General features: G+C 67.4%; 45 protein-coding genes and 1 pseudogene (1 of these 46 running past the window's edge). 13 read left to right on the forward strand and 33 right to left on the reverse strand.

Features of this window, described 5'->3' with window-relative positions:
- Positions 1–147: 147 nt before the first annotated feature.
- Positions 148–948, forward strand: coding sequence for a hypothetical protein (locus ACFV2J_RS16950; protein WP_385083469.1), 801 nt, complete (start codon positions 148–150; stop codon positions 946–948).
- Between the two features lie 364 nt (positions 949–1,312).
- Here the strand turns inward: ACFV2J_RS16950 and ACFV2J_RS16955 are convergent, their stop codons facing one another.
- Both ACFV2J_RS16955 and ACFV2J_RS16960 read right to left on the reverse strand, forming a co-directional pair.
- Positions 1,313–1,885, reverse strand: coding sequence for an STAS-like domain-containing protein (locus tag ACFV2J_RS16955; protein WP_385083468.1), 573 nt, complete (start codon positions 1,883–1,885; stop codon positions 1,313–1,315).
- Positions 1,886–2,755, reverse strand: a complete 870-nt coding sequence (locus ACFV2J_RS16960) for a hypothetical protein (protein WP_385083467.1) — start codon at positions 2,753–2,755, stop codon at positions 1,886–1,888.
- 129 nt (positions 2,756–2,884) lie between these two features.
- Here ACFV2J_RS16960 and ACFV2J_RS16965 point away from each other — a divergent pair, with 129 nt between their 5' ends.
- The 3 genes from ACFV2J_RS16965 to ACFV2J_RS16975 are packed head-to-tail and all read left to right on the forward strand — an operon-like array spanning position 2,885 to position 4,726.
- Positions 2,885–3,160: a multiubiquitin domain-containing protein gene (locus tag ACFV2J_RS16965; RefSeq protein ID WP_385083466.1), complete on the forward strand. Its 276-nt coding sequence runs from the start codon at positions 2,885–2,887 to the stop codon at positions 3,158–3,160.
- A 7-nt stretch (positions 3,161–3,167) separates the two neighbouring features.
- Positions 3,168–4,319: a ThiF family adenylyltransferase gene (locus ACFV2J_RS16970; RefSeq protein WP_385083465.1), complete on the forward strand. Its 1,152-nt coding sequence runs from the start codon at positions 3,168–3,170 to the stop codon at positions 4,317–4,319.
- On the forward strand, positions 4,316–4,726 hold the full coding sequence (locus ACFV2J_RS16975) for a DUF6527 family protein (protein WP_385083464.1): 411 nt from the start codon (positions 4,316–4,318) through the stop codon (positions 4,724–4,726). Before ACFV2J_RS16970 ends, ACFV2J_RS16975 begins: the two co-directional genes overlap by 4 nt.
- Positions 4,727–5,173: 447 nt before the next feature.
- Here ACFV2J_RS16975 and ACFV2J_RS16980 read toward each other — a convergent pair whose 3' ends face one another.
- Positions 5,174–6,073 (reverse strand): hypothetical protein, encoded by a 900-nt coding sequence (locus ACFV2J_RS16980; RefSeq protein ID WP_385083463.1) that lies wholly within the window; start codon positions 6,071–6,073, stop codon positions 5,174–5,176.
- Between the two features lie 767 nt (positions 6,074–6,840).
- Between ACFV2J_RS16980 and ACFV2J_RS16985 the strand changes: the two genes are divergently transcribed.
- The gene (locus tag ACFV2J_RS16985; RefSeq protein WP_385439386.1) at positions 6,841–7,200 is read left to right on the forward strand and encodes a replication-relaxation family protein; all 360 of its coding nucleotides are present in this window, start codon (positions 6,841–6,843) and stop codon (positions 7,198–7,200) included.
- Positions 7,197–7,568, forward strand: coding sequence for a hypothetical protein (locus ACFV2J_RS16990; protein ID WP_385083462.1), 372 nt, complete (start codon positions 7,197–7,199; stop codon positions 7,566–7,568). Before ACFV2J_RS16985 ends, ACFV2J_RS16990 begins: the two co-directional genes overlap by 4 nt.
- Positions 7,569–7,786: 218 nt before the next feature.
- On the opposite strand, the gene ACFV2J_RS16995 is transcribed toward ACFV2J_RS16990, so the two are convergent.
- The 7 genes and pseudogenes from ACFV2J_RS16995 to ACFV2J_RS17025 form a co-directional block, all read right to left on the reverse strand.
- Positions 7,787–8,221, reverse strand: coding sequence for a hypothetical protein (locus ACFV2J_RS16995; RefSeq protein ID WP_385083461.1), 435 nt, complete (start codon positions 8,219–8,221; stop codon positions 7,787–7,789).
- A complete protein-coding gene (locus ACFV2J_RS17000) occupies positions 8,200–8,922 on the reverse strand; it encodes a DUF402 domain-containing protein (protein WP_385083460.1) in 723 nt (240 codons plus the stop codon). The genes ACFV2J_RS16995 and ACFV2J_RS17000 overlap by 22 nt, the downstream gene beginning before the upstream one ends.
- A gap of 17 nt (positions 8,923–8,939) precedes the next feature.
- Positions 8,940–9,029 (reverse strand): annotated as a pseudogene (locus ACFV2J_RS17005) (JmjC domain-containing protein); the annotation flags it as partial.
- A gap of 12 nt (positions 9,030–9,041) precedes the next feature.
- The gene (locus tag ACFV2J_RS17010) at positions 9,042–9,320 is read right to left on the reverse strand and encodes a hypothetical protein (protein WP_385083459.1); all 279 of its coding nucleotides are present in this window, start codon (positions 9,318–9,320) and stop codon (positions 9,042–9,044) included.
- A gap of 249 nt (positions 9,321–9,569) precedes the next feature.
- The gene (tpg, locus tag ACFV2J_RS17015; RefSeq protein ID WP_385083458.1) at positions 9,570–10,127 is read right to left on the reverse strand and encodes a telomere-protecting terminal protein Tpg; all 558 of its coding nucleotides are present in this window, start codon (positions 10,125–10,127) and stop codon (positions 9,570–9,572) included.
- A gap of 4 nt (positions 10,128–10,131) precedes the next feature.
- The gene (tap, locus tag ACFV2J_RS17020; protein ID WP_385083457.1) at positions 10,132–12,294 is read right to left on the reverse strand and encodes a telomere-associated protein Tap; all 2,163 of its coding nucleotides are present in this window, start codon (positions 12,292–12,294) and stop codon (positions 10,132–10,134) included.
- Between the two features lie 17 nt (positions 12,295–12,311).
- A complete protein-coding gene (locus ACFV2J_RS17025; RefSeq protein ID WP_385083456.1) occupies positions 12,312–12,695 on the reverse strand; it encodes a hypothetical protein in 384 nt (127 codons plus the stop codon).
- Between the two features lie 445 nt (positions 12,696–13,140).
- Between ACFV2J_RS17025 and ACFV2J_RS17030 the strand changes: the two genes are divergently transcribed.
- A complete protein-coding gene (locus ACFV2J_RS17030; RefSeq protein ID WP_385083455.1) occupies positions 13,141–13,698 on the forward strand; it encodes a hypothetical protein in 558 nt (185 codons plus the stop codon).
- A gap of 312 nt (positions 13,699–14,010) precedes the next feature.
- Here the strand turns inward: ACFV2J_RS17030 and ACFV2J_RS17035 are convergent, their stop codons facing one another.
- The 6 genes from ACFV2J_RS17035 to ACFV2J_RS17060 form a co-directional block, all read right to left on the reverse strand.
- On the reverse strand, positions 14,011–14,913 hold the full coding sequence (locus ACFV2J_RS17035) for an ECF subfamily RNA polymerase sigma factor, BldN family (protein ID WP_385083454.1): 903 nt from the start codon (positions 14,911–14,913) through the stop codon (positions 14,011–14,013).
- Positions 14,910–15,464 (reverse strand): RNA polymerase sigma factor, encoded by a 555-nt coding sequence (locus tag ACFV2J_RS17040; RefSeq protein ID WP_385439331.1) that lies wholly within the window; start codon positions 15,462–15,464, stop codon positions 14,910–14,912. Before ACFV2J_RS17040 ends, ACFV2J_RS17035 begins: the two co-directional genes overlap by 4 nt.
- Before the next feature lie 584 nt (positions 15,465–16,048).
- Entirely contained in the window at positions 16,049–16,300 is a 252-nt protein-coding gene (locus ACFV2J_RS17045; protein ID WP_385439333.1) for a hypothetical protein, read from the reverse strand.
- Positions 16,282–17,655: a DUF4041 domain-containing protein gene (locus ACFV2J_RS17050; RefSeq protein WP_385083453.1), complete on the reverse strand. Its 1,374-nt coding sequence runs from the start codon at positions 17,653–17,655 to the stop codon at positions 16,282–16,284. Before ACFV2J_RS17050 ends, ACFV2J_RS17045 begins: the two co-directional genes overlap by 19 nt.
- 2 nt (positions 17,656–17,657) lie before the next feature.
- The gene (locus ACFV2J_RS17055; protein WP_385083452.1) at positions 17,658–18,938 is read right to left on the reverse strand and encodes a hypothetical protein; all 1,281 of its coding nucleotides are present in this window, start codon (positions 18,936–18,938) and stop codon (positions 17,658–17,660) included.
- A gap of 48 nt (positions 18,939–18,986) precedes the next feature.
- Positions 18,987–19,307 (reverse strand): hypothetical protein, encoded by a 321-nt coding sequence (locus ACFV2J_RS17060; RefSeq protein ID WP_385439337.1) that lies wholly within the window; start codon positions 19,305–19,307, stop codon positions 18,987–18,989.
- A gap of 1,706 nt (positions 19,308–21,013) precedes the next feature.
- Between ACFV2J_RS17060 and ACFV2J_RS17065 the strand changes: the two genes are divergently transcribed.
- Positions 21,014–22,810 carry a helix-turn-helix domain-containing protein gene (locus ACFV2J_RS17065; RefSeq protein ID WP_385081547.1) on the forward strand — a complete coding sequence of 599 codons (1,797 nt, stop codon included), beginning with the start codon at positions 21,014–21,016 and terminating at the stop codon, positions 22,808–22,810.
- Here the strand turns inward: ACFV2J_RS17065 and ACFV2J_RS17070 are convergent.
- Together ACFV2J_RS17070 and ACFV2J_RS17075 are read right to left on the reverse strand one after the other, a co-directional pair.
- Positions 22,777–24,978 carry a tetratricopeptide repeat protein gene (locus ACFV2J_RS17070; RefSeq protein WP_385439339.1) on the reverse strand — a complete coding sequence of 734 codons (2,202 nt, stop codon included), beginning with the start codon at positions 24,976–24,978 and terminating at the stop codon, positions 22,777–22,779. The two genes, ACFV2J_RS17065 and ACFV2J_RS17070, sit on opposite strands and share 34 nt — an antisense overlap.
- Positions 24,979–25,019: 41 nt before the next feature.
- Complete coding sequence (locus ACFV2J_RS17075; RefSeq protein ID WP_385081479.1) at positions 25,020–25,484, reverse strand: hypothetical protein; 465 nt, start codon at positions 25,482–25,484, stop codon at positions 25,020–25,022.
- Positions 25,485–25,782: 298 nt separating this feature from the next.
- Between ACFV2J_RS17075 and ACFV2J_RS17080 the strand changes: the two genes are divergently transcribed.
- Both ACFV2J_RS17080 and ACFV2J_RS17085 read left to right on the forward strand, forming a co-directional pair.
- Positions 25,783–26,334 carry a hypothetical protein gene (locus ACFV2J_RS17080; RefSeq protein ID WP_385081480.1) on the forward strand — a complete coding sequence of 184 codons (552 nt, stop codon included), beginning with the start codon at positions 25,783–25,785 and terminating at the stop codon, positions 26,332–26,334.
- The gene (locus tag ACFV2J_RS17085; RefSeq protein WP_385081482.1) at positions 26,331–26,756 is read left to right on the forward strand and encodes a hypothetical protein; all 426 of its coding nucleotides are present in this window, start codon (positions 26,331–26,333) and stop codon (positions 26,754–26,756) included. Before ACFV2J_RS17080 ends, ACFV2J_RS17085 begins: the two co-directional genes overlap by 4 nt.
- A gap of 354 nt (positions 26,757–27,110) precedes the next feature.
- On the opposite strand, the gene ACFV2J_RS17090 is transcribed toward ACFV2J_RS17085, so the two are convergent.
- Positions 27,111–27,533: a hypothetical protein gene (locus ACFV2J_RS17090; RefSeq protein ID WP_385081484.1), complete on the reverse strand. Its 423-nt coding sequence runs from the start codon at positions 27,531–27,533 to the stop codon at positions 27,111–27,113.
- A 630-nt stretch (positions 27,534–28,163) separates the two neighbouring features.
- Between ACFV2J_RS17090 and ACFV2J_RS17095 the strand changes: the two genes are divergently transcribed.
- Positions 28,164–29,354 (forward strand): IS110 family transposase, encoded by a 1,191-nt coding sequence (locus ACFV2J_RS17095; protein WP_385081485.1) that lies wholly within the window; start codon positions 28,164–28,166, stop codon positions 29,352–29,354.
- A gap of 48 nt (positions 29,355–29,402) precedes the next feature.
- Here ACFV2J_RS17095 and ACFV2J_RS17100 read toward each other — a convergent pair whose 3' ends face one another.
- The 7 genes from ACFV2J_RS17100 to ACFV2J_RS17130 form a co-directional block, all read right to left on the reverse strand.
- On the reverse strand, positions 29,403–29,840 hold the full coding sequence (locus ACFV2J_RS17100; protein ID WP_385081486.1) for a VOC family protein: 438 nt from the start codon (positions 29,838–29,840) through the stop codon (positions 29,403–29,405).
- A gap of 631 nt (positions 29,841–30,471) precedes the next feature.
- The gene (locus ACFV2J_RS17105; RefSeq protein ID WP_385081487.1) at positions 30,472–31,845 is read right to left on the reverse strand and encodes a hypothetical protein; all 1,374 of its coding nucleotides are present in this window, start codon (positions 31,843–31,845) and stop codon (positions 30,472–30,474) included.
- A gap of 658 nt (positions 31,846–32,503) precedes the next feature.
- Positions 32,504–33,106 (reverse strand): hypothetical protein, encoded by a 603-nt coding sequence (locus ACFV2J_RS17110; protein ID WP_385081488.1) that lies wholly within the window; start codon positions 33,104–33,106, stop codon positions 32,504–32,506.
- A 1,034-nt stretch (positions 33,107–34,140) separates the two neighbouring features.
- Positions 34,141–35,934 (reverse strand): DEDDh family exonuclease, encoded by a 1,794-nt coding sequence (locus ACFV2J_RS17115; protein ID WP_385081489.1) that lies wholly within the window; start codon positions 35,932–35,934, stop codon positions 34,141–34,143.
- 233 nt (positions 35,935–36,167) lie between these two features.
- Positions 36,168–36,908, reverse strand: coding sequence for a vWA domain-containing protein (locus ACFV2J_RS17120; protein WP_385081490.1), 741 nt, complete (start codon positions 36,906–36,908; stop codon positions 36,168–36,170).
- A gap of 223 nt (positions 36,909–37,131) precedes the next feature.
- Positions 37,132–40,140, reverse strand: a complete 3,009-nt coding sequence (locus ACFV2J_RS17125; protein ID WP_385081491.1) for an AAA family ATPase — start codon at positions 40,138–40,140, stop codon at positions 37,132–37,134.
- Position 40,141: 1 nt separating this feature from the next.
- Positions 40,142–41,341 carry an exonuclease SbcCD subunit D gene (locus ACFV2J_RS17130; protein ID WP_385081492.1) on the reverse strand — a complete coding sequence of 400 codons (1,200 nt, stop codon included), beginning with the start codon at positions 41,339–41,341 and terminating at the stop codon, positions 40,142–40,144.
- Between the two features lie 427 nt (positions 41,342–41,768).
- Between ACFV2J_RS17130 and ACFV2J_RS17135 the strand changes: the two genes are divergently transcribed.
- Entirely contained in the window at positions 41,769–43,379 is a 1,611-nt protein-coding gene (locus ACFV2J_RS17135; RefSeq protein ID WP_385081493.1) for a serine/threonine protein kinase, read from the forward strand.
- A gap of 139 nt (positions 43,380–43,518) precedes the next feature.
- On the opposite strand, the gene ACFV2J_RS17140 is transcribed toward ACFV2J_RS17135, so the two are convergent.
- The 3 genes from ACFV2J_RS17140 to ACFV2J_RS17150 all read right to left on the reverse strand — a co-directional run bounded on the left by ACFV2J_RS17140 (position 43,519) and on the right by ACFV2J_RS17150 (position 48,032).
- A complete protein-coding gene (locus ACFV2J_RS17140; RefSeq protein ID WP_385081495.1) occupies positions 43,519–44,529 on the reverse strand; it encodes a hypothetical protein in 1,011 nt (336 codons plus the stop codon).
- 1,509 nt (positions 44,530–46,038) lie between these two features.
- Complete coding sequence (locus ACFV2J_RS17145; RefSeq protein ID WP_385081496.1) at positions 46,039–47,070, reverse strand: hypothetical protein; 1,032 nt, start codon at positions 47,068–47,070, stop codon at positions 46,039–46,041.
- 605 nt (positions 47,071–47,675) lie between these two features.
- Positions 47,676–48,032: a nucleotide pyrophosphohydrolase gene (locus tag ACFV2J_RS17150; RefSeq protein WP_385081497.1), complete on the reverse strand. Its 357-nt coding sequence runs from the start codon at positions 48,030–48,032 to the stop codon at positions 47,676–47,678.
- A gap of 97 nt (positions 48,033–48,129) precedes the next feature.
- Here ACFV2J_RS17150 and ACFV2J_RS17155 point away from each other — a divergent pair, with 97 nt between their 5' ends.
- Complete coding sequence (locus ACFV2J_RS17155; RefSeq protein WP_385081499.1) at positions 48,130–50,037, forward strand: DNA/RNA helicase domain-containing protein; 1,908 nt, start codon at positions 48,130–48,132, stop codon at positions 50,035–50,037.
- Between the two features lie 149 nt (positions 50,038–50,186).
- Here the strand turns inward: ACFV2J_RS17155 and ACFV2J_RS17160 are convergent, their stop codons facing one another.
- The 4 genes from ACFV2J_RS17160 to ACFV2J_RS17175 all read right to left on the reverse strand — a co-directional run.
- Positions 50,187–51,200, reverse strand: coding sequence for an HNH endonuclease (locus tag ACFV2J_RS17160; protein ID WP_385081500.1), 1,014 nt, complete (start codon positions 51,198–51,200; stop codon positions 50,187–50,189).
- Entirely contained in the window at positions 51,197–51,844 is a 648-nt protein-coding gene (locus ACFV2J_RS17165) for a class I SAM-dependent methyltransferase (RefSeq protein ID WP_385081501.1), read from the reverse strand. Before ACFV2J_RS17165 ends, ACFV2J_RS17160 begins: the two co-directional genes overlap by 4 nt.
- Before the next feature lie 416 nt (positions 51,845–52,260).
- The gene (locus ACFV2J_RS17170; RefSeq protein ID WP_385439353.1) at positions 52,261–53,610 is read right to left on the reverse strand and encodes a hypothetical protein; all 1,350 of its coding nucleotides are present in this window, start codon (positions 53,608–53,610) and stop codon (positions 52,261–52,263) included.
- An 89-nt stretch (positions 53,611–53,699) separates the two neighbouring features.
- Positions 53,700–57,671, reverse strand: the 3' portion of a protein-coding gene (locus ACFV2J_RS17175; RefSeq protein ID WP_385081504.1) for an AAA family ATPase. 1,995 nt of this gene lie beyond the right edge of the window; only the last 3,972 of its 5,967 coding nucleotides appear in the window; its start codon lies beyond the right edge, outside the window; its stop codon occupies positions 53,700–53,702.

Consider the following 57,671-nt stretch of genomic DNA (forward strand, 5'->3'; position numbering starts at 1 on the left):
CCTACCCCCCCCACCAAACCACCTCGCCGCTCCCCTTCTGTCTCGTTTTTTCTTTTTTTTTTTGGCTCTCGTGGTTGGGCGCGGGGGGGCCCCCCCCGGCCCCACCGCAACACCCCCAGGGAACTCAGGAAGGAGTTGTCACAAATCATGCCTCAGGCGTGGAGCATCGAAGTCGAGTTGGGCGTAAGCGACGTCAGCGACGACACCGTTGAGGAGCTGCACGAGCACTTGGCCGACTGCAGCCCCGCCGTCGGCACCGCCCTCAGCGGAAACCTCTCGGTACGGATCTTCATCGAGGCCGGGACCGCCCGGCAGGCCGTGGACACAGCGCTCAAAGAAATCACCGCTGCGGCCAAGCAGGCCGGGATCAACCACACGGTCGTCAGCATCGAACTGGTCACCGAGGAGGAACTGGACCGCAGGCTCGAGGAACCTTCCGTACCCGAACTCGTCGGGGTCTCCGAGATCGCGGCGATGTTCGGTGTCGGCAGACAGCGCGCTGCGCAGGTAGTGCAGCGTGAGGACTTCCCGCCCGTCGTTGCCCGCCTCAAGGCTGGTCCGGTATTTGTGAAGTGGCAGGTCGAAGCTTTCGGAAAGCGGTGGGACCGCCGCGGTGGAAGGCCTGCCAAGCCGGTCGAACTCACAGAGTTGGACCGTGAAGTCCTGACAGCACTCAACGCCACGCACCGCGAGGTCGAAGACTCACAGTCCACGGCCGGGAATCTCGTGCGGGAACACGAAGCACCTTCGGGCTGGGCCTTCGCTGCACTCAGGCCCGGCCGGCTGTGCGCAGCGTTCCCCGCTGGCGATCGGTCAGCCAGAGCCACGATCACACGGCTGGCCAAGGCGCGGCTGGTGTCAGTAGAGACCGAATCAACTCGCGACAACGAAGTCGTGGTCGAGCTTGAACTGACATCAAAGGGTGAGCGGGTAGCCGCCACCCAGTAGTACCCATCCCTTGTACGTCGTCAGGAAGGCCCCCGCAACGCGGGGGCCTTCTGACGTCGTACCCCAGCACCAGCCAACAACACCAAGCCGGCCGCCAGCGACGCGCACGCCGTCACCCGCAACAGCGCAACCGGCACCGGCACCGGCACCTACAGACGTACCGCTACATCCGCAAGAAACCCAAGATCATTCCCGCAGTGGTATGCCTCTGCAATGCTGCTCAGCTTGCGCCATGGGCATACTCGCGGCTTCGGGCCCCGTGTTCCCACCTGCTCCCGCCGCAGCAAAAGGCTTCGTGGGCAGAGGCTGTTCTGTGGCCAGCCGCCCCCTGTGTGCGGAGCGTCCTAAGCGGATGCTGTGCAGCTCAGTTACCGTTTGCGGTCCCGGCCAGACGGTAGGTGAATTCCTTACCGCCCCGTTCAGGTCCTGCACCGCGCTCGCGATGCAAGGCCCCTGCTTCGACGAGCTTCTTGAGCCGGTTGTTGGCGTTGGGCAGCGAGATAGCGAGTTCATCTGCGAGCTGCGCTGCTCTGAAGTCGCCTAGGCGGCGTGCTGCAGTCCAGGCGCCAGCCAGGATGGCGGCATCACCCAGCAGCTCGTGGGTGTCACCGTCGACGGCAATCTGTTTGCGGCGTTCAAGGCAGACGGTGACCCCTTCACGGGTCTCTTCGTTCAGGCCGGTCAGCCACACGCCGCGGGCAGGTAGATCGCCGGCAGCCAGTGAGACGTAGAGCTTGCCGAGAAATTCGTCGACGAAGCTGTTCGTCATCGCTTCGACGCCACCGAAGTCGATGGTCAGCATGGCAACTGGAGCTGCGTCCGTGACTTGCTCTTCCAGGGACCGGCGAGCATCGGCGCCCACGGCCCTGGTAGCGAGAAACGGGCCGTGCTCTTTGACGGGGTAGGCGAGCAACGTTTCACGTTTCTGCGGTTTCATTTAATTCATTGAAGCACAGGTTGATGAGGTGCGATACGACACTCTCAGCCAAGACCACGTTCCTCGTACAGGGATCTGGGCGGGAACACTGTAGGTGACAGCTGCGCCTTTGAGGCGTCCGGCACGCAGCAGGCCGTTGCCGCTGCGCAGTACCAACCTGGTTGCGGCAGTGTCACTGGTGCCGTTCAACAGGTCGGGGAGGCCATTGCCGCGTCTCTCCTGGGTTCCGCTGACGCCGGGCTGAAGCGCGTGCTCCAGAGCTTGGGCGCTGGTGACAAGGGCGCCGTGTTTGGGGTTTTGGTGGAGATGGTCGAGGACGCCCATGCCGGTGTCGCAGACGGCTATCTCGAGGCGCCGGTAGCCGGTGGTCTTGCCGCTGTAGGCCTGGGCCGCGATGAAAGCGCCGCAGGGGCTGGCGCCATGATCGACGGCGTTGTCGATCAGTTCACCGATGCCTTTGAAGACGCGGCGCCCGTTGCGGGGTCCGAGGTGGTAGATCGCCAGGCGTCCGAGGCGCTCACTGATGGGGCCGACCGTCTCTGGCCCCAGGCGGGCGACCTCTAGCAGGTTCAGGGAGCGGTCACTTCGGGTTTCGTCAGGAAGGTTGCCTTCTACCCGCGTGCCGTCGGGCAGTACGGCGATCAGGTCCATGCGCTGGATATAGGAAGTGACGTCCAGGGAGCGGGGCAGGACCAAGGTGGTGGGGGTGTCGTCGGCTGCATAGGCAGATGCGCTGGCGGCCGCGGCCGCCAGGTCCAGGGGGCTGGCGAACAGCAGGCGGCGGGCATCGAGAACGAGCCGGTTGCGATCGATGCGCGCGGTGGGGTTCGTCCGCAGGAGCGGGTGACGGCCCGCGAGTTCGAGTAGCACGGCTCCCCAGGATGCCAGGGGGATGCGCCGAATGGACGATCACCGATCTGGGCGTGTCGCCGATCCCGGCGGCACCTTGTGCTACGGTTTCACTGTCGTCAATGAAACCGAATGGAAGGAAGTCGGCCCATGAGCCACCCCGAACCCCTGGAAGCATCCGGGCACGGACGCAAGTACAAGATCATCGTCAACGCACAGGAGAAGACGGTGCACACGGGCGCTCTCTCGTTCGAGGAGGTCACCCGTCTCGCCTTCGACCCCGTGCCGACGGGGCCCTACGTGCTCATCACCGTGAGCTTCCGCCATGCCGACCAGAAGCCGGACCAGGGCACGCTCGCCGTCGGCCACAGCGTCGAGATCAAGAACGGAACGGTGTTCAATGTCACTGCAACTGACAAGTCGTAGCCCGGACTTGAAGCGGCTTCAGGACGAGGGGTACCGCATCGAGATCCGTTCCGGGTTGCTGCTGATGCACCATGTGCCGTACGTGGACAACCAGCGCACCGTCCGCTACGGGACTCTGGTCTCTCAGCTGTCCTTGGCCGGAGATGCCACGGTGGTCCCGGAGACCCACGTGGTCATGTTCAGTGGTGCCGAGCCCTGCGACCACGAGGGCCGGCCGCTGGAAGCGCTCATCAACAGGCGCGGTCGGCTGACTCCGGGGGCGGGCGTCGACATCGACTACACCTTCTCTCACAAGCCGGCCGCCGGGTACCCGGACTACTACGAGAAGATGGCGACGTATGCCGCCATCCTGGTATCTCAGGCTCAGCAACTGGACCCCGGGGCCACCGCAACGGCCCTCCCCACCGTCGGCACCGATGAGGCGGGACCGTCCGTCTTCCGCTACGCCGACACGGCTTCCAGTCGGGCTGGCATCGGCGGCATCACCCGCCGCCTCGAGGACCTCCGCATCGCCATCGTGGGCTTGGGGGGAACCGGCAGCTACATCCTGGATCTAGTCGCCAAGAGCCCCGTGCGGGAGATCCACCTCTACGATGGGGACAAGTTCCTGCAGCACAACGCGTTCCGCTCCCCCGGCGCGGCCGCGCGTGAGGACCTCGAACAAGCCCCGCCCAAAACCGAGTACTTCGCTGCCGTCTACGGACAGATGCGTCACGGCGTCGTCGCCCACTCCGTCTACGTGGACGCCACAAACGCCGACGACGTATGCACCGCGGACTTCGTCTTCCTGTCCGTAGACGACAACACCGCCCGCCGACTGATCATCGACAAACTGGAGCACCATCAGGTTCCGTTCATCGATGTCGGCATGGGCGTGTACGAGGCGGACGGGCGTCTGTCCGGGCTACTCCGGGTCACCACCAGCACCCCTGCACGCCGTCGGCATGTGCACGAGCAGCAGCGCATCCCCATGGCTGCCGGGGACGTCCCCAACGACTATGGACGCAACATTCAGATCGCCGAGCTCAATGCGCTCAACGCCTGTCTGGCCGTGATCAAGTGGAAGAAGCTGTACGGCTTCTACCACGATCTGGAGCAGGAGATGCACAGCGTCTACCAGATCGACGGGAACGCACTGACGAGCGAGGACACACCGTGAAACAGGTCCGGCTCGCCCACGAGTTCGTCAACTACATCCCCGAAGAACTCCAATCCGGCGTTCTCTACGTTTCCATGCCGTTCACGACCGTCGTGCACCTGTGCTGCTGCGGATGCGGCAGCAAGATCGTCACCCCGCTCAGCCCGGACGACTGGCGCCTGACCTTCAACGGCGCCACCGTCGGCCTCACCCCGTCCATCGGGAACTGGAGCTACCCCTGCCGCTCCCATTACTGGATCCACGACGGCACCGTCCGCTGGGCCCGCCAATGGACACCCAGCCAGGTCCAGGCCGCACGCGCCCGCGCTGGCCAACCTCCCCAGCCCGTTGCCCGAGAGCGTCGTCAGCACACCGCCACCGGCCTCCTGCGGCGCATCCTGCACCAGCTCCGGACGCCAGGGACCTGAGAGCGCGCACGGGCCGCGCACCGCGGGCACCGGAGCGCACGTGAGGGTGTCTCCAATGATCAGCCAGCCGGAGCAAAAGGTCACACACACGGTCGGGGCGTCCATGCGCGCCAACCAGCACGGCGCGTGCTGCCAGCGAGGAACCATGAGATCCATGGCCGACATTGCCGAAGCAAGACGCCAGGGCACCACGGGGGTGCTCCGCATCGCACCGCTGCCCGGGAGGACCCGATCGGTGCTCGATCTCATGGTGCTCTTTCTTGTCGGCCCCGCGCCGGTCACCGGCGTCCTCCGCGACCAGTCCTCGCACAACACTGAGTGCTGTGACCGTGGCCACAGCACGGGGAGGGATAGCATTGCGCCGGCCGTAAAGATGCACACATCGGGTCCGCCGTCGATGAACGGCTGGACGGGCGGGCCCGGTTGGACCGCACCCACTCATTCGGTTCATCCGTAGGGTTCTTCCACCTCGGTCGACGGGGTCCGCCGCAGCCCCCAAATGCATGCCAACTGAAAGTTGTGCCGGGCGATGGCGGCACGTCCCAGTTCCGCCTCCCAGGTCTCCCAGACCACAACAGACGGCTCGCGCCGGGCCTGTTCCTCCATCACCTGACGCAACCGGCGGAAGGCTTCGTGCAGGCTCTCCGCAGCCTCGTTCACCCCCTGCGGACCAAGCAGCTCACACAGTTCGATGTGCGGCCTCAGCGCGGCCAGCACCTCATCCGCCTTCTGCTCCACCAGGAACCACGGAAGGAATCCCTCACCTATTTCGGCCTGGTGTTCCAGCATTTCCTCCCAGCGGTACTGGAAGGCACGCAGATCTTTCACCGCGGCGTCCCAGGCGGGGAACAGAGCCGTGTACGCCTCCTGACGACGTCCACGCAGCCACTGCCCGTGCTCAATGCTCGCCTGGCCCACAGTCTGGCCCCGGTTCGCCCGGTGCTGGAGAAAGGCCAGGCCGAACGTGCTCGTAAGACCCAGCGCAGCAGTAAGGATGATCGGCCACTGATCACTCATGACCAGCATCATCCCGCAGTCGGACACCACCCATCCGGCCCGGACCATCGCACGCTTGAAGACGTCAGCGGGAAGGCATGCCCACTTCGTCGCGTTCGACAGTCCATGCCGCTCATCCGTGACATCGCCCTGGCCGACTACCCAGTGGTGAAGGAACTGCTGTACTCGAACGATCTGGACGACGACAGGGCCTACTGCCCCGACGGCATGGACGTCGTCGCCGCCGAACTCCACGGAAACATCGTCGGGGTTGCCTAGTTCCAGCTCCACGTCGACTTCGGGCACGACGAAGGCCGGGAGACACATCCCGGCATGCAGACGTTCGTCCACACCATGGCAGTCGCCGACGCTATCGCCGCAGTGGAGTCGGCCGGGCACTTCTCACCGAGATCGCCCGCCGCGCCCAGGAAGCCGGCGACACGTTCCCGGGTCGGGTCCCCCCAGGACGGCGACGATGCAACAGACCGAAATGCCTTCTTCCATGCCTGTGGACTCAAGCACTACGGACCCGACACACCGAGCGCGGCGTGGGGCTGTCCGGTCTCAAGAATCCTCGATACGGACGCAGCCGGTTCCCCGTTCCCTCGCCCGACGTCACCGCCGCACTGATGGCGGCACGAGCGCGGCGGCCCCGTCGATGCGCAACTGGCCGAGTGCGCCCCGATCCCCTCGCCCGCCGTCCGGGATCTGTCCCACCCACCCACTTCTTCCTGCTGTGGGGCGTGGACTCGGGGGCGTAGAGGGGATGTCGGCCTCCCCACCGCAGCCCAACCAGCATGGTGACCTGCGGAGTTACGAGCAGACGCGGCAGAGAGCGCGGGCAGTTGTCAGCCAGGTTGTCGGAGGGGATGTCGGCCTGGTCCACAGCGGTGTTGTCGCTTCGTGACCATGGTCGGGACTTCGTGGTGGCGAGCAGCTCCGTGATGATCGGTGGACGCGGGCGGCAGGGACCGGATGCCGTTGGGCGTGCTGGCGCAGTACAGGATGGCCACAACTGAGCAGATGCACCGGGTGATCGGGCTCGAGGTGCGTATCGAGCAGACGCGGCGGCGGCTGGCCCGGCTGCGCGTGGGGGGGGGCTGGTCGACCGCATCACCCTGGCGCGGGCCGGACGTACCCGGGCGTGGTTTCCCACCGCGTACGGCGTGCAACTCGCTGCCGAGTGGCCCGAGATGCGAGGGCACCGGCCCTCCAGGACCGTGTCTGATCCCATCGCTGTACGACTGAAAGCCGGCCACACGCTGACCGTGACCGAGACCGCGCTCGTCTTCCTCGAGGACGCCCGCCGCCGCGGCGACGTGTGCCGGCCGCTGGGCTGGATTCCCGAGGTCCACCATCCGGCCGGGAGCGGCGAGGCCGTCATCCCCGATGCACTCCTGTACTACCGGCACGGTCCCGCCGACGGTGACAACGGGGCGATGCTGGGGCGTTCGTGGAGGCCGACCGGGCCACCATGAGCCCCGAGCGCCCGGCCGCCAAGCTGACCGCGTACGAGCGCTTGTATCGCTACGTTCCCGTGGCCCCGAGGCGTCGGCCGACTGTTCAGGAACCGACGGTTGAGGAGTGGCGGCGGCGCTACCCGCTCTTCCCCCGCGTCCTGTTCGTCCTGGACGGCACTGGACCCGCCGGTGTGGAGAACAGGATCAGCGCCCTGCACGCCGGGGCCGGGCTGCTGGCGCCGTCCCGTTTCCTATACGACGTCCCCGTCCTCGCGGTGCCGCTGGCCGACCTGCTCCAGCGCGGCCCCTCCGCACCCGTGTGGCGCCCCGTCCACGACCCCGGCTGGCGAGTCCGCTGGACGGAGACCGGGCATCGGCAGACCTGATGTACGGCCGCCGCTGACGCGGCACCGGTCTGTACTGCGCTCCGTTGGCAGACGCGCCGTAGTGAAGTAGTCGGCCATCAGGCCGGCGTGTATCCGCCCCTTGTCACCCTGGTCAGCCACGCATCCGAACGCCAGCGGCCGACCCGAAGCAAACGGATGATCCTGGCCGGTGAGGGTGTCCGTAGCGTGACGTAGAGCTGGGCTACGCACGGGTCTGCCTAGGCGGCCCGGGGGTAGCGATCTCCGTGGTGGCCGTCGAAAACCCAGTGGTGTGCTTCGGGGCGTTCGTCGCAGACATCGCAGATGCCGGGGTACAGGACCGCCTCGAAGTAGTTGTGAGCGAAGCCGCCGGGGCCGTCGTAGTCGCGTTGAGCGGCGCTCTGGCACTCCCGGCCGGGCCGGCAGCGGCCGCAGCAGTCGTGACCGAAGATGGTCGGATCTACCTTCTTCGAACACCCCATGTGACTGCACTCGAAGTAGCCGCCTGCGTGGTTGGTCCACCAGCGGGAGACGGGCAGGTCGGAGTCCTCCTCCGCTTCCTCTTCCTCCTCCGGCGCGGAGGACGCAGTGCCGCGGGGGTTGGAGAGGGCGATGAGGATCACTCCGGCCACGGCAACGGCCACGCCGCCGATCACCACACCCGCTTGGCGCACGTGCCCGAGGCTGTTCCATCTGCCCGCGATGCGCTGGCGCAGGGGCCGTTGGCCGTCGCTGCCGTCTGGTTGCGGGTCGGAGGGGCGAGGATCACCACTCTGGGATGCCCGATCGTCCTGCGCAGCCATCTGACGCGCCGTCCTCTCTGCTCTGGGAATCGGAAGTCTAGAGGTGTGCCAGGGACTGCGTCGCACCGCTCCTCCTCCTTCATGCGAGTCCGGTGTGAGCTGGCTACGGCAGGCGCGGCGCGGGCCCAGTCACATCCCATCGCCAGGACGTCCACCCCGTCTGCGAACGGACCGGAGTGTTCCTCAATCATCGTGAGAACCTGGGCGCGGGCATCGTCGACGGCTTGGTGCTCGGTGTCGGTGATGATGCCGAGCCGTCGCACGTGGGCGTACTCGTCTTCGTCCTTCCACGTGAGGCGGCTGAGGTCGGGGGCGACGACCAGGTCCACGGTGAGGTCGAGGGTGTCGAACCCGTCCGGCGTGCGGCGGGCAGGGTGTTCGAAGTTGACGTACCAGTTGCGCATCCCGGCACTCGTGTAGAAGGCGTTGATGCTGAACCACACGGTCGGCGGCTTCCACAGCAGCAGCTCGGTCTCCTGCCACATCCCGGGCGCCAGCTCCCATTCTCCCGTCGCCATCGCGTCGAACGCCTCCGTGCGCACCGACCGGTCGCCGTCGGCGCTGGCACCCACGACAGAAGGTCGGTCGCGGTGTGGGTCTGCAGGCCGCAGGTGACGTGCAGGGAGCGAGTGCCCTGGTCGGCACAGACCGCGTGCCACACCCCGCGCGGCACGTACAGGACGTCGCCGGGCTACCACCACCTGGTCGCCGTCCAGCTGCTGTCGGCCGTGGCTTCGAGGTAGAGGGGGCACGCGGCGCGGGGGCCAGGCTTGTTCAGTTCCCGCCAGGTCTCTTCCAGGAAGCGGCGCAGCTCTGCGGGTTCCTGTGGGTAGCCGTCGGTGTCGAGCAGGTTCTGGGCGCGTAGGAGCGGCCGGTGTTCGTGCGCGGCGAGTGCCTTGGTGACCATGCATTCCTTGCTCCCGAAGTAGTACAGGAGCATGCGGTCACTGGTCCCCAGCGCTCGGGCCAAGGGCGCAGAGACAGGTCCTTCACGCCGTTATCGCGCACGGCCCGGGTGCGGGAGGATGAGATCCATCCCTGTCATCACTACGCCGCCTGCTTCGCCGGCGCCCGCACCAAGTGGCGGCAGAGGCGGAACCAAGGGAAACGATTGAATCACTCCGCCACGGAGCAGACGAACTCCACTGACAGCTGAACCGATCTCCTCGAAGGCGGTAGCGCTGGTGCCCATCGGCGACGCGCGGCACCGTAATACCTTTCAGTAGTCCAGATCCAGGTAGTCAATGTCGTTGATTTCGACATCCGAGAGTCCCAGAGCGCGGGCTCCACCATCCTGGAAATACACTTCCCTGAATCCTTCGGCGATGATTCCGCGCATCTCTTGGTCGCTGGCCCCCTCGTTGCGGGCGTCGAACAGGCGCTGTGCGTACTCCGGCGGGAGATGCACGGTGAGTCGTCGGAAGCGGCCGTCGTCGGTGCTGCCGACCGCGGCGGTGTAGCCGAACCGGGCGCGGGTCTCGACCGTGATGCCGCCGGTGGCGGCGGCCTGGCGGTGCCGGCGCCTGCGCACCAGGGGCTGCCACCGGGCCCGCACCGCGTCATCGATCTTCGCGGCGACATCGGGACGGGCGTGTTTGCGGGCGCCGCGGCGGTAGCGGTTGACGGAGTCGGCGGTCACGCCAATCTCCTGCGCCACGGCTTTCGCGCTGCCGAACTGCTTGATCAGGTAGCCGATCCGGCCCTTGAGGGTCTTCGGGGGTTCCTTGGTGAAGGCTTCCCGGTCGGCCCGCTCGATCGCGTCCTCGATCTCCCCCACCGCGCTACTCCCCTTCGTCCAGGACAGCGTCGCCGCCCTTGATGTGACGGGCCGGGTTGAAGCCCTGCTCCATCAAATCGACCGCCCACAGCATCGACTGCACCCCCTCCAGCTTCGCCAGCCCCGGCGTCGGCCCGAGACGGAACCCGCCCAGCTGCGGCTTCCCAGACGCGTCGTAGTGCAGGAAGTCCAGCGGGCTCTCCCCGGGGCTGGGGTAGACGACACAGTCCGAGAGCACGGCGAGGGGGAACAGGCCCGTCATCCTCGCCATGTTGTTCAGCTTGCGGTGCATGTTCACCCGCGCCTTGGAGATGACCGCGGCGCGGATGTCCGGGCGCCAGGTCGGGCGCTGCATGGCCGGCCACGCCTCGCCCTGTTTGTATGCCTTGCCCTGGGGGCGCTCGCGGAGCTTGCCGACGCCGCCCTTCACCGTGGCCTTGATGGCGGCCAGGACGGCCGCGAGGGCGGGGTCGGTCTGCTTATGCTGCTCCATCGCGGCGAGGAACTGCTCGTCGGTGAGGTCTTTGGTGACGCCGAGGTCGGCGAGGGTATCGACGTAGGCGGTCTTGAGGCGGTCGTGCCACGGGTCCAGATACGCGCCCGTCTCCCGACGCAGGTACGCCTCCAACGGAGCCACGTTGAAGCCGAGTTCCTGGGCGTAGGCCACCGTGTGCGTCTGATACCAAGCCGGGCCGCTCGGGCGGACGCCGGTCGGCGTGAACGGCGAGGGCAGGCGCGGGTCCAGCTCGATGTGGGAGAGGTCCACCAGCCACGAGCCGGGAATCTTCGGGTTGAACTGCGGGGCGTGGAAGTGGTCCGGGGCGGACAGGCCGACCGTGAGCCTGGCGGCGGCCGCGAGGAAGGCGGTGTTGAGGTCCAGACCGACCGCGAACGGCAGCAGGCACTCCTCATCCGAGAGCAGGTCCACCGGCCGCACCCACTGATAGGCCTCCTCGTCGAGGAAACCGCCCGTCCAGCCCGAGTTCACCACCACGGGATGCTCCGCGGTGGCCTCCGGCGGCGCCGGATCCACCGGCTCCGTCCCCAGCGAGCCCGCGTTGTGGCCCGGGATCCAGTTCCCGCTCTCAGCATCCTGCACCGCCTTCGTCGGCGGGCGCAGCGCGGTCATCAGTTCCAGGCCGGAGACGGCCGTGGATCCACGCGGGGTGATGACCCGCGTCGCATACGTGCCCAGGACGCGGGCGATGTCGGCCGGCTCCATCTCCGCAACGCCAGGCCAGGACCGCTCATCGAGGGCGTCCCAGGACAGGACCGCCAGCTGCACACACTGCCGTTCACGGCCCTGTGCTTTGCGGTAGACCCTGGCCCACGGGCCGAAACCCCGCTGTGTGAGCTGCCACTTCGCCTTGAGCACCTGCTTGACGACCGGGTGGTCCTCCGGCAGGCGCAGGGAGCGGCGCTGCTCGTGGCCCTCCAGACGCTCCGGCAGCCCGAGCCTCACCGCGGCCGCGGCAGTGAGGACGATCAGCGGGTCGGAGTCCTTGCCGTACCGGCTCAACTTCGCCGCGCCCAGGCCGGACTCACGCAGCGTCCACTCCACCAACTCCGGCACCGTCGTCGCCGGGCAGTCCAACACGATCTCGTCGACCCCGTACGCGGAGCCGTCCCCGTCCAGGACGGCGAGCGGACCGTGCGGGAACCGCGGATCAGCCGGAGACGCTGCCGCCTTCCGCGCGACCGGGCGCCGCGACGTCACCGAACGGGCAGGACGCGTCGACGTGACCGGCATGGCGGGCGCCTCTACCGGGACCACGGGATCCGCGTCGGGCGCACACGAGTGGTCGGGTGCCTTCGCTGCTTCCGGCTGCGGCACCGCGGTCGGCACCGGGGCCGGGCTGGCGTCTTCGCGGCTCGAGGTCGGTGTGGGTGCGGAGGGCGTTGCGGGTGCGGGATAGCGGTGGGCAAGGCCCTCGAGGAGACGGCGGTAAGCCTCCAGGCGCTCGCCCCTGGGTTCAGCGCGCCCGGCCTCCCACGCGGTAATGCTCGGCACCCGTACACCCAACGCCTGGGCGACAGCAGCCTGCGTCAGGCCCGCTGCCTCCCTCAGCCGGACCCGCTCTGCGGGCACGGGGAGCACGGTGCCCTCGTCGACGGCGGCAAGCAGGGAATCGATCGCGCTGAACAACTGCGGTGGCTCGTCCGTCATCCGTGGTTCGTTCCCGCTCACCGGACACCCTGACGGATCTCTTCGAGCCGCGTCATCAGCCGCTGATAGCGCTGCGAAGCCGCCTGCGAGGAGTTCAGGCCCTGATGCGCGGCAATCTGCCGCCAATCCATACCGCAGCGCCGCGCCTCCATGACCACCTGCGTCTCCAGCCGGTCCAACTCCTCACGCAGGTCCTCGAACAAGCCCAGAGCCGCGCCCACATCGTCCGGCCCCACGCCCGGATCCCGCCCCGAATCGTTCTGCTCACCAGCGGCCGCCAACAGCCGCCCCACCAGCGACGCATCCTGCTCGACACAACGCGCGGCCGTGGTGTCGTCACCAGGGGCGGGAGCCAGCACGGACAGACGGTCACGGGCCTGCTGACGGAGATCACGTGGCATACCGCCACCCTACCGCTCGGCGACAATGAAACAACAATTCATTGTCTGATTGCTCCGAGACCATCCCCGCACGTGCGGGGAGCAGGACCCGTTCGTCACCGTCGGCACCCCCGGTACGGGACCATCCCAGCGCGTGCGGGGAGCAGGCATCCGGCGCCGTCACCGTCACCGCAAGCCCGGGACCATCCCCGCGTGTGCGGAGATGGTCGCTCGCGGCTGTCCCGGTCGATCGAAGGCATGGTCTGCCCCCCGCGCCTGCGGGGATGGTCCCGACGCCAGTCGGGGACGTGCGACGTGCTGGTGCACAGGCCGGAGTCGACGAGGTTGCGGGCGCGGACGGCGAGGCCGGCGATCCGAGTGCGGGACGTTGCGGCGGTCGGAGACATGGGCGCGGACCGTACGAACGGCCCGCGCCTTGCGTCGCGGGCTGCCAGACTCCGCGCTCATGGAGTCCGAAGTCATCACCGCGCTTCTCGGCACGCCTGCGGTCCTCATCACCGCGGCCGCAGCATGGTTCGCAGGCCGGGCGCAGAGCCGAAGCGCTTACCAGGGTCCTGTGGACGCCGTACGCCGGGCTTCCCAGCGCGAGGCCTACGTCGACTTGTATCGGGCTTCCCGCAGGTTCGACGAAGCGTGTAAAGCGGCAGACTGGGCTCACCTGGGTTTGCCCGGTGACCCCGGGCAGAAGCAGCTCACCCAGGAAGTCCTCAACCTGTTGGACCAGATGCATGAGGCGCAGGACGCCCTGCAGCACGCCATGTACATGGTCTGTCTGGAGGGCCCCGACAATCTGGCGGAGATTGCGGTACGCCTCCACAACGCCGCCCAGCAGCGCGGCGGATCGAATACACGGTGGGGGAGAAGCAATCCTCTTCTGAGCGGGAACATCGACACAGACGAAAAGCGCAGCGCTCAATCGGTCGCCAGTTTCGCGTGGAGCAAGGCCGAGATAGAGCTGCTGCCAGCAGTTCGGCGGTACCTGAACGGACGTGGCTCCCTGTAGATGACGCGAGGTGACCGAACAGGCTGCGTCCGGTCGCGCGGAGGCCGAAGTACCGGGCGGACTCGGCGTCGAGGTACTCCCGGCACGCGGTGAGGAACGGCGACCGCGGCCAGTGTCGACCGCAGGCGTTCCGTCCGTCTGCCGTACCGACGGGTCAACCCTGGCAGCTGCTCCGTGAAACCTGCCGGAGGCCGGCAGGGAACGGAATTCAGACAGAACGACTGCTGGCCAGCCAGTCGGCCAGCACCACCAGACTGTGCGTGCACCCGCACCGGGGCTGTATCGCGTTCCCCGCCAGTTACTGTCTTTTGCTCATTTCAAGAGTCGAGCAAGGCCCTCTAGGGCCCGGTGCTGAAGCGCTTTGATGGCGCCCTCGTTCTTGCCCATCACCCGGGCGGTCTCGGCGACCGAGAGTCCCTGCAGGAAGCGCAGGGTGACGCACTCCTGCTGCTGCGCGCTCAAGTGCCGCACAGCGTCGAGGAGCAGCGTGTCCGCGAGTGGCTCCAGGACGGAGTCCTCGGGGCTGCGTTCGACCTCGTTCGCGTCGAGCATCTCGCCCGTGGTCACTTCCAGGCGGAAGCGGCTCGACTTGAAGTGGTCGGCGACCAGGTTGCGGGCGATGGTCACCAGCCAGGCCCCGAAGTCACGGCCCTGCCAGGTGAAGGTGCCGATCCTGCGCAGGGCGCGCAGGAACGTCTCGCTGGTGAGGTCTTCCGCGGTCGCCTTTCCGCCGACGCGGTAGTAGATGTAGCGGTACACGGTGTCGCTGTACTGGTCGTAGAGCCGCCCGAAGGCGTCGGCCTCGCCGGCCTGGGCGCGCTCGACGAGGTCCATCATCCGGGCGCTGTCGCTGTCCGCGGCCGGGCGGCGTGCGGTGGGCGTGGCGTCTTCGTCGGCAGGGCTGGTGGAACCGCTGCCTGTTTCGAAGGTGTTCGGCGGGGGTGCGGCTTGGGCTGAAGGGCCGCGAGATCCGGTCGAGCAGAGGGTGCGGGTCTGTGTCTCGCTGCGGACCGACAGGTCGCCGGTGGAGTGCGCGTTCGTGTGGGCAGGTACAGCCGTTTCAGGGGGAGCTACCACTTCGTCAATAGGGCCGATGTGCTGCGGCGGGTCGGTGTGGCCCAGGAAACGGCGCAGGCGATCGGCGGTTGCGGCCTCGTCGGACCACATCTCCTCGAGTACGCGGTGCGCCTGCCCGAGACGCTCTTCGACGCTCATGTGCATCCCCCTTCCTCTTTGTCCTTGTCTTCGTCCTGGATCTGGGCGAGTTGGGCCAGTGCGCGAGAGACGAGGGATCGTGCCGAGCTGGGGCGTACTCCCATGGCCTCGGCGATCGCGTCGTACGGCAGATCCATGAGCCAGCGCAGCCTCACCGCTTCGCGCTGCTGTCCGGGAAGTCGACGCAACTGCTCCAACACGTCCAGTCGTCGGTCGCAGTCAGCCGTTGCGTCGTCCTGGTGCAGCCGGTCGAAGAGGACCGGGTCGGTCAGATCGCCGAGCATCAGGTGCTCTCTGCAGACTTTGGCGTAGCGTTGCCGAGCCACTTTGAACAGCCATGCGTCCTGCCGGGGATGATCCTGCAGGCTCGGCCAGGAGCGGAACGCTTCCTCCAGGGTCATCTGGGCCGCGTCCTCAAGAAGGCTGTTGCGCGCTCCGAGGGTGTAGAGGTAGCGGCGCAGCCGGGGCTCATAGCGCATGAAGAAGGTCTCGAACCCTTCTGGGGGCGGCTTCCCGCAGTCCTCACCTGGCGGAAGTTGCACGGCTGTCACCGAGCGTCCCGCCCGTCAGTGGTAGGTGGCCAACTCGCCGTGTGGACGTCGATGCTGCTCCGCCCGCCCGGGCTGTCCCTTACGACGAGGCGGCTGCCAGGCGGCAGACGCTCCACCAACTCCACCAGCGCGTGACGGCGTTCCCGCTCCGCGCGCATCCTCCTGTGGCCGCGCGCCATGTCCCCCAACAGTTGCCACAGTCCCGCTCGGCCGCCGCGGCGTGTCGTCCATCCCACGGCTGTGGCCACCGCTGCCACGACCGGAACCACTTCGTGTAATTGCCCCATACCCGCCTCCACTGCCTCGGGCCGTTCGGACAGGCCCTCACCACGGAAAAGCGTGGGCAGACCCAAAACGCTGCGTCCGCAGGCGAGTTAGCCGAACCCGGGCAGCACCAGCCGCCCCGCCCGCCCGTCTGTTGCACTGCGGTACCAGGCAGAGCCCGAGCAGCACCAGGGAGCATCCTGCGAAGGCTCGGTTAGGGCCGTGATGTCGGTGAGGAAACGGGCCGGGCTGGAGCGTTTGGTCGTGCGGATGATCCAGAGCGGCACGGCGCGGGCTCGGGTGCGGAAGTGCCACACAACTCAGTACACACCGACGCGGTCCAGGTCGGCCAGCAGCCGTTCCACGTCGGTCGTGAGCGAGCCGTAGACATGCCACGCACCCAACTCTATGAGGGTGCCCCAGCCGATCAGATCGGTCATGGCGTCGTGCCAGGCAAGCGCGTCGTCAATCGCTTCGCGCAGTTGCCCGCCGCGAGCCGTGCCCGATGATCTGAGGACGCCCATTTCGCTGGTGCTGTCCCTGCCGATGGCACTCAGCTCTGCTGCGGCCAACGGCTACGGCTCTGGAAGTACTCCGGAGCCGCGGGTTCCTCCGTGAATTCGAGCAGGCCGCCTACCTTGTCTGCCAGGAGTGCTCGCACCTCGGCTGGTGTGGCGAAGAAGAACTCGCGTCGTTCGTTGACGAAGTTGACGCGGCGTGCGGCGAACGCCTTGTGGAGTTCGGACTCGAGTGTCACGGCGTCCTCGGAGAAGAACATGGCGTGGACGTCGTAGCGGAACGGCACTGAAGCGTCGCCGAGCTCCCGGACACGGTCCATGGGCTCGAGGCGGCGGGTCATGCCGATCTTGACGATGTTCGGGCCGAAAGCACCCAGGTTGGAGATGACGTACACGTAGCCGGCTCGGATGTTCGCGATGCGGTAGTCGTTGGCTGCGATGGCTTTTTCGATGTCGGCAAGTCGGCGGGAGAGCTCCGTGACAGCAGTGTCATCGCCTTTGGCCCTCAGAGAGTCCAGGACGGTGATGTAGTGGGCTCGTTCCTTCTCGAGTCGCTCCTTCTCGGCGGCCAGCTCCTGCTCAGCCCGGCGCTGTTCGCGAAGGAGCTGGCGTTCCTGGCGGGCTCGTTCGCGCTCTTCTTGTGCCTTCATCTGGAAGTCTGCGGTGAGTTCGAGCTCAGTGATGCGTAGAGCGTGGTACTCGGGGTTGATCCGCATCTCCATGATCACTCCCAGCTTCTCGATCGCGGTGACCGCCGACTCCAGGCGCTTCCGCGCGGCGCGCACGTTCCCCGATCGCAGTGAGCGTACGCAGTTGTCGGCCTCCGCGTTGTAGGCCCGCAGCATCAGTTTGGACAGGTCACCGACGAGCTTTCGCCCTCGGGCCAGTGATCCGTCGAAGGTGAACATGTCGGCTGCGAGGATCGCGCGGCCGCTCTTGATGACCTCGTCGATCTGCCCTTCGAGGCTGCGAAGGCGGTCCTTGTAGGCTGCAGCGTTCTCCAGAGGGTGGTGGTAGCGATAGATCCCGACGTCCTGTAGTGCGCGCTGGTCGCTGAGATCGATCACCTGGGCGCCGTCGTGTGCGGTGGCGAGCTCGGCTTCGAGAGCGGCGATGCGGGCCGGCAGCGGCGCAGGGTCAATTCCGTTCGCCGGCTGCGCGGTCGGAGGATCGGCAGGCGTCTGGTCCTGCTTGATCTGAAGGGTTTCCGGCGTCGGGCCGACGGGATCCTCGGGGGCCGGCACGGTAGTGCACACATCGATGCTGTTGTCCGATGCGGAGGCGTCGTCGGTGACGAATAGCTGCCAGCCGGACGGTGGGGCCGGCCAGGTGGGGTCGGGTTTCCATCCCTGTGGAGGTGTCCAGCCCTCGGGCGGCGTGGGCCACCCTGGTGGCGGGTTGAATCGCATCGTCACTGCCCTCGAACCCGGATCCCGCGGCTGGTGTCTGCTGCTACCAGGTCGAAAGGCGACTTCGACAGCGCGGCACCAAGGTGCTCCAACGTGGCCTGCGGGACAACTCTGGCCAGGTCGAATCCGTTGAACGTTTCACGGTCCGCGCCAACGACAGCCAGAGGAACGGTGGCCGGGCGTCCCGTGGCCGGATCGATCGTGTTGACGCCGACCGTCAGAGCGATCGAGTGGATCTTCCCGGCACGGTCGGCCTCGAAGACCTCGTGGAGACTGCGGACGGCGACCTGCCAGACCGCGTTCGCGTACCGCTCTTTCTGCTCGCGGACCGGCAGACTGCTTGAAGCGATCTCGTCTTTCGTCTTCACGTACCGATACGCCTTGACCGAGGGCACAGTTGAGGGCTCTGGAACGCTGACCGTGAGCGTAAGTTCGCGCGACGCGAGACGGAACGCATGGTCGTGCTCGACCGGGAAGACCTCGGGGTAGGCAGAGTTGGACAGGATGATGCCGACGTACTCCTCGATCGCGGACTCCACGTCGAAGGCAAGATCATTGATGAGCTTGGAGAGTTCGGCGTTGCGAACCGATGCTTCTGCCTCGCGCGTTTCGCATTCCTGCCGGTACCTCTCCTCAGCGGCAGCCAGCTGGGCCACACGCTTGGCCTCCTTCCTCTCCCGCCGGGCTACCGCCTCGGTATAGCGCTGGTGGAGAGCGTCCCTGGCACGCTCCCAGTCGCTATGCGCCTCCTCGAAGGCGGCCCTAGACCTCTCCACAGCCTGCTGGTGCCGCTTCTTCCCGCCGAGCACAGCAGAGAGTCCGGTGGGTACAGCAGGCTCCTGATACGCCGGCTCAGGGCCATACTCCGGCTCCGCCACCACGGCCGCAGGAGCAGCCAGGCCGCCAGGCTCGAACGGGGGATGCTCGACCTGCGAGATCTTCAGCGTTTCGAGATCGACGTAGTCGTCCACGTCCAGAGTCCAGGCGAGCAGCCCGTCGATGTCGGCAAGTTCGCTGGCCAGATCCGTATTCCTGGACTCGACCTCGGCCAGCCGGGACTCCACCAGGAGCCGCGCAGCCTCACGCTCCGCGGCTTTCTTCTCCGCAGCCGACGCTCTCCCCGCCGCCGCTTGCGCACGCTGATGTGCTTTCAAGGCCCGTTCGGCCTCGCGTAGCGCTGCAGCATGAGTACGGTGCGTGGCGGCCTCCTGCTGTCGTCGACGCTTCTCCGCTTGCTGCGCCTGGTAGTTCAGCTCCGCGAAGAAACCACGACGTCGGCCCATAACATCCCCCCAGATGACCCGGTGCCGAGAACTCCCGGTACCGAGAACTCAAACTCTCCGTGTCACCGTAGCGACGATCACTGCCACCGGGAAGCTGATCCAGCGTTTGCGCAGGCCAGGCCAATCATCTGCCACGAACCGCTTCTCCCAGCCCGAGCAGTGCACGTCGCGCTGTGCCAGCTTCTGTCCCGTCTTGAAACCGTGCACCACCCGCTCCTCCTTTGCCCCGGCACGGTTGTTCGCCCGCAGTGTCTGAAGGACTACAAGCGCGAGGAGTGCCAGTGCGCTCTGACAGGCAAGTTGCCGTGGTTGTTGGCGCCGGCGCAGCAACGGCCAGGTGACGTGGGTGGCGGCCCATCTGCCGCTCACCCACGCGGCGACACCGCAGGAGAGCGACAAGCACCATGAAGGAACGGATCGCGCGCACGGCACAGCGGCACGGACTGGGTGTGGAGACCGAGGCCCGGTCGGAGGACGGGCGTGTCATCACCGATGTGCTGGTGACCGGGGCAGGCGCCCGCGTCGGATGGGAGGCCCAGTACTCCCCCATCACTGCCCAACACCGTTCGCTGGCGCTCCGTCAAGGCCCGCGAGCGCAACATCGCGCCCTTGTGGGTGACGGCCGATGCCACGTCCGCTCTGATTGACCGCGCTCCCTGGACCCCTGTCGATGACATGCCCTGGCAGCGCGCCTCCCCGCTCACCCTCATTCAGTGATGGGAGAAGCACCGCGAACAGCCTGACGCGCCTGTCGCCGAAGCATTTGCGCCAGTTGGCCCAACCAGGGGCACGACTATGTGACGGCCCATCTCGTGTCTCTTGCAACAGCCCTCAAATGACTCCTCCGTTGGATTCAGACAACGGTGCTGCCCGCCTTCACGTAGCATAGAAAACGCGATGAGCAGATCGCTTCCTTTTCTTCCCGTAACGTGTCGGTGCGGTGCCGCAGAGATGAAGTAATACAGTTCCATGCCAGCCGCGAAGCCCGCTGACTGTTCGAGCAATACTCGCGACGATTGGCACGTTCATTTCCCCAGGCATGCCAGGCAAGTCATTCACTCCACACAGCGGTTACCGCAGCTTGCGGTGGAATCGTCCCGCACTTTCGGCACTCGGCGAGATGCTCTCCTAGGTGCGCCCACGCTATACGGGCTCCTCTTCCGAGGTCTATAGATTCATCATGGGAACCATGCTCCGCGCGTCCCCGTAATGGAGGAAAGGTTCGACTTGCCAGATCCACGGCCTGCGCTTTTTTTCAGCGAGGGCGAAAATAGGCTTATATCACAATGCAGCTCGCTCGCCATCCGTTGAGGCATCCTTCACCACCACCCCGCAATCCGGCTTCGCCATGTACACGAAGACACGCCATGCAACACAAAGCGAAACCAAAGGAGCACAGAAACATACAGGGGGCGCGCACTACGCAGTGCGCGCCCCCTCGCAAGCTCTTTGCGCCCCTCAAATTTCTTCTCACTGACCGTAGCCGGGAGGACCGCTTACCCACACCAGGAGTGAGAATGGCGGCGGCCCGGCTTCAAGATCACTGCCGGACCGTAGATACATGCACGCCTCATTACCGCTGCTCTTCACGGTAGGGCCGGGCATAAACGGGAGCTGAGTGGCGACAGGCTATTGTCATCATCAGCTAGGTCCGGTTGACGGCGGGCCGGGTCACACCACAGAGCGGGTGTGACCCGGTCCGCCGTCAACCGGTAAGGAGGTGACATGTTCTCTGCCCGCGATCCTACGGATCCCAAGGACGGAGATCAGCTCTAGGCGCTGCCCCGCTCGCAACGGGAACAACAGTGCTGTGGAGTCACCAGACGTGGGGCCCCGTGTCAGGCGTTCAGAAATGATGCGGGGTCCTACGTCGTCCGGCAGGTCGCTGCCGCTTCGCACAGGTCCATACCGCCAGCCGCGCCCGCCGTATTGAAGAGGGTACGCACACAGCTTGCACAGTGCCCCTGGTCAGGAGCACTCGACACAGTGAAGTTCCCTCTGTCGTGGCTCGTTCGGCGGATATAAAATGTACCTCGTGGCGAGAGGGGGAGGTTGTGGGGCGGGGCATGGCACGGATGTTCAGCGGCCGGCGACTGCAGGATGCACGCCTGGCCGCGCGTGACGGTCGTGGGATGACGGCCGAGGAGCTTGCTCGCCTCAGCGGAACCAGCAAGCCTCAGATCCTCGCTTACGAGAATGACCTGCGGGTTCCTGAGCCTCCCCGGATCAAGGACCTGGCGCGCGCGTTGGGAGTTTCACCTCTCGCCCTGGCCGACCAGTCCACGATGGCTGATTGGACGCTGGCTTCTTTACGTCGCGCCAGCGGTCTCCGCATTTCCGATGTATGCACAGAACTGCAAATTAAGCCGCATGTTTATCGACGGGTCGAGACCACAGGGTTCACGGGGCAGGACTGCCATGGCGTGACCCCCCGTCTGGCCGCGATGATGAATGTCCTGGTGCAGGATGTCGAGAATGCAATCTCCAACGAAACCCTTTTCCATTCCCGGCTGACGGAGATATCCGCACTGGTAGCCCAGCTCGTGCAAATTTTTGTGCGCCCTGGGAACTTGGATGCACCCGCCGCGGATGAACCCCTCGTACAACAGATCAGCGCCCGTCTGGGGCGTCACGCACTGGCCGTATCGAAGATTCTCGGGCATGAGGTGCGCTCGCTCAGGGAGACACACAGGCGGGCCATGACCGAAATGGCGATCGCTCATTATGGCGCGACTCCCGAGAAGCAGGAGCGGGCGAGCCGGCGAATGCACGCCGAGAATCGCGTACTAGCGAATGCGGAAGCCGTACTTGCACAACGTCTGGACATATTTTTCCGCTCCCAGCTTTCCCCGGAATCGTGGCACTTGCTGACAAAACTGCACCTGCTGCATTCTCACAGGAATTCCAATCCGTCTCTGCTCTGCAGTCCGGATGATATTCGAAGTATCGGCGCGTTCGCCAAGAGCTCCGGAAAAGATGAGCAGACGGTCGCCATCACACCGGAAGGGCAACGGCATTACGGAGCGTTCAAGTCATGGTACGACTTGCAGTATCCGTGGATTCGGAAGCAGAACGAAGCCTACGAGAAGTCATTGCTGTCGGACCGGTCAGAGCTGACGACCCGGTTACAGCAGCGGTTCACCGAGGCGGAGACGGTTCTGTTCAGTTTCGATGGTGTTCTGTGTCGTCTGTTCACCAGTGACGGTCACACCATTACGGGTCATATAGCGCAGGCGGCTCACAATCTGCGGCTGTTCACCGGTCCTGCGGCTCCTGCCGATCCGGTCGCATTACTGCGTTCTGTAGTCGATCAGGGTTCGGCTCAGCAAATCCGTGAGCTGGACGACATACTTGCGGGCTACGAACTGGAGGCGGCACGGCACGCGGTACCGCTGCCCGGGGCTGTGCAGCTTCTGGAATCACTCTCCAAGGGGCCCTGGCGAATGGCTGTGGTGACCGACCACGCCAGCTCGGCGGTCGAGGCATTCTTGTCCCCGCTGCAGACGGGGCGCTCTGCTTGGGCCCTGGAGGTGTTCGGGCGGCCTCGCGATCCTCGGCTGATGAAACCGAACCCGCACGCGGTGGCTCTCGCCGCAAGCCAGTTGGGAGGTGCTCGGTCGCGGACGCTCCTCATCGGAGAGTCTGTGGCGGACGCACTGGCTGCGCGCGCTGCCGGGGTGCGTTTCATCGGGATCGCAGCCACTCGCTCCAGAGCCCGCATGCTCCGCGATGCCGGTGCGACACGCCTTGTCACTACCTTGTCCGAGCTGGCCACAGCCGTGCAGCAGTGCGCAGCTGTGTCAGCCGATACCTCAGTCGAGCTCCCCGCTGTGACGGCCTACGAGCCGGATCGTCCGTCGGCCGATGACTGACCGGGTGGCGTGCATGCGGCTACGGCAGCGGCGGCCTGCCGACTATGGGGGTGATGCGCGCCGAGGGTGTCCGTCATTTCCCGGTGGACGACGCTGAGCAGATAGCGTGCCGGTTCCAGCTGGCCGTTTTCGCGCATCGCACACCCGAGCCGGTAGGCGGTGTGCAGTGTCTGGGGATGCCGGGCGCCGAGTACTCGCTCGCGGACCTGGCGGATGTGCTCATACTCGGCGAGTGCCTCGCCCAGTTGTCCTCGGTCATGGGCTAGGCACGCGAGGTTGTGGCGAGCAGTCAGGGTGCGCGGGTGCTCTTCACCAAGGTGAGTACGACGCCAGGTAAGGACGTGCTGGTACTCGGCGTGTGCTTCGTCGAGACGCCCCAGGTGGTGCAGAACGCGCGCGAGTTCGTGGCGGGCGGTCAGTGTGTGGGCGTGCTCGTTCCCCTGAGTTGTGCGCCGCAGGGCCAGCACTGCGGTGAGTTCGGCCTCCGCCTCGTCGAGGCGTCCCAGGTCGTGCAGAACGCGCCCGAGTTCGTGGCGGGCGGTCAGCGCGTGAGGGTGACGATCGCCCAGCAAGAGCCTGTAGCCGCGTTCCACTTGCCGGTAGGCGAATTCTGCCTGATCGAGTTCTCCGAGCTCGTGCAGGACGCCGGCGAGGTTGTGCTGGACGGAGAGGACGTCCTCGTTGTCCTGACTTTGCCGGCCTTGATGGAGCTCGAGCAGGCGAGCAAATTCATCGCGGGCCGATCGGAGAAGGCCGCGGGCCAGGAGGTAGCGGGCCGCGTTCTCCGAGCTTGCCGCGACGCCTGTTTGCAGCGGCGCGGACAGGTTCGCCAGGGCCTCCTGCTGGCGGATGAGGAAGAGCGGGTGTGGCGCAAGGAGATGCCAGGTCGGCCAATTGTCCGGTTCCTCCGGCAGCCCGGCGTGCTGCAGGGTGCAGGCCTGCCTCAAGAGCTCGGCCGCCAGCGGTAGATGGTGCATCTGGCGGCTTGCGTCACGAATGAGGGGGTGGACCCTCAGCGCGGGCGGCGCCTTGGGGTCGGCGGTCACTGGCGGTACGTCAGCGGGCGTGTCGGCAGCCATGTCGATGAGATGAAGAGCCGCGAGGGCTTTGAGGGTGCGCCACAGGATCCTTCCGTCAATGCCCTGGAAGTCCGGGTACCGGGCCAGCGTGCCGGGGTGCAGCACAGAGATCGGGATAGGCGCCTCGGCGAAAACCGACAGCAGAGCCAGCAGAGGCCGGGCGTAGGTGGCGCCGCGGTGGTGGAGGAGGTCGAGAGAGAGGCGCCATGTGCCAGAGATGGCTTGGGCGGGATTGAGCGCGTCTGCGTGCGGGCCGTCCAGGGCTCGCCTGAGGGCGGCGAAATCGTCGGGGGCATCAGGTTCGCGGAAGGCACGGGGCATGGCGTTCACCTCGGCTAGGTAGGCACCCGCCAGCTTGAGAGCCAGAGGCAGTCCTCCCAGACGTCGAGCGAGACTGCGGGCGGCGGGGCGCGTTCCGGCGTGGGGGCCGGCATGATCCGTCAGGATGCGGGAGGCGTCTTCGTCGCTCAGCGGATATACAGGGTGAAGTGTAGCGACGGTGCCCCAAATACTGGGGGTGCCGTCGCTGGTGGTCACCAGGACGAGTCCGCAGGGGCAGGTGTGTGGACGGGCCCAGCCCGTCCCGGCGGCGAACGATCCGGGCCCGTCGAGAACGGTGGGGTCGTCGGCACCGTCGACGATCATCATCCAGGGGGTTCGGGAACGGCTGAGTGTCTGCCACAGGACATCTACGAGTTCGTGCGCGTGGGTCTGACGGCCGCGCAGACCCAGGCGCCCGGCTAAAGCCCGCAAGCCCTCCTCGAGGGGCTCCGTCCTGCGGGCGCTGAGCCACCATAAGGAAAGCCGTTCGCCGAGGTGCTGTTGCGCTCGATAGGCGGCTTCCAGAGCAATGGCTGTCTTCCCGCAACCGTTGAGACCGTGCAGAACGTGTACCAGACCGTCTGGCAGGCCGCCGAGGTGAACGCGAGTGAGGGTGTCGACCAGTGCCTCTCGGCCTCGCAACGGCAGCAGGGGGTCACGCAGTCCCAGGGGAGCGGACAGGGTCAGCGGGTGACCGGTGGAGGCGCTGCGCAGGATGGTCTGTCTGATATCGATGCGGCCGGCGGCCAGAGCTCCGTTCTGTGCCACGATTTGCGCCTGATGCGGAAGATCACCCTGCGACGGCGCCATCAGGGGCGCTGAGGTGGTAAAGGGGAGCCGATGTTCACCCCGCCTTCGATGTTGACGACAGCGCCAGCCACACCGTTGTCGGCCCGGATACTCATCTCACCGCCAGCCGCTACTCCCCCAGCGTGGGCGACGGGGCCGTAAGCCTGGCGGAAAGTATCGAGGATGGCACCGAGCTCTCGCGCGGCAGCAGTACGAGCGCCATCGTCGGTGATGCCGCTCAAGAATGTTTCGATCCGCGTCTGCCAAATGGCTTCCATTCGGATCCGGTCGGAGGGGGCAGCTCCCGTCAGGGCGGCGCGGGTACGGTCGAGGCGCTCGAGTTCAGCGGTCTCGGTGGCCGGGTCACCGCGCGCGAGCAACCGCGCCAGCGCGGCTTTGACTGTATTCCAGGTGTCGGTGCTCGCTGCCTGGACGACGGCCGCGCCTCCTGCTGCCGCCAGTGCAGCGATCGCGTCGATGCTCATGCTCCCCCTCATGACCGGCGTTCCGCGTGCTGGGCAGCCCGGGTGACTACCCCACCAGGACAACCATTCCTCGGGGAGGCACGGGCCACTCTCAATCTTCGTTGATCGAATTTCCTTTTGAATCATCTGCCTTGGACGTGCGTATCTCTCAATAGCCACAACGGTCAAGGAGTATGGGATGACGTAGCAGTAAACGCGCCAGGGGCCCTGCATCGCTACTGTCGTTCTCACAACACGAAGTGACGGTGCCTTCGAGGGCCGGCACCGACTGCGGATGCCTCTGAAAGGAGAGCTCTCCTTGATCGGTTCACGGCGCGTCGTCGGCAGGACGGCCGCGCAACGGGAGGTAATGCGCCGCCTGTATGAGCTTCACGTGGGACCGCTACGCCTGTTCCTCCTCCTGGAGTGCGCGCCGCTGACCATCGACCCGCTGGATGTCGCTGACCAGGCGTTCTTCCGAGTGTTCGACGAGCGGGGCGAGGCGTTCGGTTTCTGTGACCTACGGAAGGCCGCAGAGGGAATCGTCAATGCGCTCAAGGAAAGTGGAGTCGCTCATTCATATGCCGAGTACCGGCTCGAAGATGTCTTCGACCCGTACTTGACTGAAGATCTTGAACCGGTGCGCCGGGCGCTCCGGGCCATTGACCTGCTCAGCCTTGCCGAGCGGCGTGCGGTGGAAGCCGAATGCCTTCACCTCCTGACCATGGACGGTCTGACCCAGACAGTGGGCGGGGCAGCCTCGACAAGAAGGGTGCAAAAAGCAAAAGGGCTAGCCAAGTTGGCCGCGCAGGAGGTCAACCTGGACGTACTGAAGCCCTTTTTCATGCAAATGGGGAGGAATGCACAATGAGTACTACTACGACGAACGGGTTCGCCGTCACGCTCTACCGCCACTACCGCACGTTGCAGCGGCGGCTGGCCGGCGACGAACATGACCTCGACCAGCGGTTCGACGCAATCATGGCTCGTCTGGACGCGCAGGACCAGCAACGCATCAAACGGTGCAGCCCCTCGCGCCTCTCGCGCTGGGCGGCCGCGGCCACTCGACGCCGGACTCTGGGGGCGGCGCGCGGGGCGCTGGCCGGCGGGGCCGCGATCGCCGTGGCGAAAGTTGCCCACGTGGCCCAGGGGGCTCTCAGCCTTGTCATCGCCATCGCTGCCGGATCCGCTACAGCTGCCATGGTCATTGTGCTCACCGACGTCAGGAACACCAAGAAGCTTCCCCGTCGCCAGCGTCGCGAGCGCGGCGACGTTCCGGCGTCCGCGCCGTGACAAGTCATCCCATGGGTGAGCCGGCAGTAGCAGATGAAGCCGCAAGCCGTACGGGTGAAGGCCGGGAAGTGTCGACGCGAGAAGCATGATCCCTTACCTGCGTGACCATGACCTGCCGTCGTAGGCGTAGGCCGCGGACTGGCTTCGGCGGGTCGGTGACCACGGTCAGTCGCTGCAGCATGCCGTAGTGGCGCCCGTCCGCCTGCCCCTCCCGCCGCCGAGTGCCAGGCAGTCGGTGGGCGGCAAAACTCCCATGGCGGTCGACGGAACTCGCCGCCCAAACCGTGGGTGACGCCTGCGGGGCGGATGAGGGGATGCCGTCAAACGGCAGTTCGTAGGTCACACCCATCGCTCTCAAGATCTCGCGGCTGGCGTCCATGGCTTCGGGGATGGCGGGGGAGCCTGCACGGCGCTGCGGAGCTTTTCCTTCAGGGTTTTCGACGGGGCTTCGTTCTCCTCCTGGAAGTGCATGAGCCGGGCTGTGGTCACTCGTATATGGCACTCGCGGGTCCGTTGCCTGATGAGTACCACCCAGGCCCCGTCCTGAGTGAGGAACGCATGCCGGGACGGTTCGTCGCCGGGCCGGGCGTGCAGCGCGAGGCCTCTCGGTATGAAGTGCAGGGCCGCGTCTTCGGCTGCGGCGGTGGCTTGTTCTTCACCGCCGTCGATGTAGTGCGTGCCTACCAGCATCCACCGGTGCAGCTGCAGTTCTGTGCCGTCGGCGCGTTCGGTCTCTCGGGTGTCCTCTTCGATGAGGACATACCACTCATCAGTCATGGCAGGATCCTAACTTGATCTTCAACGTCTGACGTCGAGTGATACGTCGAATTGATCACCGCAACTGCGGCATACACAGCAGCCTGGTGCCCTTGGACTTGGCCTGCCACATCCTTCGGGACTTCGCGACGGTGTGGCACGGCAGCAGGCTCACCAACGTCGAGCCGCATATCAACGAGATCGCTGGTGCCGGCCTCGCGGAGGCACTGCCGCGCTCGACTGACTGGCCGCCGATCACGACCCGGCCCCTCTCCCGCACCCTGCGCAACCTCTACAGCCTGCTGGAGGAACGGGCCACCGTTGGCGCACATGGTGTGAGTCGTCCTGATCGACCCCGTGCCCGTGGCCGGACACCCAGCCACTGCGGCCGTCAAGCCTGCGGTGGCAGCGGTCAAGGTTCCCTACGTTGTTCTGCGGGACCGGGCGAGCCCTCTTCGTATGGTTGGCCCACCCAGGGGCGTCGGGTGTGGCTTTCAAGGTTCTGCCGTCTGTGGCTTCCATCGATTGGCCGCCCGATGCCCCACGACGACTCGGCTGCCAATTAGGAATTGCGAATGATCGCTCCGTAGGGAATCGACAGCGAGGTCGTCCGTCGGGAGGCACCAGCACACCCCACCGCACGGAGGCACCATGGCCAGGATCTGGGCCGGCATCGACGCAGGCAAGACCCATCACCACTGCGCCGCGATCGACGAGAGCGGCCGTCGGCTGCTGTCCCGGCGCGTCGCCAACGACGAACCCGAACTTCTCCAACTCCGCGCCGACGTCCTGGCCCTGGGCGAGACGGTGACCTGGGGCATCGATCTGGCCGACGGCGGAGCCGCCCTCGCCATCACGCTCCTCCTCAATCACGGCCAGCCGGTGCTTTACCTCTGCGGCCGGGCCATCCACCGGGCCTCCGAGGGCTACCGCGGCGAAGGCAAGACTGACGCCAAAGACGCCGCCGTCATCGCCGATCAGGCTCGTATCCGCCGCGACCTTCACCCCTTACGAGCTGGCGACGAGACGGTCACCGACCTCAAGATTCTCACCGGCCGTCGCATGGACCTGGTCGCCGACCGCACCCGCACCGTCAACCGGCTCCGTGCTCAACTCACCGGCATCTTCCCCGGTCTGGAGCGTGTGCTCGACGTCACCAACGTCGGCCCGCTCGTCTTGCTGTCCGGCTACCAAACGCCGGCCGCCCTCCGCCGGATCGGCCGCAAGAGGCTGGAGACGTGGCTGCGCAACCGCAAGGTCCTCCGCGCCGACCAGCTGGCCGAGGTCGCCTTTGAAGCGGCCGAGCGCCAGCACACCAGCCTGCCGGGCGAGGGACTGACCGCCCGGATGGTGCATACGCTGTCGGCGGAGGTGATGGGCCTCAACCAGCGAGTCGCCGAGATCGACAAGCTCATCGAGGCCCGGTTTCGCGAGCACCACCACTTCGAAGTAATCACCAGCATGCCCGGCCTGGGCATCATCCTCGGTGCCGAGTTCCTGGCCGCCACCGGCGGCGACATGAGCGTCTTTGGCACTCCCGACCGCCTCGCCGGCTTCGGAGGCGTCGCCCCAGCACCACGAGATTCCGGGAAGATCAGCGGCAATCTACGGCGCCCCCAGCGATACAACCGCAGACTCCAACGCGTCTTCTACACCTCTGCCTTGTTCAGCATCCGAACGTGCGAGGAATCCCGGCGGTTCTACGATCGCAAACGTGCCGAGGGTAAGCGTCATACCCAGGTCGTCCTGGCTCTCGCTCGCCGCCGCGTCAACTTCCTCTGGGCCCTTCTGCGCGACGGACGGCGCTACGAGCCGGCTCCGCCGGCAAGGGCTGCCGCATAGGCAGGGACGCGACACGCTGCGCGCGGCCAGTTGGTCTGACCGACCCCGTCAGACCAGGCAAAACTCGTTACCTTCCGGGTCTGCCATCACCACGTGATCCGGCCTGCCCTGCAACTCGTCCTCGCGGACCACGGTCGCGCCCGCAGCGGTCAACCGCTCCACCGCCTCGACCACGCGCGGCCAGCGCACCTCCCACGGGGTTTCACGGCCGCCACCAACTTGCACGTCGATATGCAGCCGGTTCTTCGCCACCTTTGGCTCCGGCACCTTCAGGAAGGACAAGGTGGGGCCCACGCCGTCCGGATCTGAGAGGTACGCCCCGTCATCCCACTCGTCCTCCGGAACCTCATGATGCGAGAACCACTCCTCCCAGCTCCCGAACCCTGCGGGCGCGGGCTTCTCCTCGTAGCCCAACGCCAGCGCCCAGAACGCGGCCAGTTTCGCCGGGTACGCGCAGTCGATCGTCAAGTTCCACTTGGTCGCCATGAGCCCTTCCCAGTCGGATGAACGGACTGTACCGCGCACCTCCGACACATCCTGCCCGCTACCTCAAGCGTGCGCCGCGGCTTGACGAACGGCATTAGGAATCGACGGCAGAGGACAAGAGCGAGGCGGACCGCGGCGCCTCCAGAGCTGGATCGAGCACGACGTCCGTAACGGCGCCGGTCAGGAGGGCGCGGTCTCGGAGATCCGTTGCCATCCATTCGGTCTCGGGGAATCGCTCGAGCAGGGCGGGGAGCGACGGAGCCTGGTGGATGGCGGACGACCAGAGTCGTAGGTGAGCAGTTCGCTGCCTCCGTCTCCGCCGATGATGACGCTCGATGGCGTGCGGCCGGCCGCGAGATGTACGAACGCGCCAAGGAACTCTGCATCCAGATCATGCGCAACGCCCAAGAACAGGGCGTCCCGCGCGACGACGTCACCGCGCAGGACATCGCCTTCGTCATCTGGTCCCGGGCCGGGATCATCCAGGCCACCCGCGCCATCGCCCCCCAGGCCTGGCGCCGCCATTTCCACCTGATGCTCGATGCCTTCCGCCCCCAGGGCGCCCACGAACTGGCCTGCAGTGGGCTGGACTGGGGCAACGGCGCCGCGTCGATGCGTCGCAAATCCGGCCCTACTCGGTACTGGCGCCCCGGTAGGTCCCCACGGTCCTGCGCAGCTCTTGGGCCACTTCGACGCGGTTGAGCCTCTTGGCCTGGGCGTAGCAGGTAACAGCGTCCTGGACAGCGGCGGCAGCTTCGAACCATGTGCGCCGCTGGTCCGCACGGTCGCCGTGGTCGTGCATCTGTTCCAGGTTCCTGCGTTCGCGGTCGGCTGTCCGCTGCAGGGTGATCATCGTTGCGGGCAGCCCGATGCGGTTCTCACCTGCAGGGACGGCTGGCTGGTGCTGCGAGTGCGGGGTGAGGACCGGTTCGGCGAGGACGGCTGTTGTCTCGGCTGCGGGTGCCGCTGGCTGGGCGGGGAGCGGGTGCTGCGGACGTTCCGTGCTCGGGAGAGCAGGTGGCGCCGACAGGGGCGTGGGGGCGTGCACGTGGCAGGTCGGCCGGTTCAGGCTCGCCCTCACCCTGGCGTGCTGCTGGTCCTCTACCTGGACCGGAGGAAGACGGGTGGGATCGCCGTAGAGGTCCTCCAGGCGGTCCCGGTCGGCGTCGGTGACCCAGAAGCGGTGGACCTTGGTAGCGGTGCGGAACTGGACCGGCACGATGGTGCCCGCGGCGGTGCGGCGGACGAGGTCGTCGAACAGGACGTCGCGCGGCTTCGGGGTGGCGTGGGCCTGGCTGCACCGGCGCACGCCGTCTGGGCAGGGATAGTCGGCGTGGCTGTCGCAGATCCAGAAGTCCAGAGCGCGGAACCCGGAGACGACCCTCAGGTCGCCGGTCCGGGCAATGACGTACGCGGGCAGTCTGTCGCTGCGGGTCCAGTGGGTGTCATTGCGGTCGGCGAACGCTGCTCGGTCGGTGTGCCAGGCTGGGGTGATGCCGTTCTTCTCCGCTTTCGCCGCGCGAGCGCGGACACTGCGCGGCCCGTCACCGCCGACGGCAGACAGTTGCACCTCCCAGCCGATCCGGCGCCCGCCGTCGCCCTCGACCAGGGTGTCGGTCTGGATCCAGCTGCGTCCCACCCGGGTCCGGACCTCGCTGCCACCGCTGAACCCGGCCTCCTCGGCCGTCCGCAGGATGCGTTCCTGGTAGGCCTTGTGCTCATCGCTCATGGGAACGACGTGGCGCTCTTCGTCCTCGCGGCGCTCATGGACCGCTTCGCGCCGGCCGTTGCGCATCCGTAGATGCATCCACGCCACGACACCGGCGTCCTTGCACACTCCCCCGCATTGCAGTTCCCGCTCGGCCACTGGCACGCCCCGCGCCGCCAGCATCCTGTCCATCGCATAGACCGTGCTCCAGAGATCTTCATACTCCGGATGATCGAGATCGTCTTTCGTCAGATCGAGGAAGATCCGCAGCTTTGCGTGCCAGACGACATTGGCCACCCACGACCCGCCTCTCCGAACGGAACACCGTCCAGACAACGGTACGAGGCAGCACTGACATCCGGCAGATACCCGGAACGAACCCAGTCCTGCACGGTGCCGACGCGCGGACCTCTCAGCTCCCTACGCGATGACGAGCCAGCCGCGCCCAGGCGTCCCAACCGTCCGTCAGGCACCAACCCCACCGGTGCAACCGGCGACCGGCCGTGAGCCAGCCTCCGGCCCACCGTCGTCGGTGGTCTCCAGCACGCGACCAGCGAGCGGGCCACCCAGGAGTCGGGCGATCACGGCCGTACCTCTGTCAGGCGGGATCTTCCCGACTCACCCCTTGGTGGAGTTCGGCCCAGGAAGGGCAGCACCAGGGGTGCTGGCCGCTTCCATGTCGGCTCCGGCGGCGGGCTGACGGCAGCGCAGCGGGGCGACCGGCGCGCAACCGGGCTGAGCGCGCCCCGATCCCCGGTTGCGGACGCGCCGTCTCTCCCGTCCGTCCCTTCCTCCTTCACTCCCGCCTGCTGGGCGATCCTGCCCCAGGTTCGCCCAGCAGGGGTACCACCACAGACCCCGGCTGCGCCGGTCCGGCCCGTTCCGCGACCGGCTCCCGGGCAGATGGATCTCCTTCGCGTACACAGGCGCAGCCCTGGCGGAGCTTCGTTGTCGTTCACGTCGATTCGCAGCCAGACAGTTTCCGGGCTGCGGGTTCTCCCAGATCCACCATGGGGGTGCCCTTGAGGCGCGTCACCTTCATCTGTTTTTGGACCGACAGCCCCCCGCCAACGCGCTCCCATCTGATACCTGCCCGGTCGGTGAACGAGAGCTTCTCGACGAACAGGGCAGTGCCTGGGATGGAGTTGTAGTCGGGCAACGGGTCGCCGTTCAGCGCATGGAATTTGGCTTCGCCGTAGAGGAGTTCTGTGCAGGGGCCAAGGTCTCCGTCCATGGTGACAGCCCACATGACTGGGGAAGTGACCTTGTCCGCTACCACGAGCCGCGTTTCGAATATCACCGAGTACACAGGGTCCCGAGACCGGTTCACGATGTGCAGGCGCCGTTTCCCGTGAGCCTCACCTTGTTCCGTCCAAGACGACACGAGCCGTGCCTGTTGCTGAACTTCGTGCTCCGCGTCGTCGCGTGACTGACTGAGCTGGTCCTTTGCCGTCTCCTGGCTCCAGTACGTAGCTACGGCCTGAGCCCACAGCCCTCCGATTGCTGCAACCGCTGCCAGCCCTGTGCCGCCCACTGTGACCACGTGTGCCCACTTCACTCGGCGTACGCGAGTGCCGAACCTCCGCAACCGGGATGCTTCCGAAGCAGGATCGGGATTTGGCGCACGGGGCGCTGGAACTCGCGCCCGAATCCCGTGGATCACGGCTCGCTGGCGTGCCAGGCGTATCCGCTCTCTCCGCTGTGATTGATCGCTCACCGGTCCCCCTCGTTCAACGCCGTACACGCTCGCACAACTCAACGTGACACGTCGCCCACTTATTGATCTTCCCTCTCGCAATGTCGCTACTGGGAAACGACTGCCCTGGCGACGGCTTCGCTGTCCTGCACCTCGAGACGCCTCGGCGGGGCCCTCGTCTCGGCCGTCTCGCTCGGCCACCCTGGACAGTCCCGTCCGGCTCCTGAATTTGGCTGGCTATCGGGCGGCCCCTCCCCTGCGGGTCCGTGCGCGGGAACCTCGGCGGTGCACCGGCGTGGCGCGAAGCCTGGACCCGTTTGATCCTGGCCAGGCCGGACACCCAGCCGGCCCTCGTACGTGCTCTGCCGGCGTGGCCCGCGCTGTGCGCCTGGGGGGATCGCTACAGGAGCGCGCATCCGTCGGTCGTCTCCGCGGTACGCGATGCTCTGGGCACCGACCAGGACGCGTGGAACCGGTTCGCGACCTGCCCGGCAACCAACTCAGGACCGAGTGCCTGGCTGCGCCTCGGTGACCTCCTCGACGCGGCTGCCACAGCAGCACCCTGGCCGAAGCCGCCAGCCAGCCGATAAGCCCTGGTCTTCTCCCGGCGCCGTCTCCGGCGAACGCAGGGATGCGGTCAGGCCGCAGGCTGCCTGGCCGTGGCGGCGCAGCCAGAGGGTGAGGGTGACAACCGTGTCGAGCAGCGCGGCGCGGGCCACGGCGCCGTCCAGGGCGTGCGGGGAACGGCGCGGTGGATGCTCGCGGTGGCGGGCAGGGTGGGCGGGGCTAGGGGGTGGTGGTCGATGCCGCAGGCCCCGTCATCCCGCAGGATCTAGGCGCGGCTGGCCCGATGTCGTGCAGGGCACTGCCCGGTGGAGGGTGGGTGAGAGGTGAGGTCAGCCGACGATGTCGACGCCGAAGCCGCGTGCCAGGTCGGCCAGTTGGTGGTCGTATCCCTGGCCGACCGCGCGGACGCGCCATCCCGGGCCACGCCGATAGATCTCGGCGAGCAGTAGCGTTCGTTCGGTGGTCGCGGCGTCCAGGGTGGCCTGGGTCACGGCTCGCGCGCCGGTTCCCTGGGCGACGGTGATCTCGATGGCTCCGGCATGGGCGAACGTCGCGGGTCCGTCGATGGCGGCGGCGATGACGATTTTGCGGACGGCGTCGGGGAGAGAGGTCAGGTCCATTGTGACGGCTTGTTCACTGGGGCCGTCGGTGGTCAGGCGCACGGTCGTGTCGGGGCTTTCGGGTGCCCCGTAGAAAACGAAGTCCTCGTCACAGGAGACTTGTTCGTCTCCGTCGAGAATGAAGGCGACCACGTCGATCTCGCAGCCTCTCTGATGGTCCCAGGCGGCGGTCACCGTCCATGTTCCGGCGGCGCCGTGTGCGGTCGGGAGGTCGAGAACTCCGCCGCGGGGAAGGACGGTGGCACCGGCGGGGTCGGTCGTTGCCGGCTTTTGGGCGGTGTCCGATGGCGCCGTGAGCGTGGTGAGCCAGTCGGCGTCGTGGACCGGCAGGCCGCGTGCCGTGATGTGGGGCATGCGGCGGTCCCTGTCCCCGTCGGCGAGCAGGACCACGTCCGTGACGCCGGCGGAGAGGTTGACGGCGGCGGCCGCGCCCAGCTCTGCGATGCGGGTGCGCAGCGCCGACGCGTGGTCGTGGGGGCCGCCCAGGACCAGGATCCGGCGTCCGGACAGCGGTGTGGTGGATGTCGGGTGGCCGGTGCGTCGCTGGGCGGGCAGGACCGGTGCTGGCGGTGCCGTGTTCGTGTGGGCGGTACCGGGCTGCACCCTGGCGAGCAGGCCGAGGAAGGTCTCCTCGGTGATCACTGGCACGTCCGCGCTGCGTGCGGCACGGAACTTGGCGCTGTCGGAGTCGGTCTCGTCGGTGACCAGCACGCTGGTGTGACGGCTGACCGAGCCCATCACGTTCAGGCCTGCCGCGACGGAGCGCGCAATGAGTTCTTCCCGTGCGGTGCGCGTGTCGCCGGTGAAGGCGACCTTCATGCCCTGCATCAGCGGGGCTCCGGGGGCGAGCCGGCCGGGGTTGCGGTGCGCACAGGGGGTCTTCGGCACTCTGGGCGGATACCCGGTCCCCTGCTTGGGCGGGCATGCGACCAGCGGCAGGGAGAGGCCCAGTTCTCCCGCCGCAGTCAGGGAGCCTTTCAGGATGCCGGTGAGGACCCGGGCGTCGTCCAGGGCGTCGTGGGCCCGCTGCTGCGGAACTTTGTAGTGGGCGGCCAGTGAGGCCAGTTTCAGATCGTCGGTGGGTGGAGCGACCCGCCGGTTCAGCGCGAGCGTGCACATCCTTTGTGAGACCGGCAGCCAGGAACGGGCCCGGGCGAACTCGTGCGCGAGGAACTCGTAGTCGAACTGGGCGTTGTGCGCGACCATCACTCGACCGGCCAGCAGTGTCCCGATGTGTTCGGCGACCTCCTCGAACACTGGCGCGCCACGCAGTCGCTCTGCCGTGAGGCCGTGGATGTGCACCGGGCCGGGATCGCAGCCAGGGTCCAGTAGCGTGGAGAACTCTTCTACCAGTTCCCCCGCCGTGTCCAACGTCAGTACAGCCACCGACAGAACGCGGTGTTCGTAGGGCCTCAGGCCCGATGTCTCCACGTCCACGACCGCCCACCCGGTAGTTCCGGACACGGCGTTGAACACATCTTCGGAAATCGGCACCCCGTTCATGCCGGTCAGCATCCCTTGTCTCGTCTCACCGCTCAAATCCCTCGGCCACGGCTTCATCCGAGGAGTCGGTGGCCTTCGCAGCGCTGGCTCCTGACGCTCTGGAGCACAGGGCGTGTCACGGAACACGGCGGCCGTGCGGCACGATCCGCGCTGAGTCCGAGGAGTGGATCGGGAGGACATTCACCGCTCGCGGTGCCTGCTGCGGGGTCGGTTCTCCGGTTCGGTGCGAGCGTTCAGTGCAGGACCTGAGCGGTCCGAGCCGACGAGAGCCAGCTGGGGAACTCCTGCAGGAGCCGGTCGTAGAGGAGATTGTCGCGTACGGTGCGCGGGTCACGGCCGGCGTGGAAGAAGCCTGCATTGTCGACGATGCGGTGTCTGGGTACGGCCAGGTCGTCGAGACGGCGGAGGAAGGTGAACTCGTTGTCGTCGGGGTCGCCGAATCCGATGAATTGCCAGAACAGTGGCAGGCGGGCGGCTTTGCACAGGTACCGCTCGGCGGCGGACTTGCTGGTGGGTCCGCCATCGGTCTGGAAGATCACCAGGGCTGGGGCGTCGCTGCCGGAATCCAGGTAGTGGTCGATGACCTCGTCCATGGCCCAGTGGTAGTTCGTCCGCCCCATGTGGCCGAGGTTCTCGTGCAGTTTGTTGATACGGCCGCGGTGACCTCCGAGCCTGAGATCGGTGGATCCGTCGACGTCGGTGGAGAAGAACACCACCGGCACTGTGCCGTCGTCATCGAGGTGCGCGGACAGGGAGAGGACCTGCTCACCGAGATGCTGCATGGTGCCGTCCTTGTAGTAGGGCCGCATCGAGCCGGAGCGGTCGAGCACGAGATACACAGCGGCACGCACTCCCTCGAGACCGTGCGCGCGCACGCTGGATCCGGCCGTCTTGTAGAGGCTCACCAGGTCCGGCGCCTGTGCTTGCATCTTGGTCAGGCTGATCGCCGGCGCCTCGTTCTGTTCTCTGGCCATGGTCGTTGCTCCTGTGTCGCGTAGCACCCTCATTCCTCTCGATCGAGGTGGTGCCCAGGAGGAAAAAGCTCTCCATCGGGCCTTTGATCAGCACACTTCGGGGTGACGGCCCGGCCACCCAGGAGGGGTGGCCGTCGGCGGTGGTGGGCGTCCGCGTCGCCTTCCTGCTCGATCTGGCGCTCCTGGCGCCAGTTCGCAGGTGCTGCTGGCGCCAGTTCGGCGGCTATTCGGCGGCTTCCGTCAGGTGGGCGAAGGTCGATCCCGTGGGGTCTTTGCGGACGTGGAGGCGGTGGGTGATGCGGCGGCGCAGTTCGGGGACGTGGCTGATGACACCGACGGTGCGGTCGTGGGCGCGCAGGGAGTCCAGAACGTCGAGGACCTTGTGGAGGGTGTCTTCGTCGAGGGTGCCGAAGCCTTCGTCGATGAAGAGAGTGTCGAGGGGGTTGCCGCCGGCTTCGTGGGTGACGACGTCGGCGAGTCCGAGAGCGAGGGACAGGGAGGCGAAGAAGGATTCGCCTCCGGAGAGGGTGTCGGTCTTGCGTGGGCGGCCGGTCCAGGAGTCGGTGATCTCAAGGCCCAGGCCGGAGCGGGCGCCGCGGGCCGCTTGGTGGTCGGAGTGGGAGAGGGTGTAGCGGCCTTCGGACATCAGCTGCAGGCGGGTGTTGGCGGCGGTGACGACTTCTTCCAGGCGGGCGGCCAGGACGTAGGCCTCGAGTTGCATGCGTACCCGGGCGCTGGGTGAGTTGCCGGTGACGAGTTCGGCCAGGTGGCGGGCGGTGAGGTGGGTCTGCTCGAGCGGTTCCAGGCGTTGGACAGCGGCATCGAGGTCGGTGGCGAGGGTGGTGAGGGCCTGGCTGCGGGTGTGAGCGGAGCTTGCGGCGGCGGCCGCTTCGGCGTGCTGGTCGTCCGCGGCAGCCCGTGCAGCCGTGGCTGCGGCGAGGTCGGCGGCGGGTTGGGCGGCGGCCTGCTGCAGTTTCGGATTGTCGAGGACGGCGGTGTGCGCGGCGCAGGCCTCGCGCCACTGGGTGATCTCTTCTTCGATGGCGCGCAGGTCTTCGTCTCCGAGGAGGGCCTGTTGGGCGAGCGCCAGGGTGTCAAAGCCCTGGCCTTTGGCGGCGCGGGTGGCCTGTTCGGTGCGGTGTGTGAGGGTCTGGAGGGCAGCCGTCAGGCTGCGGGAGGCCTCGGCGGCTTCTTCGAGGCGGTTGGCGGTTCGGGTGAGTTCGTCGGCGTGGGCGGTGACGGTGGGATGAGTGCCGCGGGCTGCGGTGAGTTTGGCCGTCAGTTCGGTGAACTGGTGGGTGAGGGAGTCGTAGTGGGCGTTGCGGGCGGACAGGCCGGCCGTTGAGGTGCTGTGCTGCTGGGTCTGGGCGGTGTGCTCGCTGTCGAGGGTGAGGAGTTCTTCTTGGACGGTGCCCTGGTCGCCAGCGCGGTTCAGGGCGTCGGTCAGCTCGGCGGTGAGCGTGGTGTGCTGGCTCTGGAGGTCGGTCAGGGGGGTGTCGCCGGCTTCGCCGGTGGCTGTGGCTGCCTGTTCGCGGAGCCCGTGGAGGGCGGCGGCGGCATCTTCCTGCGTGGCCTTGGCCTGCTCGTGGAGGGCTTCCGCGTCCTGTTCGTCCTGGCGTGTGGGCTGCCCGTCCTGGGGGGCGGCGGGCGCCGGGTGGGTGCAGGATCCGCAGACCGGGCAGGGCGTGTCGTCGGTGAGGGTGGCGGCGAGTTCGGCGGCCATACCGTCGGTGCGCCGGCGGCGGATGGTGAGGTAGTCCTGGCCGGTCTGGCCGACGGCGGTTTGGGCTGTGGCCAGTTGCTGTTCGGCTGTGGCGATCTTGGCTAGGTGGGTGTCGCGGCGGCTGGCGGCTTCGAGGCGGGTCTTGAGGCTGTCCAGGGCGCTCTGGTGGCGGCGGGCTTCTTCTTCAGCTTGGCGGGCGGCATCGCGTCGGGCTTCGAGGGTGCGGCGCAGGGTGGGTTCTGCTTGGAGCCAGTCCTGGGCGGTGCGTTGCTGGGCGGCGAAGTCCTGCCGTTCGGCGTCGGTGCGCTCCAGCTCGGTGGTCAGCCGGCGGACGGTGTCTTCTTCGGGGACGAGGGCGGCCAGGACGGCAGCTTCGGCGCGATGGGACTGCTCGGCGGTTTCCAGCTGGCCGACGTCCAGGTCCTTGTGCTCGGACAGCAGGTGCTCGCGGGCGGTGCGTTCGGCGTTCTGGGCGCGGGTGTGGTCGTCTGCAGCGGTGTCCGCGGCGTGCAGCTGCGGTGCTGCCTGCTGGGCGCGGCGTGCCTGGTCGCGTTGCTGGACCAGCTCGTCCTGGTGCGGTGCCTGTTCCTGCAGCTGGTCGAGCTGCTGGCGGGCGCTCGTGTAGCTGGCTTGCTGCTGGTGGAGTTCGCGGGCGGCTGCTTCGAGGTTCTGCTGTCCGGCCAGGTTCTCTTTGGCCGTTGTGGCTGCTTGGAGTGCGCGGGCGTGGGCGGTGTGGCTGGCTTGGAGGAGGTCTTGGGCCCAGGCGCGGGCGGGCTTGGTGAGGGTGTGCGGGTCGTCGGGGGTGGGTGCGGCGCATTGGGTTGTCAGGTCGTCTCCGGCGGCCTGGTGGATGCGTTCGGCCAGGCGCAGCACGTCGGCGCGGGCAGCGTCGCGGTTCTTCTCGGTGGTGCGGCTGTGGTCGTTCAGCCAGCGCTCGATGAAGGAGAAGCGGCCGGTGCGGAAGAGTCTGCCAAGGAGTTCTCGCCGTCCGTGGGCGTCGGCGTGGAGGAACTTGGTGAAGTCGTTTTGCGGCAGCAGGACGACCTGGCAGAACTGGTCCCGGCTCATGCCCAGCAGGTCGGTGACCTCGAGGGCTGCCTCCTGGTGGGACTTGCTGGAAGGTTCCCAGTGGCCCTGGCCGTCGGCGTCGACGGCCCATTCGCTGAGGCGGGTCTCTGGCTTCTGGGAGGTGTCGCCTTCGCCGGATCGCTTGGGGCGCATCTGGGCGGGGATTCGGTCGATGCGCAGGCGGCGGCCGGCGAGGGTGACCTCAAGGGTGACTTCGGTCAGGAGGCCGGCGGGAGCGTGGTGGCTGCGCAGCAGCAGGTCGCGGTCGCCCGGTGGTTTGCCGTAGAGGGCGAAGCAGATGGCGGCGAAGACGGTGCTCTTGCCCGCTCCGGTGTCGCCGTGCAGGAGGAAAAGACCGTCGGCGGACAGGGAGTCGAAGTCGATGGTGTGTGTGCCGGCGAAGGGTCCGAACGCCTGCAGGGTCAGGTTGTGCAGGCGCATGTCAGACGGTTTCCTTCTGCTGCTCGTTCAGGCGAGATGCTTCGACAGCCTGCTGGAGCAGGTGGTGTTCGTCCGGAGTGGGGTCGGTGCCGCGCATGCTGGTGATGAAGTCGCTGGTGATGTCGAGGTCGCCGCGGCCACGAATGCGTTCGCTGTAGGTGGGGGTGTCTGTGGCCTGGCCGGGGATGAAAACGGGCCGGTGCTTGAGGCTGGCGGTGTGGGGGAAGCGGCGGCGCAGACGGGCCATGGCCTCGAAGGGCAGGGCGGTGTCGGTGAGGGTGACTTCGAGCCAGGCGTCTTCCAGCGGTTCGTGATCGGGGCTGGTCAGGAGATCATCGATGAAACCGGTCACGCGTTCCAGGCGCAGCGGCACGGGGCAGGGCCGGCGGGTGAGGGCGGGAACGGCATCGGCGGCAAGGTCGACCAGGGTGATCGACTTGGTGTGGCGGGCTTCGGAGAAGGAGTAGGCCAGCGGGGAGCCGCTGTAGTGGATGCGGTCGGTGACGCGCTGGGGGCCGTGGAGGTGCCCCAGGGCCACGTAGTCGATCCCCTCGAAGACGTCGGCACCCACGTGGGCGACACCGCCCACGGCGATTTCGCGTTCGCTCTCGGCCTCCTGGCTCTCCTCGCGTTCCTCGGGCTGCCCGGTGCCGGAGGTGACGAAGGCGTGTGCGAGGACCACGGACCGGGTGCCGGCCGGCTGGTTGTTGGTGAGGTCGGCGTGGATACGGTCCAGGGCCGCGGTGAGCACGGCGCGGTGGGAGACGGCTTCGGCTTCCAGGCGGTCGCGGACCATCGACGGTTCGAGGTAGGGGATGCCGTACACGGCCACGGGACCGTCGGCGTCTTCGAGGAGGACGGGGACGTCGCAGGTGTCGGGGTCGGTCCTCAAGTGGATGCCGGCTCGGGCGAGGAGGCCGGATCCGACGCCGAGGCGGTGCGCGGAGTCGTGGTTTCCGCTGATCATGATGATCGGCACATTGAGGTCGGCGAGTTGATGCAGAGCACGGTTGAACAGGCGTACGGCATCCAGGCTGGGGATGGCCCGGTCGTAGATGTCGCCTGCGACGAGAATCGCATCGGCGCCTTCGGTTCGGGCGGTGTCGACCAGGTGATCGAGGAAGGCCCCCTGGGCAGGGATCAGGTCTTCTGTGTGGAACCGGCGGCCCAGGTGCCAGTCCGAAGTGTGCAGAAACCGCATGAGCACAGACCGTAACCACAGAGACAGTAGCTGTGGGCGGTTTTCCTGATAAACGCGATCATTGATGGGAGTCTGAGAAGCATGCGCCCTCTCCGCCGTTGGACGGCAGAGGTGCGGGCGGGCGGCAACTGAACGCTGTTATGAGGGAGTCAGCTGCCCCGCTGTGTGCGGGGCGGTTTCAGGGCATGCGGCGGAACAGGGGTTTGAGGAGTGGCGGCGGCAGCTCAGGAGCTCTGGCGGGCGCGAACGCGGCGACGAGGGCGCAAGGGGTGATGACAGTCTCGCCGGGCTCCGTCATGTGGAATCGCTTGAACGGGCCCATTCGGTGCGCGGACGGAGGCGGTATGTGGGGGTGACCGCACGGGCGGCCCGGTAGCATCACCTCTCGCTTCGGCTGATAGATGCCGTTGACTGCCAGGAGAAGCCGTTGAGCCGTATCCAGCCGTTGCAGCAAAACGATCCGCGTTCCCTGGGGCCCTACCGCTTCGTGGGACGGCTCGGATCCGGCGGCATGGGCACTGTGTATGCCGGACTCGATCCCGCGGGAGAGCGAATGGCCGTCAAGGTCGTGCATCCCGCACAGGCCGCCGACGATCAGTTCCGTGCCCGCTTCAGGCGAGAGGTCTTGCTCTCTCAACGCGTCATGGGTCCTTGTCTGGTCCCAGTCCGTGACGCGGACACCGAGGCAGCTGCTCCGTGGCTGGCTACGCCCTTCGTCCCCGGCCCCACCCTCGACCAGCAGGTGAACACCGAAGGCCCTTTGACCGGTGCCCGGCTGTACACAGTGGCAGCCGGAACCGCCGCCGCACTCGCTGCAATCCACGCGGCAGGCATCGTCCACCGGGACGTGAAACCGCAGAACGTCATTCTGGCGCCCTTCGGGCCGCAGGTACTGGACTTCGGCATCGCCCACGCCCTGGACGGCACCTCCGTCACCCGCACCGGCATCATGACCGGCACACCGGGCTGGATCAGTCCCGAGCACTACCGCACCGGCGCCGTCGGTCCCCACGGAGATGTCTTCGCCTGGGGAGCCCTCCTCGCCTACACCGCAACCGGCCGCCTCCCGTTCGGTACCGGCGCCGCAGATGCCGTGGCTTTCCGCGTGCTGTCTGCCGAACCCGACCTCGACGGCATCCCGGCCGATCTGCGGCACCTCGTCGAGCGTGCGATGGCCAAGGAACCTTCCGAGCGGCCCTCTGCCGCCGAACTCACCGGTAAGTGCACCGAGTTGCTTGCCGCCCAGGCAACAGCGGTTCTCTCCACCGCTGGTCCCCAGCCCACACTCATAGCCGACCTGGTCGGCCTGCACTGGGATCTGGTACCCGACGACGAACCCGCATGGCCCACGCCCAGCCGGCGCAGCAGACGCACACGGCTGTATCTGGCCGTCACCGCAGCAGCTGCCGTGCTGGGCAGCATTGGCGGCGCTTTCGCCGCCCACCAGTCTTCCGGCACGCCTCAAGGCCGGGCTCCTGCACCGAGCAGCCAGGCATACACAGCTGCAACCGCCAGCGTCACGCCACAGACCGGCCGGCCAGATTACTCTGCTGCGTCTGCCTCGGCCACGCCCACAACCTCGCCCAGCCCGCAACGCGCAGCCGCCCCCTCCCCCGCCTACACCCGCAGCGATACCTCGCAGCCCACCGTCGACGAATGGACCGATGCCCGAGTCCCGGCCACACCCGCCGAGAAGACAGCCGCCCAGCACCTGATCAAAGATGCCGCCCCCGTACTTCAGGGGCAGCAGTACATGGGCGACTCCGTGACCGTGACCTTCAACCCCCAGGCGCAGACGATGTTCGTCACCTTCGGACCCGGTGTCTACCCGGAGGGGCAGGACTACAAGGACGACATCAACTGGACCGACACGGTTCGCGGCCTGATGTTCGGCAGTTGCTCCGAAGCCCAGCAGGACTTCCACAGCGACACCGCTTGGCCGTATGGCCGCACCGCCATCGTCTACCGCGAGTCCATGGCCAGCCCGCTCATCGCCGATTTCCGCGACGTTACCCACATCGACAGCTGCCGCGTGTAGCGCATCCATGACTTCGGCGAGGATCGCAGGGCCACTGGTCCAAGGCACCTGGGCGGTGATTGCGCCCCGACCCCGTTGCGTACCGGGGTCTCGTCAAGGAACCTCCCACGGACGTCAGGCGTTGCCTGTCGCGATGCCGTCAGCCGCCGAACTCCCGTGCCTCATCGGCAGCCGGTCCCACGGCGCCGATCTTCATAAGGCGGCTGGCGATGGCTCCCTCGTTCCGGCCGAACTCCTGTGCCAGTTGGGCCAGTAGCGCCCCCTGTACGCAGCGCGCGGCGAGATCCTGTTCGTCTTGGGCGGTCCAGGGCGTGTACGCGTTGGGGTGGGTCTTGCGTTTCTCCTCCACCGTGTAGGCCTTGGGCTGCTTCGGCGTTGTTTCGGTGGGCTGGGTGGGAACGAGGTCGGCAGGGTAGGGGGCGAGTTTGAGTCCGTGGAGCTTCCAGCGGATGGAGTTCTCGCTTCGCCCGAGGTCAGAGGCCATTTGTTGGAGACTGGTGCCTGAGCGGTGGGCGTCCCGCAGATGCTGCTCGGCTTCGGTCGTCCACGCGGCCCCCGGGTGGGCGGCTTTTCTTTTCACGCTGGCCGCAGTGGTGGCCGGGGGCTGAGGGCTGGGCAGTTCGGGGGTGGGGCAGGCACTTGCTGCGGCGGTGATGAGGCGGCCGATGTCGCTGAGGTCGCGGGGGTCCAGTTCGCCGGTGAGCTCGCCGTGGATGATGCCGTCGGACGAGCAGACAAGGATGGTCAGTTCCATCCTGCCGTCGTGTGCTGGCTGCGCGGTCAGGCAGTAGCGGCGGTGCGGGTCGCCGAATTCCAGCTTCACGCCGGGCACAGCGGGACGGGGGCGCGGCTGGGCCGGGAGGCTGGTCGGGGCAGGGGGCAGCCGGTAGGCGGGGGCCAGCAGCTCGTGTACACGCCAGGACGCCGGCACGCTCTCACCGTCGTCGAGTCGGTAGGAGGCCTGGCTGGCCTCTACGTCGCAGGCCGCGTAGAGGACCTGGAGCCTCTGGCCGGCGAACAGACAGGTCTGTTTTTGTGGCCCGTGCGGGATGGTCAGGGTACCTGCACGGGGTACGGGCTCGAGGATGACGGCGTCCGGGTCGCCGTGCCAGGAGCCGTCTTCGTCACGGAAGGCGTAGATGATGGTCAACCGTGGGTCCTTTCGTGGGGAGATCGGTTCGCCTGGGCAAGGTGTGCCGTCCTCGCCCCCGAAGAGCGGTCTGCGTCGTGCGCCGCAGCGTGTGCCTTCGAGTCCGGAACGCTCGCTTCCTGCCTGGCAAGGAGGTGGTCGAGGACTGCGTCGTGTTCCTGGTAGACGATGCGGCCACCTGCGTGCAGGGCTCGGCCCAACTCTGTGCTGCTGTGGGCGGGTGGCAGTGCGCCGATAGGGACGGTTGAGGGTGCACTTCCCGTTGCGCGGACGATGACGGCGTCCATGGCCACGAGTTCGGCGCCGTAGAGCTGGCGCGCTGTGGCGGCGATCTGGAGGCCTGCGGTGTCGAGGTCGCAGGCGTAGCGCGGTGGGGCGCCTTGGTCCAGGGCGAGTTGGAAGCACCGCATCCGCGGCCTCGACACACCCATCCCCCTCGCCGGTATCCGCCCGCCTGTGGGCGGGCCCTCCCCCGACTGCGAACTCCGGCACGTATTCGGTCCACAGCAGTTCGGACAGCAACGCCTTTGACGCTATCCACCGCCACTGACAACGGCACCGGAATCTGATGCGGGCAGAGCCTGTTGAGGGAGCATCACCTGTCTGAATGCAATGTGTTCTTCCGTTCACAGCCGGCGAGAGCCCTGAAGGGTGAACGGGGCGCGGTCACGCTTCGGTACGACCGCACCATCTGCGGTGACCTGGGAACTTCCACACCTCGGCGGCTCCGTCACCCCTGGCGAGGTCTGAGTGCATGCCTGTCTGAAGCGGGTTCCGGAATCCGTGGAGCGCTTCCGAACAAGCCAATAATTCCGCTACCTGCAAGAATGTGAACTCCAGTTCTAATTCTCTCGGTGTGCGTCTCAACCGCGCCCGGAAGATAAAGGGGATTCGAGCAGCAGCGCCATCGGCGCCCGGCGCCCGCTCCGGGACGCTCAAGGAGCCGAAGTGCCGTTCCTTGCCGGGTGTGAAGCCTCTTGCAGGCCACCGGATCCGCTGGGCGGAACCTGCATCCGCGGCAGCGAACGCGCTGCCCGTGCTCCAGCGAGCAGGGGCAGGGATCAATGTGGATCTCGGTGGCCCCGCGCTCAGCCCGTGCCCTGTTCTTTGTCAGTCTCCGTCAAGCCCTGCACCGCGCCGGAGACGCGGCGGGTCCCCGAAACGGCGCCGCCCATGGTCCGGGGCGAACACACCGCATCAGGGCGCGCCTGGCTTCTGGGGACTGGAACGGATCAGATCGCCGCTTCGGCCCGCAGCGTTGCCGCCTCGGCGATCGGCCTGCTGGTCCTGTTCAGCTGAATCTGCGCCGGGATCCGGGACGCCACGACGTGGCGGATGTTGCGGTACGCGTCCCTGCGGCGATCACCGGATCCCGGCTCCGAGCGGACAGGGCACCTCACCGGTACGCGGTCGGCCCGGATTCCGTCTGCTGTCCCCTCATCATGCGTGCATGATCACGCCGAGTTTCGCGGGCGAGGCGCCGAAGCCGCCCCGAGCTCGGGGCCGGCCTCAGTCGTGGCGGCGTTGCTGCCACAACGGCATCATGCCCGCACGCGTCTCCTGCGGTGCTGGCGTGCGCTCGAACGTCATCGGGTGCGTGCGGTGGACGCAGTCGACGCCGTAGCGGTGCAGCAGCTCCAGATCACGGTCGGCGGGGCGGTCCGGGAAGAGCGCCGACAGCCGTATCGCCGGGTCGGGCGTGTGGGGGGCGTAGTCCAGCAGCTGTGCCAGGGCCTCCCGCACGAACCGGCGGCTGCTGGCGCGTTTGGCCTCCACGACCTCGCTGCCCTCGGGCAGGGCCAGATGCAGGTCGGTGATCCCGGCGGGGGTGCGCAGTCGCTTCGGCCGGTCGATGCCCAGGAAGCCGACGTACTCCTGCACCAGGAACGCCTCTGTGCGGTGGACGACCAGTTCGCGCTCCTCGAGCCGGTAGCGGGTGCTCGGTGTGCGCAGGGCTTCGCCGTCGACGATGTCGGTGTGGGTGCGCAGGGCGCGGGCGAGGGGTTCTTGCGGGCTGTCGTCGTCGCGGGCCTCGGTCTGTGCTTCGATGCCGAGGCCGTCCAGGATGGTGGCGGCCTTCTCGGGGTCCAGGATGCGCAGCCCCATGAAGTTGTCGCCGGCGTTGAATCCGGGGAGGGCCCAGATCTCGGTGTAGGGGATCTCGACTGGGGTGAACGACAGCAGGCTGTAGACGTTGTGCCAGCTGCCGTTGTCCTCGTCCGCGCCCCACATGCTGTCCGCGAAGGCCGCGTTGCGAAAGAGCGCGCCGATCTCGCCGATGCCTCGTACATGGTTCAGGCCGGTGAACAGGACCACGTCTCCTGGGCTCAGGCGCTCCATTTTGCTGTCCTGGCGGCCTGTTGCGCCCCAGAACCGGGCGGATCCGCCGGGGTGGAAGTCCTGCAGCTGCTGGCGCTGTGCGGGTGTCAGAAGATGCGTGCGTGTTTCGTGGGTGAAGTTGACGGTGGTGTCAAGTGTGTCGCGCCAGTGACGGCGGGCGGCAGGGTTGCCGTAGGACGGCTGGATGACAACGAGCGGCACGCGAACCCCCGGATGGACAAAGGTGAATCCGATCAAGGATGCCATCCGTGACCGGTAGCTGTCCGCGTGGTTCTGCTGCTGGTGTCCGTCTTGCCGGCCGGGTGGCGCGCTAGCGTCTCGCAGTCCTCCGGGTCACAGCCGGATCCCCTCCGCCACCGCGCCAGCCAGCCCGGTGCTCTCCTTGCGGGCCGGCGGGCCGGGGGCTGCGGGGCCGGGGACATCAGGGGCGGCCAGCGCGTACATGTATTCCCTCCCACGTGCCGCTGTCGGAATCAGCGCCTTACAGCCGCTTCGCGAGCTGGGGGTTGCGCCAGGTCGCGGTGATGGTGGGGCCCAGGTACAGGCGCTTGCCGGCGCTGAAGAACACTCAGGATTCGGGCTCCATCTTGTGGATCTCGGGAGGATTGGCGCCGTTCTTGCCCGGCATCCCCCCACACATCGTCGCGTTGCCGCCCGGGAAGAGCCGCCGCAGCCTCTGCAGGGTCGCGGGGTCCAGAAGGTCGGTGTGCTCACCGAAGACGACCGGGCGGACGATGGTGTCCTGGTAGTGCCGTGACGATAGGGTCCGAACGCCGTGTGGGCTGCGTGAAGATCCGCACGATCGGCTACTGCCCCAGCTCCGTGTACTTCTCGGCGCGCCCGTAGGCCAGTTCAACGGGATAGCGGCGCCGGTTCAGTTCGATCTTCTCGGCCAGCGCCTCCTCCAGGTCGATGCTGGTCACATCTGCCAGACGCAGCAGGTAGGCGAAGACGTCGGCCAGCTCCTGGCGCAGAGCCTGGGCTCCGTCGGGCTGGCTGGTAAGGGCGCTGGACTGTTCAGGCGTGAGCCACTGGAAGAGTTCGAGGACTTCACTGGCCTCGCCGGCGAGCGCCATGGCGAGGTTCTTCGGGGTATGGAACTGCTCCCAGTCGCGCTCGTGGGCGAACTGCGCCAGCGTGTCCTGGAGATCGCGGATCGTCATGCTCCATCCCTATCAGCCGCCTCGGACATGAGCTGGCCCAGACCGTCCGGCGAACTGCCGTGCGGGTGCTGTCCGTTGGGGCTGCTATAGATCGTCTATGCATGTTTTCGAGGGAACCGTGCACCAGGCCGCGGCCCGTCTCGCCGAGCCGGGCTTTGCCCGGCTGTGCGCCGCACGCTACGAGGCCGGGCACGGCCGGCCCCCCAGTGACGAGGAACTCGCAAGCTGGGAGAACAGCTGGCCTGCGCTGGTGGACGTGCTGGGCGCTGCCGGGCTGGGCGAGCTGCACCTGCTGCTGGAGTATGAGCTGCCGGGCTCCAGTCAGCGCATCGACGCGCTGGTCCTCGGAGCGTGTGGGGGGCGGCTGACGGCCGTCGTCGTCGAACTCAAGCAGTGGACCACCGCCGCCCCGCACCCGGCGGGAGCCGGCATGCTGAGGGTGGGCCGGCGCGAGGTGCTGCACCCGGCCCGCCAGGTCGGCGGATACGTCATGTACCTCACGCACTGGGTCCCCGCCGAACTGGGCCTGGACGTCCGCGGTCTGGCCTTCTTGCACAACGCGTCCGCCGAACTCGTGGGACACCTGGCCGAGCAGAGTGCCGGCGGCCCCAGCGCCTGCTATCCGCTGCTGGGCGCCGCAGACCTTCCCCTGGATGCGGGTGCTGCGCAGTTGGCGGAGCGGCTGCTGTGCACGGGGCTCGAACCAGCCGGCCGCTCCGCGATCGACGGGTTTGTGCAGGCGCATCACCGTCCCTCCCCGCAGCTGCTCTCCCAGGTCGCCGCTGCCATCGGCGGGCACGACGGGTTCAGGCTCATCGGCGACCAGGACAAGGCCCGCCAGGTGATCCACCAGGCGATCCGGGCCGTCGAAGGCCAGGCGCCCGGGCACGTGGTGGTTGTCACCGGAGGACCCGGGACCGGGAAGACAGCAATCGCCGCACGCATCCTGGGCGACTTGTGCCTCAGAAAGGGCGCCAATCCCCGGCTGCTCTCCCCCTCTGGCACTCTCACCCAGCAACTCGCCCGCGCTGTCGGGGACTCGGCCAGGGGCCTCATTCACACCCTCACCACTACCCTGCCCACTGGCCTGGACAAGGACAGCAGTGTGGTTCTGCTGGACGAGGCCCATCGCGCCCGTACTGACCCGCTCAGGCGCCACACCCAGTTCCCCAATCTGTTCACCCGTCTCATCCAAGGCTGTGCCGCGCTGGTGCTTTTCCTCGACGAGCGGCAGATCGTGCGCCCCAACGAAGGCACCACGCTGGTCGAACTGCAACAGTTGGCCGGTGCGTACGGTTACACGTTCGCCCACGTCGATCTGTCCGCCCAGTTCCGGTGTGGGGGTTCTCGAACCTACCTCGACTGGATCGACGCCGTGCTGTGCGACAACGGTCCCGCGCCCGTGTGGCGGGGCAGCGGCTACGACCTGGCCGTCGGTGACTCCCCGGTCGCACTTGAGGACTGGGTCGCCGCCCGTCTCCGTGAGGGTCACAGCTCGCGAATCACCGCCGGTTACTGTTGGCCCTGGGTGTCCCCGCGCACCCCGCCTCTGCTGCCCGAAGTCTCCCTTTCCTGGCGCGACGAGGCGGGCGAACACCGCTGGCAGCGGCCCTGGAACGCCGGGGCCGACGGCATCCTCGCGGGCACCGACACACCCGGGCGGGCCTTTTGGGCCACCGATGCGGGCGGCCACCGTCAGATCGGCTGCGTCTACACGGCGCAAGGCATGGAATACGACTACAGCGCCGTCATCCTCGGCAACGATCTTGTACGAACCGCGGATGGCTGGCAGGCCCGCCCTGAGGAGAGCCACGACCCCGCCCTCGTGGGGCTGACGCCACGCCAGTACTTGCGCTACGCGCTCAATACCTACCGTGTCCTGGCCACCCGCGGTACCCGTGGCACCCGCCTCTACTCCACCGACCCGCACACCCAGGCCTATCTGCACCAGCTCATCCATCCCGATGGCTACGAAGCAGACACAGCTGTACCGAACCGGCAGTAGCACGCAGCGAGCCGGCGGGGCGGTGGTCGAGGTTCATGGGTTGATGGTGGACGGGGGATGTTCCCTGCGGGCCGGCAGAAGGCGCTGGAGGGCTTGCTGTCGCGACGGATCGCTGTTTCTCTGCCCGGCTGCCGACTCCGGGAGCCGTGTCAAAGCGTCGCCCGCACGGCCTGCAGGAGCTGCGCCCACGATGCTGCGGCCTGGCGTGGCAGGGCATTTTGCAGGCTGAGTTGCAGGGTGCGGCGCAGTGGGTGGGGCGAGTTCATGATGGCCTCGTTCCGGGCGGCCAGGCGGGCAAGTTCCGCCTGCGTGGGCTGCCGGTCGCTCTTGGCTGCGTTGCAGGTGGCGTGTGTGGGGGCGAGGTTCCAGAGGGCGTCGAGATCCGGGCCGCGCCACGCTCCTACGCCGGCGAAGCGGTGCATGAGGGCGAAGGGGAAGACGTGGTCGACGGCGGTGGCGTCGCTGGGGGTCAGGATGTCCGTGCAGATCAGACAGCGGCCGTGTTGGAATCCTGTCGTGGCCTCGATGATGCCGGTCACCGAGCGGCGCCGGTGCTTGTCGGTGATTTTCAGTGTGTCCCAGTCGACGGCGACTCCCTCGTCCAACAGGCTTCGTCCGATGCCGACGGCGAAGGAGCTCTCCACGATGCTCCAGCGTGCCTCCAACTCGGCGGCCAGGCTGGTCGCGTGCTCCGACTGTGCCAGCTGGAGGAGGTCGGGGGTCAGGCGCACCATGCGCTGGCTTCCCCGCCCGGCCAGCTCATAGAAGGTGTGGGGTACGGCCGTATCACTGCGAAGGTTGTGGAACTTCTGCATCACCATTGCGGGCATCGACCGTACTGCGGCTGCCAGCAGCCGCTCGGTGGGGCAGCCCGATTCCAGCGTGGCGGCACTCTCCTGCTCAGCGACAGTCAGGAAGTCTTTCTCGCCCCGCTCCTGGGCGTGGGGCGCCTGCGGGTCCCCGGCCAGGTGGCGGACCAGGCCGAGACTGTAGGCGGCCGCAAACTCGGCAACCGGCACACCCTCCCGGCCGGCCCGTCCGAACTCCAGCAGCGCCTGGCCGAGGGCAAACTTGTAGGTGCGCGAATTGGCACCCATCAGCACAGCCAGCCGCCACGACGCACACGCCGAGGCGTCCTGGGCATAGAACTCCCGCCCGCTCACGCACGCTCCCTGCACAGGACGACCGCCTGCCACCACACGGCGGCACGGCCGAGCCGGTCCGTTCCCTCCTCCACGACACGCACCGCCCGCAGCCCCGCCCGCTCCCCTTCCTGCACGACCTCTTCGGCGGGTACGTCGAACATCACCCGGTCCGTGGGCGGATCCCCTCGCCGCAACGACACAACCAGCAAGCCCATCGGCGCCAGGAGCACGGCCAGACGCTCCATGGCCTGCTCCCGCTGCGACGGCGGCAGATGCATCCACACCGCCGACAGCAGCACCACGTCGAAGGTCCCTTCCAGACGGGACAGCGCGGGCAGGGCATCCGCCACCCAGCAGACGTCCTCTCCCGGATGCAACTGCTGCGCAACCTGGCGCAGCTCATCCACCGGCTCCGCCGCCACCACCTCATACCCGCGCCGGGCCAGCGCCGCAGCATCCCGCCCGGTGCCGGCACCGACGTCCAGCACCTTCGCCGGGGCCGGTGGCAGGAGATCCAGTACCCCGCCGTGCACATCCTCGAAGGAGACGCTGCCGTAGCGCTGCCCCAGGTCTGCGGCGTTGAGCGTGTAGTAGGGCTGGATGCTTGCAGCAAAAGCGCTGGGTGCTGAAGGCCTGCTGGGGTCCCCGCCTGTTCCGACCATGACCGCACGTTACGGGACCCCACTGACACCAGCCGATGGCCTGGAAGCGGGAATCCCCCGCGTATGAGGATGCGGCCGGGCCTCGGCTGACTCCACTGGATGAGCATGTCCAGCCTGCTGTTGGGGCTCCGAAGCCCGTTTTGCTGCCGCTCAGTTACGCAATGGATCTGTCATAGGCGCCATGGCAGATGGGCCGGTGCGGTGAGCGACGGCAAGGTGAGCGCGGGCCCCGGAGCATGCTGGCCTTGAGCGTTCAGAGAGTCCCGATCACCCTCACAGCGTCCTTGCCTCTCCGCTGGCTGGAGCCCGGCAGAACGGGCACTCTTCTTCAGAGGACCGGTGTCGTCCACGATCAGGAACGCATTGGGATCACTGGGCTTTCCGGGGATGCCTCAGCCTTCAGGCCGGGGAAGGGTTCAAGCCGTCAGTTCCTCAACCAGCCTCCGCAGACCCTCATCGTCCAGCGGGCAGCGGTGGGCGAGCTTGTTCCTGGCGGTGCGCAGGGTGTCGATCCTGTTGCGCTGGGTGCGGCTGAACCGGAACTCACGGTGGCGGACGGCGGTCCAGATCTCGCCCAGTTCCATCGACCCAAGGTCCGCGGTATTTCCGTTGCCCTCCCGGATGCCGCGGTCGACGTAGGTCTCGACAACGTGCCGGACTGTCCGTACCACCACGCCGGGCAGGAGGGCGATGATCCGGGCCCGGGCATCATCGATGAGTGGCAGCAGAACGCGGTTCTGGGCCTGCCAGACAAGCTTGCCGAGGCGGTCGGGACCCCCCGGTCTCGCGATCCATTCGGCAGGGGTGCAGCGGACCTGCCCCTCCCAGCTGTCGAGAAGACCGGTCGCCCACGCTGGACGACGGGAGGGTTCGGGGGCGGGGGCGTACGCCGCAGCCGGATTCTGCTCAGACTGCACTGGAGCGCCTGTCGAGGACCGGCAGGTCGCCAGAACCGGCCCCAGTGCGGCTATCTCACCCGTCCACAGCTCCGCAAGGCTCGCCGCGAGCAGGAGGTCAGGACCGCATACCTCGGCCACCGTCTCACGGCGCACAGCCTCCATGATGTGCTTCCTTGGGGTCGACCGGTCGGGCACAGTCCGCAGGCGGGTACCCGCTTCCGCAACGAGGATGGCGGTGTCGAGACGGCTCCACACCGACCACCACCAGTGAGGGCGGTAGAGGGACGGATCGAGCGACTCCAGGGCATCCACGGCGAGGTCGGCCAGCCGGGCCGCGATCAGCAGGCGGGGACGGCGCGAGGGTGGGAGGCCGGCGTCCTTCACGGCAGCCTGCAGGCGGCGCAGCAGTTGGGATAGCGTTACGGAGTCGTCCTCGTTCCAGGCCCGGACCACCAGGACCGGCGCGCGGCCCTCCGCATCGCTGGTCAGCCCTGCCACCGGGTCACCGTCCAGACCCAGTTCCTTGGCGAGCCGTTCGGTCACGCTGGAAGCGGCCAGATCCGTGTCCGGGGCAGGCGCCGTCGCATGAGGGGCTGCGACGGGCGGGTCCCAGTCTCCGAAACCGTCGTCGTAGTCGAATCCGCCGTCGAAGGATCCGGGACCGCCGTCCGCGCCAGTCCCGGTTGCCCATATGTCGTGTCCCAGCTCACGCGGGAGCTGTTCTGGCGCGGCTGCTGTGTCGACGGCCCTCGGGACCTCCACCACGTCGTCCAGCGTGGACAGCAGTTCGTCCAGGATCCGGTCTGCCCGGCCCGACCCGATCTCTGGGTCCGGAAGGATCCACAGGCAGCCGAATCCGTCCTTCAAGTCCTGTGCGATGTAGGCCAGATGGCGGCGCAGGCCGGGCAGACGCAGCAGGTCCTCGGCGGCCGGCCGCGGTTCGGGGGTGTCTCCCCTCACTTGGCGTCACCCTCCGGGTTCTGCTGGAGTGCCTTGAGTAGACGGAATATCACCGGCTCAACCGTCACTCCGTTGGGGGACTCGTCCAGGACGCCCAGGTCTTCGAGGCGGTTGAGCAATTCCTCGGCCCGGTCGAGGCCGCATTCCAGGACGACGTCCAGGTCCTGGGGCGTTGCCGGAGCGTTGCCCGTCTGGTGCTCGTTGACTGTGAACATGTCCGCCCACAAGCCGAGCCGCGACACCGTGGCATCGTCCAGTCCGGCCCGGTAAAGGTGGTCGGCCTGGCTGTCGATCTGATTGCGGACCAGGGCGAGCGCGGTGTCCCGGGTATGGCCGTTGCGTACGTTGTGCATGACCCTCTCGACGAAGGCGGGCCAGCCGCCAGTAGCGTCGATGAGATTGCGCCGCTCCTCTGCGGAGAGGAATGGCGATTCGGGCCAGGCCCGTACGCTGGTCGCGTTCCACCTCTGGGGTCGCACCAGCACTGCGCCTTTGCCGGCCAGCGTCTCTGAGGACAGCGGGTCGGTGATGACCAGGGCGCGACGGCGGGGGATCTCAGCACCGTCGGCTTCGGCCGATGGCCGCTCCTGCCCCAGTACGCCGGTGTACGAGGCGAGCCGTTCCACCGCTTCCTGGATGCGGGGAAGCGGCTCCCCTCGCAAGTCGACCAGGAGAAGGTGCGGCACGCGCAGCCGGGTGTGCTCGGTGATCCCCTTTGCGAGGTCATCGGAAGGGCCGTAGCGGAGGATCTTCCGGCTCGACCCCACGTGCAGGCCTGCTGCCCTGAGGATCAGGTCTGCGCCCATCGCGCTCGACGCCGCGACCACCGCCGTGCCGGCCGACAATGCCTCGTGCCACTGTTCCTCGGTGAGCGGGCTCATCCGCTCCACGTGGCTTCGGTCCGCACCGAGCGACCGGCGGGCCACACGGGGGTTGTAGTCGTACGGCTGGCTGAACTCGGTCGTCTGCAGCTCCGCGTCCAGCTCCTCGCGGGTGCCGAGCATGTTGACGACGTTCGGGCTGCGCATCGCGAAGTCCCGTCCGCCGTGGAGCTGGATCACCAGGCCGAGCCCTTGCATCTCCTCAAGGTCGATGCGTGCTTCGTTCACACCGTTCTGGGGCGGGAAGCCGTCAGGCCACACTGCGTAGGCCTCGTCCAGCAGTTCCTGCGGGGCGTAGCCGCGTGCGTAACCGTCGCGCAGGCTGCGCAGGGCGAGGATCAGGGTGAGTACGCGGTAGCGGTCCTCCAGGTCGATAGTGAGCCGGAGGCGGTCCCTTATCTGGCTGCGGATGCCTTGCGACGCGGCCACCTTCTGCACGTCCGCCTCGGTGATCTGCGGGCGGCTGCCTTCGGCGGTCAGGGCGCGCTCCTGCATTTCACCGACCAGGCCTTCGCAGAAGATCTGCACCAGGTTGGCCTGGTAGTTGGTGAGGGCCAGGATGCGCCACACGAGGTCGGGCGCGGCGAAGAACAGCCCGACGGAAGCCAGCGGTTCGACGACGAGCTCGACCGCTGACTTCGGGCGCAGCGGGCCGACGAGCATGCCGGGGCCACCGTGCGCGGTGATCACGTTGGTCAGCCTGTTGTAGCGCTGGACCTGGTGCAGACCCGCGAAAACCACCTTGAATCCGCGGTTGGTGTCCTGCATCAGCTGCTGTAGGCGCTTGACCGTACGGAAGGTGGACTGGCCGCCCTCGGTCTCGACGGGACGGGCGTCGGCGTTGAGAAAGGCGTCGGCCTCGTCAGCGAGCACCAGCAGCCGGCGCACGGGCTTGTCCTCGATCCATTTGCGGATGTGGGAGGCAATCGTGTCCGCGTCCGCGCGCTCGGAGAGCTTTGAGCCAAACAGACCCCGTCGCTTCAGCTCGGCTGTGAGCACGCTCCAGATCTGTTCGGGCGGCTCGGCGTAGCCGATGTCGGCGGATCGCAGGTCGAAGTAGACGGCGACATGGTCCTCGCTGTCCCGCTCGAAAATGTCCACCACTTGCCGCAGCAGCGAGGACTTGCCCAGCTGCCGTCCGCCGTACAGGAACAGGCTCCCGTCCCGGCCCATGATGGCGCTCTTCTCGGTGTCGCGGCCCTTGAAAACCTCCGCCGGCACTCTGCCTGCGAGATAGGGCGCGTAGGGGACGTAGGCTGCCCACGGCAGTGTGACTCTCTGCACGGCGCGGAATGAGCGCGGCTCGCGGGCCGCGATCCAGCCGATGACTGCGGGGTCAACAACGATCGCCTGCTGGGGGCGGTTTCGCGAGCGCTGGGCAAGGCGGCGCCGGCCCTCCACGCCCAGGGGCTGCAGGTACAGAATGATGTGCGCACCCTGTGCGGACTCCGGCAGATGCCGCAGCGGGCCCTCGCCGCGCTGCTCGTCGGAGATAACCAGCACCCTGTAGGACTTCTGGGCCTGCGAGCCGAGCGCGGCCACATAGCCCGGCACGCTCTCGCTGACCTCGGCGCGCACGTTCAGCCGCAGCACACTCCAGTCCTTGCGGTCCACTTCGTCCAGCGATACCTGGTTTACCCTCAGCCCCAGCAGGCGGAGCACGCTGCCCACGTGTTTCTGGTAGGCGTTGCTCCGGCTGCGGGGATCGGCAAGTGCCGTCCAGGAGTCAAGGGCGACTTGGGTGCTCTCCACGAGCGGACGGTCGGCTGCATAGTGCTGCGCCCACCAGTGGGCGCCCACGCCGGTGCCGCCTGCCGTCGGGGCCTTGGGGTGGCGCACCCCGGCAAGGAATGCTTCCAGCTCAGCACCCGTCTCGGGCTGCCGTTCCGGCAGCGGGTGCCCTTGGCGGGCGAACGACAGCAGTTCCTCTGCCGTAACGACATCATCCGCGTCGAGCAGGGCTGAGATCCGCCGTGCGGACTCCTCCTCCAGGGAGAGCACCGCAAGCTGGGAACGCAGGTCCCCGGTCTTCCTCTCCACCAGGCCGCGAAGCTCGGCAACAACCTTCTTCGTGGCGGCGTCGCGGCTTCCGTACCGGTCCTCGAGGTCCCCGCGTTCGAGGTCCATCATCTGTCCGGACAGCTTGCTCTCCAGCTCCGGGGAGAGGAGGTTCTGCACACGGATGTGCGCGAGCAGTGCCTCGGCCTGGCCGCGGCCCGCCCTCAAGCGGTCCTTCCAGTCGGCTGCGGAGTCCTCCGTCTTCTGCTGCCACTTGGCGAGTTCACCCGCTGGCAGCTTTCCGGCTCCGTGAAGCGACCCGTTCTCGAGCGCCGTGAGCAGCCGCCGGGCGAGGTGGATGTTGCCCTGCTTCAGATGGGAGGCGAGGGCTGCGTCTGTCTCAACTGGCTGTGTCAGAGCCAGCAGAGCGGTTGCCGCGCCTGGCTCGTCCAGGTCTGGCTCCGCCTCTCCATCGTGGTCCCGCCAGGTCAGGTCCGGGAGAGCGAGCAGGCAGTCCGTGTAGGCCGCGCGTCCCTCTTCCAGAGGGGACGGCTGGATCTGCCCGGCGAGCCAGCGCACCAGCACCTGCAGAGCGGCCCCGCCAGGACCGGCTGGCGCTTCGGCCTCGATGGCCGCAGTGACCGCCTGGTTCAGCTCGGCATCGATCTCCCGTCCGCGGCCGTGCTGAGGCAGGTCGGTCACCCGCTTTGCTTCGTGCAGGAGATCCGCGACGGTCTTGACGTGATTGCGCAGCTGTTCGCGAGCTGTGGAGTGGATGCTCTCTTTGCCCTGCTTCGGCGAACGCGTCGCACGGTCAGCGGCGTCGATGAGCCGGTCCACGGCGTCGGCCCGCGAGTAGTGCTGCTCCATGTCCTGCTCCAGAGCCTGGGCGTCAGCCCGGCCCTCGGCCCAGTCCTGCACCAGGCGGAGCGTCCGGCCTAGCACCCCGTCGCGGCACATGGTCTGGAGCACCTTGGTGCCGCGCTGCAGCGTGATCTTCCGCAGCGGCAGGTCCTCTTGCAGCTGCCGGGCCCTCTCTGCGAGTTCCGTGCGGTGCACAGCCGGGTCAGTCGCTGAAGTCCGAAGCGC

The sequence above is a fragment of the Streptomyces sp. NPDC059668 genome, from assembly GCF_042734135.1.
Classification (GTDB): Bacteria; Actinomycetota; Actinomycetes; order Streptomycetales; family Streptomycetaceae; genus Streptomyces.

Excerpts from the sequence above, each read along its gene's own strand:
- ACFV2J_RS16950 (WP_385083469.1), top strand. The coding sequence starts at position 148 with ATGCCTCAGGCGTGGAGCATCGAAGTCGAGTTGGGCGTAAGCGACGTC.
- ACFV2J_RS16955 (WP_385083468.1), bottom strand. The coding sequence starts at position 1,885 with ATGAAACCGCAGAAACGTGAAACGTTGCTCGCCTACCCCGTCAAAGAG.
- ACFV2J_RS16965 (WP_385083466.1), top strand. The coding sequence starts at position 2,885 with ATGAGCCACCCCGAACCCCTGGAAGCATCCGGGCACGGACGCAAGTAC.
- ACFV2J_RS16990 (WP_385083462.1), top strand. The coding sequence starts at position 7,197 with ATGAGCCCCGAGCGCCCGGCCGCCAAGCTGACCGCGTACGAGCGCTTG.
- tap (WP_385083457.1), bottom strand. The coding sequence starts at position 12,294 with ATGACGGACGAGCCACCGCAGTTGTTCAGCGCGATCGATTCCCTGCTT.
- ACFV2J_RS17025 (WP_385083456.1), bottom strand. The coding sequence starts at position 12,695 with ATGCCACGTGATCTCCGTCAGCAGGCCCGTGACCGTCTGTCCGTGCTG.
- ACFV2J_RS17030 (WP_385083455.1), top strand. The coding sequence starts at position 13,141 with ATGGAGTCCGAAGTCATCACCGCGCTTCTCGGCACGCCTGCGGTCCTC.
- ACFV2J_RS17035 (WP_385083454.1), bottom strand. The coding sequence starts at position 14,913 with ATGAGCGTCGAAGAGCGTCTCGGGCAGGCGCACCGCGTACTCGAGGAG.
- ACFV2J_RS17050 (WP_385083453.1), bottom strand. The coding sequence starts at position 17,655 with ATGCGATTCAACCCGCCACCAGGGTGGCCCACGCCGCCCGAGGGCTGG.
- ACFV2J_RS17055 (WP_385083452.1), bottom strand. The coding sequence starts at position 18,938 with ATGGGCCGACGTCGTGGTTTCTTCGCGGAGCTGAACTACCAGGCGCAG.
- ACFV2J_RS17065 (WP_385081547.1), top strand. The coding sequence starts at position 21,014 with ATGTTCAGCGGCCGGCGACTGCAGGATGCACGCCTGGCCGCGCGTGAC.
- ACFV2J_RS17075 (WP_385081479.1), bottom strand. The coding sequence starts at position 25,484 with ATGAGCATCGACGCGATCGCTGCACTGGCGGCAGCAGGAGGCGCGGCC.
- ACFV2J_RS17085 (WP_385081482.1), top strand. The coding sequence starts at position 26,331 with ATGAGTACTACTACGACGAACGGGTTCGCCGTCACGCTCTACCGCCAC.
- ACFV2J_RS17090 (WP_385081484.1), bottom strand. The coding sequence starts at position 27,533 with ATGACTGATGAGTGGTATGTCCTCATCGAAGAGGACACCCGAGAGACC.
- ACFV2J_RS17095 (WP_385081485.1), top strand. The coding sequence starts at position 28,164 with ATGGCCAGGATCTGGGCCGGCATCGACGCAGGCAAGACCCATCACCAC.
- ACFV2J_RS17100 (WP_385081486.1), bottom strand. The coding sequence starts at position 29,840 with ATGGCGACCAAGTGGAACTTGACGATCGACTGCGCGTACCCGGCGAAA.
- ACFV2J_RS17115 (WP_385081489.1), bottom strand. The coding sequence starts at position 35,934 with ATGAACGGGGTGCCGATTTCCGAAGATGTGTTCAACGCCGTGTCCGGA.
- ACFV2J_RS17120 (WP_385081490.1), bottom strand. The coding sequence starts at position 36,908 with ATGGCCAGAGAACAGAACGAGGCGCCGGCGATCAGCCTGACCAAGATG.
- ACFV2J_RS17125 (WP_385081491.1), bottom strand. The coding sequence starts at position 40,140 with ATGCGCCTGCACAACCTGACCCTGCAGGCGTTCGGACCCTTCGCCGGC.
- ACFV2J_RS17130 (WP_385081492.1), bottom strand. The coding sequence starts at position 41,341 with ATGCGGTTTCTGCACACTTCGGACTGGCACCTGGGCCGCCGGTTCCAC.
- ACFV2J_RS17150 (WP_385081497.1), bottom strand. The coding sequence starts at position 48,032 with ATGACGATCCGCGATCTCCAGGACACGCTGGCGCAGTTCGCCCACGAG.
- ACFV2J_RS17155 (WP_385081499.1), top strand. The coding sequence starts at position 48,130 with ATGCATGTTTTCGAGGGAACCGTGCACCAGGCCGCGGCCCGTCTCGCC.
- ACFV2J_RS17165 (WP_385081501.1), bottom strand. The coding sequence starts at position 51,844 with ATGGTCGGAACAGGCGGGGACCCCAGCAGGCCTTCAGCACCCAGCGCT.